Here is a 41,158-nt window from a genome sequence, read left to right on the forward strand (position 1 = left end):
ACCATTGTCGCGTGCGCGAATTGACACCGCCGCCCGTCTTCGTGAACGGCGTCGTTTGCGTGCGCACCTGCACGCCGTTCTCGAACACGCGCAGCGTCAGCGGATACGTGCCTTCCGGAAAGCGGGACGTATCGAGCGCATTGACGCCGGCCTTCATGTAGAACGTGCCCAGCAGCTCCTGGCCGCGGTACGCGTCGATACGCGAATCGCGCGGTAGCAGCAGCGTGACCGGCGTGCCCTGCTGCGCGACTTCCGGATTCACATAAGCCAGCGTCGTGCCGACGCGCACGCCGTCGAGCGTGCCGACCGGCAGCATCGTGAACCCGAAGTTGCCGCCGAGCGCGCTCGCGAGGTTGCGGTTGTCCATCCGGCCGGCCTGCGCGTAATGCTCGGCGCCGAGATCGTGGCGGTAGTAGAGATCCTGAAGCTGGACGTGGCTGTCCGATCCTCGCGAATAGCCCGTATGGGTGAAATTCCAGTTCCCGCCGATGAAACTCTTCGGCGTGATGCCGAGCGCGCCCGTGCCCGACACGGACAGGCTCTTGTAGCCGCGCCCACCCGACAGGTTGATCGTCTGCTGATGGATCAACGCGTTTTCGGTCATCGGCGACGGCTCGCGAAACCGCTGGTCACGCTCTTCGGTGCTCAGCCAGTCGCGCGACAGGAACAGCTCGATGTTGCCTTCGCTTTCGTCGTAGATCACGGCCGCGCTGTCGGTGTCGACATATCCACAGCCGTTCACGCCAGCCGACCCCGCGCAGGCGAGATTGCCGTTGCGCGCCATCGACTTGGACAGCGCGTCGCCGATCGTCGACACGTCGGTCGCCGGGTTCACGTGCGAGCCGAGCGCCTGCAACAGGCCTGCGGGATCCTCGAAACGGACCGTGTCCGGTGTCACATACACGCGGAACAAGCCGAGCGGCTTGCCCAGAAAGTTGACGTTGATGCGTTCGTCGTGCCCCGTCATGATGTCCTCGAAGCCCGGCGGCACGGATGAAGCAGCCTGCGCGACGGACACGATGTCCGTCACACACAGAGCGCTCAGACATGCGACAACGGTTTTCTTGAGGTCGAATGGAATCATGCGGGAGATTGAATGTTTTTTGGAGGAGTACTACAAAAAACAGGGCGCGCCGTTCAGGCGCGCCCATCGATACAGCCGGGGAGCTTAGCTACCCGACGCCGCGCTCTGCGTAACGATCACGCTGACGAGGCCCTGGTAGCTGCCGGACGCCGTGACGGCTGCGACGGTCTTCTGACCGATCGACAGCGGCAGCACGTTCGAACCTTGTGCCAGTTCGCCGGGGAAGAGTTCTGCCGTCTTCAGCGTCGCCGCCGTGGTGGTCAGCTCGGTTTCACCCAGCTTGACCGACAGCGGAATTTCCGCCGCGCCCGGGCTCGTCTGGTTCTTCAGCGACGGAACAGTCGCGAGGCGGATCTGCAGATCCTTCGCCTTGTCGTTCGTGAAGATCTTCGTGTTCACTACGGCTGCCTGAAGACCCGTACCCGGCAGATATTGCATCTGCATGGTGGTCGGCAGTGCCGAGCCGTCCGCCGACAGCATTTCGAGCGTCGTGTCGACGTTGGCCGTGACGGTGATGTCCTTCTGAACGGCGTAAGCCGACATCGACATCAGGGCTGCGGCAGCGATCGGAACATATTTCAGCATGGGTTAGTCCTTCTGGTTGGTTGAAACAATGGAATGACCCGCCAGGGTCTCGTTATTCGCGCTCGGCGCGTTTATCGCGTCGGCGGAATGCGTGCGCACAATCTTCTGTTGTACTTCTGCCATTCCCCCCACTCGATATCGGATTCGCACATACGGTGCGGAATGCAGCCCCTCCAGCGTGAAGTGCTGGTCCGGGTAGACACTGCGGTCAAATTTCGTCCATTGGCACGACGCGGCGTCCTGTTCGGACTGGCACGCGCCGGCTTCGATCAAACCGATCCGGACGTTGCCGGTATTGGCCAGCGCGCCTTTCGACACGTGGAAATCCGGCACGAGCGTCTTCGGCAGCACACGGACGAGCGGCGCCCAGACGAGGCTGAAGTCGACCTTGCCGGACACATCGTCCTTCGCCGCGGAGTCGTCATCCGACGGTGCCGCCACCGGTTGCAGATAGACGCGATACAGCACCTCCTTTTTCGGCACGCCCAGCGGTATCACCCGCACGAGCCGTGTGCCGCCAGCCGGCAACGCGAACTTGGCCGGCGAGATCACGATTGCGTCGTCGCCGGAATTCATGCTGGCCTCCTCGCGCTCGTGATCCGTCGCCGGATCGATCACGCGCTTCGCGATCGCCTTCACGTATTGCGTCGTATCGGATTTCGAATAGATGCGCAGCTCCGCGGCCGACTCCTTGCCGCCGCCGATCGACGCAGACATCGGATAGACCAGCATGTTCGCGCTGGCAATCGACGATGCAAGCGACATCGCGATTGCGACGAGCGGCATCCCATACGGACCGCATTTCAATATGTTAATAATTCGCATAACTTATCTGTATAGAATCCAGATTAATTCCAATATCAAATCGGCTCGCGCATCCCTCATCGATCAGATCCAGAACCGTCTTGGATCTGATCAGTTCGACGTCGTTTGCCACACCTAATTTTCATCGCGTTGACCTTCCGCGCTGATGGCCTACCTGCCTTTCTTCATGCGCTCCGCAATCTGACTTCCCCTCATTCCAGACGAGCAAAGCCGGATCACCTCCATCCCGCGCGGCGACAGCCTGGATGCACGCTTTCGCCGTTAAAGCAGACCGACTCGAGAGACCTCTTGATCATCGGCGACTAATTCTCAATGCGCGCGCGACATCGAATCGATTAGAGTATCTGTAGTCCTATATATAATTACGACATCGATCGCGTTGGAATCGCCTTCGATATACTTCATGCCCGCAAGCGGCGATGGCCGCCGCTTGCAAAAATAGGTCCCGCGCGAAATTTTCTCATTTGAATTTCCTGCTTCACCTCGAGCCGCCGTCATTCGCCGCAAATACTGAATCGCCGCCGTTCCCGCCCGAGGTCATCTTGCGAAATTCTTTGATGGATATTTTATAAATACCTTACAAAGCAAGATATAGGACCAGCGCCCAATCTAGGTTTCGCCGAATTGGACAAGTCCTAGATATGACGAATTTTGACAGTTTGGCGACCCACCGCCTCCTGCAAAGTCGACTCGGTGCGCGCCAAGCGGGTTCTCGCGCCCTTCACGCGATATCAAACGGTTCCCGTCGCGGTCAGGCGCGCGCTACCGACTGGACGCCCAGCCGATACACCTCCTCTGTTTTGGACCGGACGCACTTGCCTGAGCGTGACGAGTTTCGTTTGCCCGGATGCCTCATTCGGATCACGGCGCGAGCAAGTGCTCGGCAAACATCAGCGGCTCACCTGCTCGAAGGCCCTTGCCAGTTGGAGCGTAGACGGACGCGAACGCGCCCCGACGGAACACCACAAACATCACAATTCCTTTAACTTTCCGTGAGGACTTCGACACCGGCCGCTGTCTACGATAGGCGCATGTTTTCAGGACCTGCTTCCAGGAGCCCATCATGCCCACCCGCAGACATCTGCTGCTGTTCGCCGGCGCCACCGGCCTCGCCACGCTCGCGGCGCTGTCGTCGACCGGCCGCCGCGCACTGGTCGGCCGCGCGTTCGCCGCGTCGACGGCTGCGCCGAAGATGGCCGCCCCATACGAGGTCACCCTCAGCGACGCCGAATGGCATCGCCGGCTCACGCCCGCCCAGTACGCGATCCTGCGCGACGCCGGCACCGAGCGGCCGTACAGCAGCCCGCTGAACGACGAGCACCGCCCCGGCACGTTCGCGTGCGCGGGCTGCGGCCTCGCGCTGTTCTCATCGGCCACCAAGTTCGACAGTCACACGGGCTGGCCGAGCTTCTGGAAGCCGCTCGACCACGCGGTCGCGACCGACGCCGACACGTCGTTCGGGATGGTCCGCACCGAAGTGCACTGCCGCCGCTGCGGCGGCCATCTCGGCCACGTGTTCGACGACGGCCCGCCGCCCACCGGCCTGCGCTACTGCATGAACGGGCTCGCACTCGCCTTCCACCCGGCCGCCGCCTGATCCGGCCCCACTCCCGACCGACTGGAGAACGCATCATGCTGCTCATCGTCCTCGCCTATCTCGGCGGCGTGCTCACGATCCTGAGCCCGTGCATCCTGCCCGTGCTGCCGTTCGTGTTCGCGCGCGCCGACCAGCCGTTCGTGCGCACCGGCCTGCCGCTGCTGGCCGGCATGGCGCTCACGTTCGCCGTCGTCGCAACGCTCGCCGCCGTCGGCGGCGGCTGGGTCGCGCAGGCCAACCAGGCCGGCCGCTGGGCCGCCATCGTGCTGCTCGCGGTATTCGGCCTGACGCTGCTGATGCCGCGCCTCGCCGAACACCTGACGCGCCCGCTCGTCGCCGCAGGCAACCGCCTCACCGGCCTCGCGCAGCGCGACGGCCGCCCGGCCGGCCCGCTGTCGTCGCTGCTGCTCGGCGTCGCCACCGGCCTGCTGTGGGCGCCGTGCGCCGGCCCGATCCTCGGGCTCGTGCTGACCGGCGCCGCGCTGCGCGGCGCGAGCGTCGGCACCACGCTGCTGCTCGTGGCGTACGCGGCCGGCGCGGCGACGTCGCTCGGCGTCGCGCTCGTGATCGGCGGCAAGGTGTTCGCCGCGATGAAGCACTCGCTCGGCGCGGGCGAATGGATCAAGCGCGGGATCGGCGCCGCGCTGCTGGCGGGCGTCGCCGCGATCGCGCTCGGCCTCGATACGGGGGCACTCGCGCAGCTGTCGACCGTCACGACGGGCGGCCTCGAGGCGAAGCTCGTCGACCGGCTCGGCGGGCGCTCGAACGGCGCGCCGGCGGCGATGGCCGCGACGGGCTCGCCGGCGGACGGCCCGGCAGACCGCACCGCGAACGGTTCGGACGGCGCGATGATGGCCGCCACGGCCGATGCCGCGCAGCCCGGCGGCGCGATGATGCGCGCGGCCGAGGTCACACCCGCGCCGCAGGCGCCGGCCGCGCTGCCCGTCGAAGGCACGCTGCCGTCGCTCGACGGCGCCGTGCAGTGGCTGAATTCGCCGCCGCTGACCGCGGCCGGCCTGCGCGGCAAGGTCGTGCTCGTCGACTTCTGGACCTATTCGTGCATCAACTGCCTGCGCACGCTGCCGTACACCACGGCCTGGGCACGCAAGTACGCGCCGTACGGTCTCGTCGTGATCGGCGTGCACGCACCGGAGTTCGCGTTCGAGCGCGACATCGGCAACGTGAAGAAGGCCGTGCACGACCTCGGCATCGACTTCCCGGTCGCGATCGACAACCACTACACGATCTGGCGCGCGTTCAGCAACGAATACTGGCCCGCGCACTACTTCGTCGACGCGCAGGGACGCGTGCGCCGCCATCACTTCGGCGAAGGCGAATACGCGCAGTCGGAACGCGCGATCCAGTCGCTGCTCGCCGAAGCCGGCCGCCCGGAAGCGCTGAAGGTGCCGCTCGGGCTCGCCGGCGCGCCCGCGAAAGGCGCGCTCGCGGCGGCCGACAGCGCCGACGTCCGCTCGCCCGAAACCTATGTCGGCTATGCGCGCGCGGACGACTTCACGTCGCCCGGCGGCGTGGTGCGCGACACGGCACACCGCTACGACGCGCCCGCGCATCCCGACCTGAACGACTGGGGCCTCGCCGGCACCTGGCAGGTCGGCGCCGAGCGCGCGTCGCTCGCCGCGCCGTCCGGCCGGATCGTCTACCGCTTCCATGCGCGCGACCTGCACCTCGTACTCGGCCCGGGTGCGAACGGCAAGCCGGTGCGCTTTCGCGTGACGCTCGACGGCGCGGCGCCCGGTGCCGCGCACGGCGCCGACGTCGACGCGCAGGGCTACGGCTCGGTCACCGGGCAGCGCCTGTACCAGCTCGTCCGCCAGCCCGGCGCGATCGCCGATCGCACGTTCGCGATCGAGTTTCTCGATCCGGGTGTCGATGCGTACGCATTCACGTTCGGTTGAACGCATGCCAGGCCGACATCCGACCGCCGTCTTCCGCAACGCATTTCGAAGGAGCCAACGATGAACCCGACACCCACCCGCGCCGCCACGCCAGGACGGCGCACAGCGATGCTGCGCCGCATCGGCGCCCTCGCCGTCGCGGCCGCCGCCGTGTTCGGCTACCAGCGCATCGTCAACTCCGCCGAGCCGATGCGCACCGTGCCCGCGCCGACCCTCGACGAAACGCCCGGCGCATCGCACGACGAGACGGCCGTGCTTGCCGGCGGCTGTTTCTGGGGCGTGCAGGGCGTGTTCGAGCACGTGAAGGGCGTGAAGCAGGTCACGGCCGGTTATGCGGGCGGCGCGTCCGAAACCGCGCACTATGCGCTCGTCGGGTCCGGGCTGACGGGGCACGCGGAATCGGTACGCATCGTCTACGACCCGACGCAGATCACCTACGGCCGGCTGCTGCAGGTGTTCTTCTCGGTCGCGCACGATCCGACCCAGCTCAACCGGCAAGGCCCCGACGAAGGGTCGCAGTACCGGTCGGCGATCTTCCCGACCACCGCGCAGCAACGCGCGGTCGCGACCGCGTACATCGCGCAGCTCGGCACCGCGCGCGCGTTTCCGGCGCCGGTCGTCACGCGTATCGAGGCCTACAAGGGGTTCTACCCGGCCGAGGCCTATCACCAGAACTACCTCGAACTGCATCCCGACGCGCCATACATCGCGTTCAACGACCTGCCGAAGGTCGCCGGGCTGAAACACTACTTCCCGGCGCTGTACCGCGCCGACCCGGTGCTGTGGCGCGACGCCCGCTCGTGACCGGCAACCGGCCGCGTGACGGGCTGCGGCCCGTTGCGCGGCCGAGGCCGCGGCCGGGCGGCCTCTCATGCCACGCGCGCCGCCCGTGCCGCGGATTGCGCCGCATCAAACAATCCGCACCCGCCGTGCCGGTGCAAACCCGCATCGCGTCCGCCATGCGGTGCAACTTCGCGTAGACTTCTCCCAAGCCACGCCGCGTGTTGCGGCGTCCGGACCTTCCGTCCAGCCAGGAGGCGTCACGCATGCGCGCAGTGCCTTTGTCTGACAGCGGCACCCTTGAAGAACCGTCCACCGGCGCGGTCGTGCGCGACCTGCGCCGCGTGCCCATCCATCCCGATCACTGGTATCCGCTCGCGTGGTCGCGCGAACTGAAGCGCGGCAAGACGCTCGGCGTGCGCTTCGCCGGCGATCCGATCGTGCTCGTGCGCACCGAATCCGGCGCCGTGTACGCGCTCGAAGATCGTTGCGCGCACCGCCAGGTGCCGCTGCATGCGGGCGTCGTGAGCGGCGAAACGCTGCGCTGCTGCTACCACGGCTGGACCTACGCGTGCGACAGCGGCCGCTGCGTCGACGTGCCCTACCTCGGCCGCGAGCGCTTGCCCAACGGCGTGCGCGCCTATCCGTGCCGCGAGGCGCACGGGGTGATCTTCGTGTTCCCCGGCGACGCGACGCTCGCCGACGAACGCCCGTTCCCCGCGCTCGAATCGGCGGACGACCCTGCATTCAAGACGCGCCGCTTCGGCCGCGAAGTCAAGTGCCACTACTCGTTCATGCACGAGAACCTGATGGACATGAACCATCAATTCCTGCATCGCAAGCAGATGGGTCAGATGCGGGCGCGCGCACTCGGCCGGCGTCGCGGCGACGACTGGGTCGAGGTCGATTACACGTTCGCGCGCATGGAGGGCAAGCAGCCGGTCGGCGAGGCGCTCGTGTTCGGCTCGAGCAAGAAGCCCGGCGACCAGGCCGACAAGAGCGTGATGACGGTGCGCACCGGCTACCCGTATCAGACGCTGCAGATCCGCTCGAGCGAAGGCACGCTCGTGATGGACCTGTGGATCGTCTACGTGCCGCTCGATGCGGAGCAGCGCACCAATCGCACGTTCGGACTGCTGTCGATCCACAAGCCCGGTATCCCGTTCGCGCTCGATCTCGCGTGGCCGCTGCTCGTCTGGTTCACCGAGCGGATCTTCCGCGAGGATCGCTGGATCGTCGAGCGCGAGCAGGAAGCGCACGACCGGCAGGGCGCCGACTGGAACCACGAGGTGTTTCCGGTCATCAACGAACTGCGCGACCTGCTGCGCCAGTGCGGCGCGCGCACCGTGATCCCGATCCGCGACGCACGCGACGGCGCGTGATGCGTGCCGCGGCGTGCTCCGCTAAAGGCTGAACGCGCCGGGCAGCAACGCGCGGGCCGTCGTAATCTCGACGGCCCCTTTCAGGTTGGCCAGGATCACTTCGATATCGGGCCGGCCGATCTCGATGATCACCTGACGGCACGCGCCGCACGGCGCGATCGGGCCGTCGGTGTCGCCGATCACCGCGAGCCGCGTGAAGTCGCCCGGACGATAGCCGGCGGCGATCGCCGCGAACATCGCCGTGCGTTCCGCGCAATTGCACAGTCCGTACGACGCGTTCTCGACGTTGCAGCCGTGAAAAACCGTTCCGTCGCGCGCCTGCAGCGCAGCGCCGACCTTGAAGCGCGAATACGGCGCATACGCGCGTTCGCGCGCCGCCCTGGCCTGTTCGATCAGTTCGTCTCGTTCCATCTCGATGGTGCCTCCAGTCGTGTGCGGGGATGCCTCGACGCGATACATCCCGGCCGGCACGATACACCCGTCATGTGAAGCGGGCGCCGATACCCGCACGTTCCGCCGCGCCGGCATCGGCGCCCGGTCAGCCGATCTGCCCGTAAATGGTCGGCGGCGCCTCGCCCGTCTCGCCCGCCTCGTCCAGCAAGTAGCTTTGCCGCACCTCGTCCACCGCACGTGCGGCGGCCGCGTCGTCGCGGGCATGCACGTAGCAGAGCGGCTGGCCGGCTTCGACGCGCTGCCCGATCTCCGCGAGCGCCGTCAGGCCGACACGGTAGTCGATCGCATCCTCCGCGCGCGTGCGGCCGCCGCCGAGCGCGACGACCGCGAGCCCGAGCGCGCGGCAATCGACCCGCTGCACCACACCGCTCGCGGGCGACGGAACCGGCACGACCACATCCGCCCGCGCAAGATGACGCGCGGGTGCGTCGATCAGGTCCACCGGGCCGCCGAGCGCCGCCACCATTCTCGCGAAGCGTTCCGCCGCCGCGCCCGAGTCGAGCGCCTGCTGCAACATCGTGCGCGCCTGCGCGACATCGCGCGCCAATCCGCCGGTGACGAGCAACTGCGCCGACAGCGCCATCGTCACGTCATGCAGGCGCGCCGGTCGCGACTGGCCCGTCAGGTAATCGATCGCACACGCGACTTCGAGCGCATTGCCCGCGCACGGCGCGAGCGACTGGTTCATGTCGGTCAGGATCGCGGTGGTCTTCATGCCGGCGCCGTTGCCGACGTCGACGATACTGCGTGCCAGCTCGGCCGATTTCTCGGCGGTCGGCATGAACGCGCCGGAGCCGACCTTGACGTCCATCACGAGCCCGTCGAGCCCCGCCGCGAGCTTCTTCGACAGGATCGACGCGGTGATCATCGCGACCGACTCGACGGTCGCCGTCACGTCGCGAATCGCATAAATGCGCTTGTCCGCCGGCGCGAGCCGCGCGGTCTGCCCGATGATCGCGACGCCGACGTCGCGCACCGTGCGGCGAAACGCATCCGTGTCCGGTGTCACGTCGTAGCCGGGGATCGCACTGAGCTTGTCGAGCGTGCCGCCCGTGTGGCCGAGCCCGCGTCCCGAGATCATCGGCACGTAGCCGCCGCATGCGGCCACCATCGGCCCGAGCATCAGCGACACGACATCGCCGACGCCGCCCGTCGAATGCTTGTCGATCACCGGTCCGCCGAGATCGAGCGCGCGCCAGTCGAGCACGTCGCCCGAGTCGCGCTGCGCGATCGTCAGCGCGACGCGCTCATCGGTGCTCAGGTCGTTGAAGTACACGACCATCGCGAACGCCGCCACCTGGCCCTCGGTCACGCTGCCGTCGGTCACGCCGCGCACGAATGCGGCGATCTCGTCGCGATCCAGCGGCTGCCGGTCGCGCTTGCGGCGAATGAACTCCTGCGGCAGAAACATCGTTGCGTCTCCTCGATTGCTCAGTGCAGCGAAAAGAACAGGCCGGCGATCGCCGCGCTCATCAGGTTCGACAGCGTCGCGGCCGTCAGCGCACGCAAGCCGTGCCGCGCGACTTCCGAGCGGCGCTCGGGCGCGACCGCGCTGAAGCCGCCCGCGAGAATGGCGATCGACGAGAAGTTCGCGAAGCCGCACAGCGCGAACGACACGATCGCGAGCGTCTTCGGGTCGAGCACCTGCAGGCCGGCCGCCGCGACGTGCTCGCCGCCCTTCAGATACGGCGACAGGTCGCCGTACGCGACGAACTCGTTGAAGATCAGTTTCTCGCCGATGAAGTTGCCGGCCAGCGCCGCGTCGTGCCACGGCACGCCGATGATCCACGCCAGCGGCGCGAACAGGTGGCCGATGATGCCCAGCAGCGTCACCTGCGGAAAGCCCGCGAACGCGGCCACGCCGCCGACGATGAGGTTCATCAGCGCGATGAGCCCCACGAACGCGATCAGCATCGCGCCGACGTTGATCGCGATCCGCAGGCCGACCGACGCGCCGGATGCTGCCGCCTCGATCACGTTGGCGGCCCGCTTGTCGTCGAAATCGAGCCCGTCGACCACGACGCGACTCGGCTCGACGGTCGGAAACAGCAGCTTGCCGAACAGCAGCCCGCCCGGCACCGCCATGAACGATGCGGCGAGCAGGTACTCCATCTTCACGCCGAGGCCGGCGTAGCCGACCAGCACCGAGCCCGCGACCGACGCCATGCCGCTCGCCATCACCGTGAAGATCTCGGCGCCCGTCATGTGCCGCACGAACGGCTTCACGAGCGCGGGCATCTCGCTCTGCCCGAGAAAGATCGTCGCGACGGCCGAGCACGCCTCGATGCGGCTCACGCCGAGCACTTTCGCGAGCCCCGCGCCGAGGATCGCGACGATCCACTTCATCACGCCGACGTAGTAGAGCACCGCGATCAGCGCGGTGACGAAGATGATCATCGGCAGCACGCGCAGCCCGAACACGAACCCGCCGTCGCCGAACAGCTGAAACATCCGGGCGTCGACCAGCCCGCCAAATACGAACGCGATGCCGTGATTGCCCATGTCGAGCACGCGATTGACGCCGTTCGCGGCCGCCGCCAGCGCCGCGCGACCCGACGGCACGAACAACACCAGCGCGCCGATCGCGAACTGCGTGAGCAGCGCGGCGATCAAGGTCCGGCCGCTCACCGCGCGCCGGTTGTTCGACAGCAGATAAGCGACCAGCAGCAGGAACAGCATGCCCAGGAGGCTGCGCAGAATATCCACCTTGTGCTCCTTTCTCTCTATGTTTATTGGACTGCTCGGCAGGCGGCCCGGCCCGGCACGCGCGTGTAACGCCGTCGGTGGATATTACTCGCCGTCATGCATGACGACAACGCAAACAAAATGGCATGCTCCGTGCGGTGTCGCTTGCGTCGTCGATTTGCTCAGTTCTTCTATTTACCTGCAAGTTGAACGGACGCGACGACGTTCGATCGGTCCCATATATTGAAAGAATCGAGTGGAGGTCGAAAAGGGACGGGGCGGCAATGCATATGACGAGCCGCATGAACGCGCGCGGGGCGTGCCGTTCGAACGGACACGCCCCGCGCAATCGACGACGTATGTCGCTCAGCCCGCGCGTTCGACCGGATGCGGCTCGCGCAGCCGGTTCGCGATGCGCGCAGCCTCGTAATAGCCGGCCGCGGGCGGCCGTTTCAGATAGCGGCCCGCGCCGCGCACCGCACGCAGCTCGCCGTCGGCCCATGCGAGCGCGCCGCGCGTGAGCGTATGGGTCGCGACGCCCTGCACGGTCATCCCTTCGAACACGTTGAAGTCGACCTGCTGGTGATGGGTCTTCACCGAGATCGTCTTCGTCGCGGCGGGATCCCATACGACCAGATCGGCGTCGGCGCCGACCTGCACGGCCCCCTTGCGCGGATACAGGTTGAAGATCTGCGCGGCGTTCGTCGATGTGATCCGCACGAATTCGTTCGGCGTGATGCGGCCATGATTGACGCCGTGATGCCACAGCACCGACATGCGATCCTCGACGCCGCCGCAGCCGTTCGGGATCTTCGTGAAGTCCTCGCGGCCCATCGCCTTCTGCGACGCGCAGAACACGCAATGATCGGTCGCGGTCGTATGCAGCTGCCCCGCCTGCAGCCCGCGCCACAGCGCCTCGCGATGCTCGGCCGACCGGAACGGCGGGCTCATCACGTGCGCGGCCGCACGCGTCCAGTCCGGATCGCGATACACCGACTCGTCGATCACCAGGTGGCCCGGCAACACCTCGCCGAACACGCGCAGCCCTTCGCTGCGCGCGCGCGTGATCGCATCGACCGCATCCTTCGCCGACACGTGCACGATATACACGGGCACGCCGAGCACCTGCGCGATGCGAATCGCGCGGTTCGCGGCCTCGCCCTCGACTTCGGGCGGACGCGACAGCGGATGCGCCTCCGGCCCGGTCATCCCGCGCGCGAGCAGCGCCTTCTGCAACTGGAACACGAGCTCGCCGTTCTCCGCGTGCACGGTCGGCAGCGCGCCGAGTTCGAGCGAACGCGAGAAGCTGTTCACGAGGACCTCGTCGTCGGCCATGATCGCGTTCTTGTACGCCATGAAGTGCTTGAAGCTCGACACGCCATGCTCGCGCACGAGCGTGCCCATGTCGCGGTGCACCGATTCGTCCCACCACGTGACGGCCACGTGAAAGCCATAGTCGGCCGCGGCCTTCTCGGCCCAGCCGCGCCACTCGTGGAACGCGTCCATCAGCGGCTGCTTCGGGCTCGGAATCACGAAGTCGATGATACTGGTCGTGCCGCCCGACAGCCCGGCGGCCGTGCCCGAGTAGAAATCGTCGCTCGCCGTCGTGCCCATGAACGGCAGTTCCATGTGCGTGTGCGGATCGATGCCGCCCGGCATCACGTACTGGTCGTGCGCGTCGACCACCGTCGCGCCGGCCGGCGCGTCGATCGTCTCCGCGATCTGCAGGATCGTGCCGCCGTCCTGCGGGTCGGCACACAGTACGTCCGCACGATAGGTGCGGTCCGCATCGACCACGGTGCCGCCGCGAATCAGGATTGCCATTTGGTTGCCTCCTCGTTGACTGTCGGGTGCCGCATGCGTTCGCGCATCACGCGCTCGCGATCTGCGCGCGCTGTCCGGCGCGCCACTTCATCCAGGTGCCGTATACGCCGGACGCCAGCACGAGGCCGACGAACCACGCATACGTGTAAAGCGTGTTGAAGAACGCCGGCACGTTCGGGAACGACGCCGGGAACGCGGTATGCAGGAAGCCGGGCAGGTTCGGCAGCACGCCGATCGCGAGCGCCGCCAGCGCGGCCGGGTTCCAGCCGCGTGCGTAGCTGAAGTCGCCGCGCTCGTCGAACAGCGCGCGCGTATCGAGCCGCGTGCCGCGAATCAGGAAGTAGTCGACCATCAGGATGCCTGCGACCGGCCCGAGCAACGCCGAGTAGCCGACGAGCCAGGTGAAGATGTAGCCGTCCGTCGTCGCGAGGATCTTCCACGGCATCATCACGATCGCGAGCGTCGCGGTGATCATCCCGCCCGTGCGGTACGAGATCGCCTTCGGCCACAGGCTCGAGAAATCGTAAGCAGGACCGACCAGGTTCGCCGCGAGGTTGCAGCACATCGTGTCGAGCGTGAGGATCACGAGCGCGATGCCGACGCCGATGCCGGTCATCCGGCTCGTCAGGTCGATCGGATCCCAGATCGCGTTGCCGTAGATCACGACGGTGGCCGACGTCACCACGACCGACACCACCGACAGCAGCGCCATCGGCAGCGGCAGCCCGATCGACTGTCCGATCACCTGGTCGCGCTGCGAATGCGCGAAGCGCGTGAAGTCGGGAATGTTCAGCGCGAGCGTCGCCCAGAAGCCGACCATCGCGGTCAGGCCCGGCCAGAACGTCGCCCAGAAGAGTCCGGCCTTTTTGCCGCCCGCGACGAACTGCGACGGCGCCGACAGCATCGTGCCGAAGCCGCCCGCCTGCGACGTCGCCCACCAAACGAGCGCGACGCACATCACGACCTTGATCGGCGCGGACCAGCTCTCGAGCCAGCGGATCGAATCGGTGCCGTGCCAGATGAAGTACAGCTGCAGCGCCCAAAACACGAGAAAACACGCGAGCTGCCCGAACGAAATGCCGACGAGCGGCAGCGCGGCGCCGTGCAATGCGTTGCCGGTCAGGATGTTCAGCAGCGTGTAGATCGCGCTGCCGCCGAGCCAGGTCTGGATGCCGTACCAGCCGCACGCGACGATCGCGCGCAGCAGCGCGGGCAGCTTCGCGCCCTGCGTGCCGAACGACGCGCGCACGAGCACCGCATACGGAATCCCGTGTTTCGCGCCCGCATGGCCGATCAGCAGCATCGGCACGAGCACGATCAGGTTGCCGAACAAAACGGTCAGCACGGCCTGCCACGGCGACATGCCTTCCTGGATCAGCCCGGCCGCGAGCATGTACGACGCGATGTTCATCACCATCCCGACCCACAGCGCCGCGAAGTGATACCAGCGCCACGTGCGCTGCGACGCCGTCGTCGGCGCGAGGTCGTCGTTGTACAGGCTGCCGGCCGGCGCCGCGGCGCTGTCGGGATCGGCGGGAATCGCTGCTGGTTTCATCGGACGCGCTCCACGTAAACGTCAGCGCCGGCATCGTGCGATGCCGGCAGAACAGGACACAAGCAGCAGCGCGGGCGATACCGCGCCGCCGGCCGCCGGTCAGGCCGCCTTCGCGTGCTTCGCGGGCTCCGCCGGGCTCGCACCCGCGTCGGCACGCGCCGGGTTGTTCGGATGCGTGGTCCAGTTCGCATAATCGCCCGCGTCGACCCGCTCCATCGTGATGCATTGCTCGACCGGACACACATGCATGCAAAGATTGCACCCGACGCACTCCGCGTCCACCACTTCGAAGTGCCGCACGCCGTCCTTCTCGGCCGTGATCGCCTGGTGCGACGTGTCCTCGCACGCGATATGGCACAGCCCGCACTGGATGCAGCGGTCCTGATCGATGCGCGCCTTGATGTCGTACTTCAGGTTCAGGTATTTCCAGTCGGTCACGTTCGGCACCGCGCGGCCGCGCACGTCGTCGAGCGTCGCGTAGCCCTTTGCGTCCATCCAGTTCGACAGCCCGTCGGCGAGATCGGACACGATACGGAATCCGTAATGCATCGCGGCGGTGCATACCTGCACGCTGCCGGCGCCGAGCACCATGAACTCGGCCGCGTCGCGCCACGACGAAATCCCGCCGATGCCGGAGATCGGCAGGTTCGGCGTTTCCGGGTCGCGCGCGATCTCCGCGACCATGTTAAGCGCGATCGGCTTGACCGCCGGGCCGCAGTAGCCGCCGTGCGTGCCCTTGCCGTCGACGGTCGGCATCGGCGCCATCTGGTCGAGATCCACCGCGACGATCGAGTTGATCGTGTTGATCAGCGATACGCCGTCCGCGCCGCCCTTGTAGGCGGCGCGCGAGCCCATCCGGATGTCGCTGATGTTCGGCGTGAGCTTCACGAGGCACGGCAGCTTCGTGCCTTCCTTGACCCAGCGCGTGACCATCTCGACGTATTCCGGCACCTGCCCGACGGCCGCGCCCATCCCGCGCTCGCTCATCCCGTGCGGGCAGCCGAAGTTCAGCTCGACCGCATCGGCGCCGGTATCCTCGACGAGCGGCAGGATCCATTTCCAGTCGCGCTCGTTGCACGGCACCATCAGCGACACGATCAGCGCACGGTCGGGCCAGTCGCGCTTCACCTGCGCGATCTCTTTCAGGTTCACGTCGAGCGGCCGGTCGGTGATCAGCTCGATGTTGTTCAGGCCGGCGATGCGCTGGCCATTCCACTGCACCGCGCCGTAGCGCGAGCTGACGTTGACGACGTGCGGATCGAGCCCGAGCGTCTTCCAGACGACGCCGCCCCAGCCCGCCTCGAACGCGCGATTGACGTTGTACGCCTTGTCGGTCGGCGGTGCGGAGGCCAGCCAGAACGGATTCGGCGAAGTGATGCCTGCGATGGTGCAGCGAAGGTCGGCCATGTTCGGCTCCGTGAAAATGGGGCGTTTATCGTGGTTCGCGTGGCGCGCGCCATGCACGCGATGCGCGCGATGCCGTTGCGTATGCCGTGCTCACGCGGCCTTGGCGGCGCGCTGCGCGAGCGCCGCGTCGATCGCCGCCGCCGCGCGCTTGCCGTCCTGCACGGCCTGCACCGTGAGGTCGATGCCGTCCGTCGCCGCGCAATCGCCGCCGGCCCACACGTCGGGCAACGCCGTGCGTCCGTCCGCGTCGACCGCGATGCGCGTGCCGTCTGCCGTCAGCAGCGCGGCCGCGACACCGTCCGGCGCCAGCGTCTGACCGATCGCCTTCAGCACCATGTCCGCGTCGACGGTGAAACGCTCGCCCGACGCGGCCTCGAATTCGACACCCGTCACGTGCCCGTCCGCGCCCGCGATGCGCACCGGCTTCGCGTGCGTGACGAGCGTGACGCCGCTCTTTTGCGCGAACTCGCGTTCGGCCCAGGTCGCGCTCATCGCGTCCACGCCGCGCCGGTACACCATCGTCACGCGCTCCGCGCCGAGCTTGCGGCTCTGCACGGACGCGTCGATCGCCGTGTTGCCGCCGCCGATCACGACCACGCGCCGCCCGACCGGCACGTTCTCCAGCGCGTCGGCCTGCCGCACCTGCTCGATGAAGTCGACCGCGTTCATCACGCCGGTCAATTGCTCGCCGTCGATCGCGAGCGTGCGCACGCCGCCCAGGCCCATCGCGAGAAACACCGCGTCATGCCGCTCGCGCAACGCGTCGAGCGTCACGTCGCGGCCGAGCGCGACACCGGTTTCCACCGCGATACCGCCGACCGACAGCAGCCACTCGACTTCGCGTTGCGCGAAATCGTCGACGGTCTTGTACGCGGCGATCCCGTATTCGTTCAAGCCGCCCGCCTTCGGCCGCGCATCGAACAGCGTGACGCGATGCCCGGCGAGCGCGAGCCGGTGCGCACAGGCGAGCCCGGCCGGCCCCGCGCCGACCACCGCGACATGCCGCCCCGTATCGGGCGCACGCGTGAAGCGCACCGCGCCGCTCGCCATCGCCCAGTCGGTCGCGTGCCGCTGCAGCGCGCCGATCGCGACCGGCTGCGCATCCTGGTGATTGCGCACGCACGCGCCTTCGCACAGGATCTCGGTCGGGCACACGCGTGCGCACATCCCGCCGAGCGGATTCGCGGACAGGATGTCGGTCGCGGCGCCCTTCAGGTTGCCGTTGCCGATCTTGCGGATGAAGCTCGGGATGTCGATCTGCGTCGGGCAGGCCTGCACGCACGGCGCGTCGTAGCAGTAGTGGCAGCGGCTGGCGGCGGCCGCGGCGGCAGTCGGATCGAGCAGCGGCGCGATATCGGCGAATTCGCACGAGAGTTGCGTGGACGACAGGCGATGCGCGGCGATATCGCCGGTTGGCTTGGTGGTCATACGCGTTCCTTCGACTGGTGGAGACAAAGCCGTCCCCGCCGGCTGCGAATGCACAGTCGGGGCGGTCCTGCTTGGGCATGCCACGGTCAGGCGACGATCAGCCTGCCGGCTGCGCTAGATCCGATCCGTCATGAAGCCGGCTCGCATGCGCGCGACAACATCGCGTGCAGCAGCACGTTCGCGCCGGCCTCGATCCACGCAGGCGTCGCGTCCTCGATCTCGTTGTGACTGATGCCGTCGACGCAGGGTACGAACACCATCGACGTCGGCGCGACCTGCGCCAGATAGCAAGCGTCGTGCCCCGCCCCCGACACGATGTCGCGATGCGAGTAGCCGAAGCGATCGGCCGCGTCGCGCACGGCCGCCACGCAGGCCGGATCGAACGCGACGGGCTTGTAGTAGAAAATCTGCTCGAGCGCGGTGTCGAGCCCGATCTCGCCCGCGATGCGCGCCACGCCGTCGCGCAGCGCGGCGTCCATCTCCGCGAGCACGGCGTCGTCCGGATGACGGAAATCGACGGTGAAGAACACGCGGCCCGGAATCACGTTGCGCGAGTTCGGGTGAACCTGCATCATCCCGACCGTCGCGCAGCCGAACGGCGCGTGATCGAGGCCGATCCGGTTCACGAGATCGACCACGCGCGATGCTCCGAGCAGCGCGTCGCGGCGGCGCGGCATCGGCGTCGGCCCCGCGTGCGCTTCCTGACCGGTGAACGTGATCTCGTACCAGCGCTGCCCCTGCGCGTCCGTCACGACGCCGATCGTCTTGCACTCCGCCTCGAGAATCGGCCCCTGCTCGATATGCAGCTCGAACGCCGCATGCAGCTTGCGACCGCCGCAGGGTACGTCGCCCGCGTAGCCGATGCGCGCGAGTTCCTCGCCGATCGTCTTGCCGTCGACGTCCTTGCGCGACAGCCCGTACTCGAGCGGGAACACGCCCGCGAACACGCCCGACGCGACCATCGCCGGCGCGAAGCGCGAGCCTTCCTCGTTGGTCCAGATCACGACCTCGACCGGATGTTCGGTCGCGATGCCGTGATCGTTCAGACTGCGAATCACCTCCAGGCCGCCGAGCACGCCGTAGATGCCGTCGAAGCGGCCGCCCGTCGGCTGCGAATCCGCGTGCGAGCCGGTAACGACCGGCGCCGCGTCGGCCACGCGGCCCGCGCGGCGCATGAACACATTGCCCATCGTATCGACCGTCACCGTGCAGCCGGCGGCTTTCGCCCAGCCGACGATCAGGTCGCGTCCGGCTTTGTCGAGATCGGTCAGCGCGAGGCGGCAGACGCCGCCCTTCGGCGTCGCGCCGATCTTCGCCACCTCCATCAGGCTGTCCCACAACCGCCTGCCGTCGACCTTGATCGACGTGTCGAATGCTGCCCGCTTCACTGTTTCCGATACCGCGTTCATTCGTATCGCTCCTGTGGGGTCGGTCATGCCGTCATTCCGGTCGCCGCCGGTGCGCGCATTGCTGCCGTCGGGGCAAACCCGCACCGGCGAGGTGCAGATGTGCATCGTTCGCGTGATTCGTCCGACCGATCGGCGGATTGCCGGCACTGCATTCCGTCGATCATCAAATCCTGTCCGATTGGACAGGTTTTAGACGATCAAAATGTCCAGCGCAATGTCTTTCTTGCGTGAATCGAACGAGCGAGAAACGTGCCACCGCATCGCAGCATCGCGCACGCCGATGCGGACGAGCACGTGCGTTCGATGCGAACCAGCGGCTAGAATGAAGCGCAACGCGGCATGCAAGCCGCGCGAGGGTAACGATGAGACATGACGAAGCGGCCGCCGAAGTCACCGGCGACGACGAAGCGAACATGCCATTGCGGCGACGCAAGGCGCACATCCGCGAGTCCAACGAAGCGCATCTGCTGGCCTGTGCGGAAGCCGTATTCGCGGAGCGCGGGCTCGACGGCGCGAGCACGGCGATGATCGCCGAACGTGCGGGCCTGCCGAAGGCGAACCTGCATTACTACTTCCCGACGAAGCTTGCGCTGTACCGTCGCGTGCTCGACGACCTGTTCGAAGACTGGCACCGCGCGGCCGGGTCGTTCGAGGCCGGCGACGATCCGGTCGAGGCGATCGGCGGCTACGTGCGCGCGAAGATGGATCTGTCGCGACGGCGCCCGCTCGGCTCGAAGGTCTGGGCCAACGAGATCATCCACGGTGCCGCGCACATGCAGGACATCCTGTCGGAACGCGTGAAGCCCTGGTTCGACACGCGGGTGAAGGTGATCGAAGGCTGGATCGCGCGCGGGCTGCTCGCGCCGATCGATGCACATGCGTTGATGTACCTGATCTGGGCGACCACGCAGCACTATGCGGATTTCGATGCACAGATCCGCGCGCTGAGCGGCAAGCGTGCGTTCACGCAGAAGGCGTTTGCCGAGAAGACCGAGCAGGTCGTGCAGCTCGTGATCCGCGCGTGCGGTGCGGTGTCGCCGGAGGCGGCGCGCGATCGGTGACGTGACTGCCGAACGCGCGCCGCCGTGCGCCGCGCTTAAGCGGCCACCTTGCGCTTGGGCACACCCGTGCGCTGCTGCGCTTCCCAATTCTCGACGAAGCCGACCGCCGCATCGGACGGCGCGAGCACTTTCCGGCCGCGCACCAGGTCGGCGGCCCGCTCGGCCAGCATGATCGTTGGCGCGTTCAGGTTCCCGTTCGGTTCGGTCGGAAACACCGACGAATCGATGACGCGCAGGCCCTGAACGCCGCGCACGCGCAATTCGGAATCCACCACGGCCATCTCGTCCTCGCCCATCCGGCACGAGCCGCACGGATGCATCGTGCTTTCCATGTTGGCGCGCACGAACGCATCGATCTCGTCGTCCGTCGTCACGTCCGGGCCGGGCGCCAGCTCCACGCCGCGGAAGCGATCCATGGCCGGCTGCCCGACGATCTCGCGCGTGAGGCGCACGCAGCGACGGAATCCCTCGCGGTCTTCCTCGCGGTCGAGATAGTTGAACCGGATTTCCGGATGCTCGTACGGATCGGCGGAGCGAACCCGAACGTACCCGCGGCTCTTGGGTTTGTTCGGCCCCGTGAGCACCATGAAGCCATGGCCCTTGTACGGCTTGTCGCCGTCATAGCGCATCGCCGCCGGCAGGAAGTGGAACTGGATGTCAGGCCAGCGCAGCCCTGCTTCGGAACGGATGAACCCGCCTGCCTCGAAATGGTTGCTGGCGCCCAGCCCGTCCTTGAACAGCAGCCAGCGCAGGCCGATCATCGCCTTGCCGAGCAGCCCCATCTTGCCGTTGAGCGACACCGGCTCCTTGCACTCGTACTGAATGTAGATTTCCGAGTGGTCCTGAAGATTCTCGCCGACGCCCGGCAGGTCGTGCACGACCTCGATCCCTGCCTTGCGCAACACGTCGGCCGGCCCGATCCCCGAGCGCTGCAGCAGGTGCGGCGAGCCGATCGGCCCCGACGACACCAGCACTTCCCGTGTGCAGCGAACCGTATGCTGGACGCCACCCTGCTCGTAGACCACGCCGACCGCGCGCTTGCCTTCCATCACGATCCGGCGCGTCATCGCATGCGTGACGACGGTCAGGTTGGGTCGCCGCATTGCCGGGCGCAGGTATGCGTTCGCGGTCGACCACCGAACGCCGTTCTTGACCGTCATGTGCATCGCGCCGAACCCTTCCTGCATGTAGCCGTTGCAGTCGTCGGTCTTGATGTAGCCGGCCTCGGCCCCCGCTTCCACCCAGGCGCCGTACAGCGGGTTCTGCATGTTGTTGCCGTTGTTGGTGCTCAGCGGGCCGTCCGCGCCGCGATATTCGTCGCCGCCGAACTTGTAGCTCTCGGCCTTGCGGAAATACGGCAGGCAGTTCCGGTATCCCCAGTCGCGGGCGCCGAGCGATTCCCATTCGTCGAAATCGCACGCGTGACCGCGAATGTAGACCAGGCCGTTGATCGACGACGAGCCGCCGAGCACCTTGCCGCGCGGGCAATGCAGGCGGCGTCCGTCCAGGTTCCGTTCCGGCGCCGTCTCGTAGTGCCAGTTGAACCGCTTCGTGTTCATCGGCATCGAGAACGCGCTCGGCATCTGGATGATCACGCTGCGATCGCTTCCGCCGTACTCCAGAACCAGCACGCTGACGTTCGAATCCTCGGTCAGGCGGTTCGCCAGCACGCATCCCGCCGACCCGGCGCCCACAATGATGTAGTCGTAGTATTTAGTCATCTTGATTATCCTGCTCGATGAATGATCCTCGCGTGCCGGGTCAGCCGCGCTTTTTCTCGCCGGTGGTGAACTCCGGCATGTGCGCTTCGATGTGCGCGATTTCCGCTTCCTCGCGCCGCAGGTCGAGCGACCGGCACAGCACGTAGTACGCGAGTGCCGAGACGATCAGCCCCACCAGCCAGGCCAGGTCGACGCTGCCCATCGCCTTCGCGAGCGGGCCGACGTAGACCTCGCGGTCGCCGTCGAAGATGCAGAAGAACGGCACCATCGCCACGAACCCGATCAGGTACGAAAGCAGGCCGCGTCCGCCCCAGTTCCCGTACAGGCTGTCGCGCGGGCGAAAGAAATGCGGCACCGCGTAGCGTCCCTTGCGCACGAAGAAATAGTCGGTCAGGTTGACTGCCGTCCACGGCACCAGGAAGTACAGCATCACCACCAGATAGATGTTGAGCACCGACAGGCCGGAACCCGACGCGTAGATGCGCATCGCCACGCCGAACTGCAGCAGCACGACGAAGACGATCGCCGCGATCCGGGCCTTCGCGGTCGGCTCCACCTTCCGGAACGAGTCCACGCTGGTGATGGCCGTCAGCTTCGCGCTGTAGATGTTCATCGCGATCACCGGCAGGAACGCGACGATGGTGATGGCCACGACCGCCGTGCCGAGCTGCGGCGCGATTCCGGCACCCACGCCGTGGAGCGCGACGAGCACATCGGTCGCATGCAGGTGCGCGCCGAGCCATCCGCCCACCGCGATCATCCACGCGCCGGACAGCGATGCCCCGACGAACACCGCGGCGATCAGCCTGCCGCTCGGCGTGTTCTTCGGCAGGTAGCGCGAATAGTCCGACACGTAGGGCGCATAGGCGATGTTGTAGCTGGCCGCTGCCGCGAACTGCGCGATGAAGCCGGTCCAGTTGAAACCCAGCTTCGCGACCGGCACACCGGCCGCCGCCGGCGCGTCATGGATCCAGCCGGCCAGCACCGCCAGCGTCACGAGGCCGTAAAGCGGCAGCGAAAGATACAACGACCATTTGAACGTCCGGTGCATCCAGTCGTGACCGAGTATCGCGAGGATCGTGGCCGGCACCGTCACGACCAGCGCGACCTGCATCGGATCCCAATGGAACAGCGTCCTGAGGCCCTGCATCATCAATACCAGGTTGACGATGTTGAAGCCCGCGAAGACGAACAATGTCGCCAGCAGCACGAGCACGACGCCGCGATAACCGAACTGCGCGCGCGACTGGATCATCTGCGGCAAGCCGAGATGCGGCCCTTGCGAGCCGTGGAACGCCATGAACAGCGTGCCGAACATGATGCCGAGCGTGCCGGAGACGGTGGTCCAGAACGAATCGAGACCGACGCTCGGCCCGACGAAGCCGATCGTCATCGTGAAGAACGTGAAGTTCCCGACGAACCAGAACGGCCCCTGGCTGGCCAGCCGATCGGTACGCTCGCTTTCCGGGACGAAGTCGATCGAGTGCGCCTCGATGGCACCGTGGTCGCCGCGCGGCGCCTTCAATACGTTTGTTTCTGCCTGCATGTTGTACCCCATGATCGCAAAGGGCTAAGCAGAGCGAATTCCCCGAACCGGTCCGGATGAACAGGTCGAGGATTTCGCATCGGGATCAGGCCGCCTTCGGCCGGCTGCAGGCTTTTGCCGTGCATGCCGGCGGCAGGCGGCACATCACGTGCAACCGGTCACGGAAGCGTGATGCAGACTGCCTTGGTCTCCATCAGATAGTCGAGCTGCTCCGGCCCGAGGTCCTTGCCGAACCCGGACGTCTTGAACCCGCCGAACGGCAGCGCCGGATCGATGGTGCTGTGCGCATTCACATAGACCGTGCCCGCCTGCAACCGCGGAATCAGGCCATGCACGCGCCCCAGGTCGTTCGAGTAGATCGCGGCGGCCAGGCCGAACGACGAATCGTTCGCGAGCGCCACGGCCTCGTCGAGCGTGTCGAACGGCGCGGTCACGAGCACCGGGCCGAAGATTTCCTCGCGGACGATCCGCATGTCGGGACGGCAATGCGCGAAGATCGTCGGTTCGACGAAATGCCCCGGGCCCGCATGGGCGCGGCCGCCGTAGTAGCATTCGGCGCCTTCCCGGATGCCGGATTCGATGTACGACAGGACCGTGTCCTTTTGCCTGGCCGATACGAGCGGGCTGATGAAGCAATCGCGATCCAGCCCGGGGGCGATCTTCAACGTCGCCGTGTACTCGGCCAGCGCCGCGAGGAAGCGGTCATGGATGTCGCGGTGGATATAGGCCCGCGTGCCCGCGTCGCACACCTGGCCGGAGTTGAAGAACACGCCGTTTGCCACGGCCTGCGCGGCGGCATCGATATCGGCGTCGTCCAGCACGATGACCGGGGATTTCCCGCCGAGTTCGAGCGTCACGCGCTTGATGTGCCGCACCGCGTTCTGCCCGACGTCGCGACCGACCGGCGTCGAACCCGTGAAGGTCAGCTTGTCGATGCCCGGGTGGCTCGCCATCGCGGCGCCGATCACGCTGCCGCGACCGGTCACGATGTTGACCACCCCATCCGGAATACCGGCTTCCTGCACCAGTTCTGCAAAGCGCAGCGTCGACAGCGACGTGAGTTCGGCCGGCTTCACAACCGTCGTGCAACCGACCGCCAGCGCGGCCGCCAGCTTCCAGGCCATGGTCTGCAGCGGATAGTTCCACGGCACGATCGCGCCCACGACACCGATCGGCTCCTTGCGCGTATAAGCCAGATAGTTGCCCGGCAGCGACGGCTCGACCGTGCGGCCGTGCAGCTTGGACGCCCAGCCGGCGAAATAACGGAACGTGTCGACGGTGCCCTGGATGTCGATCGCGCGGGCCTGCGCGACGGACTTGCCCATGTCGATCGATTCGATCTCCGCCAGTTCGTCCGCGTGCGCCTCGATCAGGTCGGCCAGCCGGTGCAGCAGCCGCTCGCGCTCCAGCGGCTTGAGGCGGCGCCATTCGCCGTGATCGAACTGGTGACGGGCGGCGGCGACGGCACGGTCGAGATCGGCCGTCGTCGCGAACGGAATCTGCGTGATGACGCCCTCGGTCGACGGCTCGGTGACGGCGCTGAACTGGCCGTCGCTGCCGTCCACCCACGCGCCGCCGATGAACATCTTCATCGGCCTGGCGAGAAAGTTGCGGGTCGCCTGGGAAACATCGTGGCGATCGAGATATTGCGCGACTACGGCATCCATGTTGATCTTCCTTGATAGCGTGCCCGGCACCTCTCGGCGAAGTTCCCCGGGCCGTACGGTAATGACTTCGAGCGTCCCGCGAGACGTCGCGCCCGATTCCTGATATGAATGTCTCAGCGGGCGCGGGCCAGGCTGCGCGCGTGGAAAATGAAACCGATGCTGTTCATCAGCAGTTGCGCGGCCAGGATCGACGTCGTGCCGGTCGGATCGTAAGCCGGCGCCACTTCCACCAGGTCCATGCCGACGATGCTTCCGTGGCTGCGCTTCGCGAGCGCCTGGATGATCTCGAGCACTTCGTAGTACTGGAAACCGCCGTGGCTCGGCGTGCCGGTTCCCGGCGCGATCGACGGATCGAAGCCGTCGATGTCGATCGTGATGTAGTAGGCGCTGCGCTGCGGAATCTGCTCGAGCACGCCATCGGTGCCGAGGCGCCGGACATCGCGCACGGACAGGATGTTGGAACCCGCGGCGCGGGCCGCGTCATAGTCGCTGCGGTTGGATGACGAGACGTTGCGGATGCCGAGCTGCGTCATGCCGGCGATGTGGTCCATCTCGGAGGCCCGGCGCAACGGGTTGCCGTGGCCGTATCGCACGCCGTGGCGTTCGTCGACGAAGTCGAGGTGCGCATCGAAATGCACGATGTGAATCGGCCCGCGGCCTTCGAACGCCTTGATCACCGGCGCATGCACCGAATGATCGCCGCCGAGCACCACCGGCATCGCTCCGCCGGCGAGAATCTTGCGCACGGCCAGTTCGATGTTCGCGTTGCTCGTGGCCATGTCGGTGTGAACGATGTCCGCATCGCCGACGTCCACCATGCGAACCTGATCCTCGGTCAGGTAGAGCACGTCGTCTTCGTGATCGTAGGCGCCCGCGTGCCCGAACGAAAACAGCGTCGACGCCTCGCGAATGCCGCGCGGGCCGAAGCGCGCGCCCGAGCGCCACTGGGTGCCCATGTCGTTGGGCGCACCCAGGATCGCGACGTCCGCGTCGATGTTCTCCCAGTCGAGGCACACCGGCGCCTTCGCAAAGGTGCAGTGACCGACGAACGGCAGGTTGAGCCTGCCCTTTTCATAGCTGTTGTTCTGCATTGTCTCCGTCTCCATCTGTATGCGGAATCGTCTTCGGGCGCACGGCCGTCCATGCGCTTGCCTTTGCGGTCACTATGGGCAAAAATTTTTTCCGGAAAAATAGCATCTATCAGATGTCCATATCGGATATTCCGATGTGACGGACGGAGGAGAACGGAACGTGAAACAGCTGCAGGACATCGACCTGAAACTGCTCAGGATTTTCATGACCATCGTGAAATGCGGCGGTTTCTCCGCCGCGCAGGCCGCGCTGAACGTGAGCCAGTCGACCATCAGCGAGCAGATGACCAGCCTCGAAACGCGCCTCGGCGTCAAATTGTGCGAACGCGGCCGCAGCGGCTTTCGTCTGACGGAACACGGCGTCGCGACCTACGAATCCGCGCAGCGCCTCGCGCTCGCGGTGGAAGCGTTCTGCATGGACACCCATGCGCTCAAGCAGCGCATCTCGGGCCGGCTTCATCTCGGCATCATCGACAACACGGTCACCGACACCGACAGCATCCTGCCGCTCGCGCTGCGCCGGTTCGTCTCGCGCGGTCACGACGTCCAGCTCGACATCTACATCGGCACGCCGGCCGAGCTCGAGGAGCGCGTGCTCGACGGGCGGTTGCACCTCGCGATCGGCCACTTCCCGCTCACCGTTGCCGGCCTGTCCTACACGCAGCTGTACGAGGAGCCCGACGGCCTCTACTGCAGCCGCTACCATCCGCTGTTCTCGACCGACGCCACCGGCGACGCGCTGATCGAGCGCGTCCGGCAAAGCCAGGTGGTCGCCCGCGCGTTCCTGCAGCAGCGCGACCTGCAATTGCTCGAGAGCGGCAGCGCGGCAGCCACCGTCGACAATGTCGAGGCCCAGGCGATCCTGATCCTGACGGGCGCGTATATCGGCTTTCTGCCGCGGCACTACGCGAGACAGTGGGTCGACGCCGGCCAGATGCGCCAGCTCGCCGCGGAACAGCTCACGTCCGCGTGGCCGTTCTCGTCGATCACGCGCCGCGGCGCCGCACAGCCGACCGTGCTTCGCGCGTTCCTCGACGACCTGATGGCCCAGTCGGGCAACCGCCCCCCGCCGGCGGACAGATAGTCGATATCGGATATTCATTTCGGTCCCCACCGAAGTATCGACCGGCCGCGATCGCGGCGCGGCCTTGCTCCGCCAGGCCGCGCGCCGATTTCGGCACGCCTGCGTCGTGCCGCGGCATCTGCTTCGCCGCATGGGCGGTCGAACGAGGTGTTGACACCGCCGCAGGCGTGCGACTAGATTGTCGCCAGCTATCGGGATGTGTCAGGAGAGACCGCCGTCCGGCGGCGCCGAAGGGGAATCGCCCCAGAAACTCTCAGGCAAAAGGACTGACGCATCGATTAGCGCTCTGGAGAGTAGGCCTCTGGTCGTCGACCAAGCCTCGCCGAAGGAGAAGCGCCCCGCCGGGGCGCGCAATCTCTCAGGCAAACGGACAGAGGGGGCATCAGGCACGCAGCCTGGAATGCCCCGGTCTCGTCCGGATGCCGACTCGTCGATCATCCTCCCGCCCGTGCACTTCCGGCTTGCGTGTGCCGCATCACTCAACGCAACCCTGTCAGGAAGAGAGCACATGAGCGAGGTCCGATACACCGAATCCCATGAATGGCTGCGCGTCGAAGGCGACGGCAGCGCCACCGTCGGCATTACCGACCACGCGCAATCGCAGCTGGGCGATCTGGTTTATGTCGCACTGCCAAACGAAGGCGACGCCTTTGCCCAGTACGACGAGGCCGCCACCGTCGAATCGGTCAAGGCCGCCGGCGAGGTCAAGATGCCGGTGTCCGGCACCGTGCTGGAAGCGAACGCCGCCCTGGGCGACACGCCGAGCCTCGTCAACGATTCCGCGGAATGCGACGGCTGGTTCTTCAGGATGCGCATCGACAGCCCGGAGCAGCTGACCGGGTTGATGGACGCCGCCGCGTATCGCGCCTATATCGGCGAATGACGGAGACGGCCATGAACGCATTCGATTCCGTCGCGCAGCGCGAGTCGTTCGTCCGCCGCCACATCGGCCCCGATGCAGACGAACAGGCCGCGATGCTGGCCGTGCTCGGCGTGGACTCCGTCGACGAGCTGGTGGAGCAGGTCGTCCCCGCGGCGATCCGCAGCGATGCGCCGCTCGCCCTGCCTCCCGGTTGCACCGAAGCCGACGCGCTGGACCGGCTGGCTGCACTGGCAGGCCGCAACCAGGTATTCCGCTCGTTCATCGGCATGGGATACCACGACACCCACACGCCGCCGGTCATTCAGCGCAACGTGCTGGAAAATCCGGCCTGGTACACGGCCTACACGCCGTACCAGCCTGAAATCTCGCAAGGCCGCCTGGAGGCGCTGCTCAACTTCCAGACCATGATCGCCGACCTGACCGGCCTCGAGATCGCCAACGCGTCGATGCTCGACGAAGGCACCGCGGCCGCCGAGGCGATGACGTTCTGCCGGCGCCTCGCCCGGTCGGACAGCCGGATCTTCTTCGTCGCGCACGATTGCCATCCGCAGACGATCGAGATCGTTCGCACGCGCGCGGAGCCGCTCGGCATCGAGATCGTCGTCGGAGATCCGCGCCGCGATCTGTCCGCCACCGGCTGTTTCGCCGCGCTGCTGCAATACCCGGGCACCTTCGGCGACATCCACGATTACCGCGACGTGGTCGGCACCCTGCATGCGAACGGCGCGCTGGCCGTGGTCGCCGCCGACCTGCTCGCGCTGACCCTGCTCGCGCCGCCGGGCGAATTCGGCGCCGACGTGGCGGTCGGCACCACGCAGCGCTTCGGCGTGCCGCTGGGTTACGGTGGCCCGCACGCCGGTTATTTCGCGACGCGCGACACGTTCAAGCGCACGATGCCGGGACGACTGGTCGGCGTGTCGGTCGACGCGCACGGCCGCCCGGCGCTGCGCCTCGCGATGCAGACGCGCGAACAGCACATCCGGCGCGAGAAGGCCACCAGCAACATCTGCACCGCGCAAGTACTGCTCGCCAATATCGCCGGCTTCTACGCGGCCTATCACGGCCCGCACGGACTGACCGCGATCGCGCGCCGCATCCACCGCCTCACCGCGATCCTGGCCGCCGGCCTGCGCCGGCTCGGCCATGCCGTGCCAACCGAATACTGCTTCGACACCATCGCCGTCGACAGCGGCATTCGCACCGATGCCGTGCACGCGGCGGCACGGGCCCGCCGGGTCAACCTGCGCGCCATCGACGCGCGCCGGATCGGCATCTCGCTCGACGAGACGACCACGTCCGACGATATCGTCATGCTCTGGTCGATCTTCTCCGAAGGGCGCGCCGTTCCCGACTTCGCGGCCGTCGACGCCGCCACCGCCGATGCGTTGCCTGCCCCGCTGCTGCGCCGGAGCGCCTTCCTCACGCACCCGGCGTTCAACAGCCATCACTCCGAAACGCGGATGCTGCGCTACCTGCGCCGGCTCGCCGACCAGGATCTCGCGCTCGACCGCACGATGATTCCGCTCGGCAGCTGCACGATGAAGCTGAACGCCACCGTGGAAATGATGCCGATCACGTGGCCGGCGTTCGCACGGCTGCATCCGTTCGCACCGGCCGAACAGGCCGACGGCTATCGCGTGCTGGCCCGGGAACTCGAGGCGATGCTGTGCACGATCACCGGATACGACGCGGTGTCGCTGCAGCCGAATGCGGGCTCGCAAGGCGAATACGCGGGCCTGCTCGCGATCCGCGCGTATCACGCGAGCCGCGGCGAGCCACGGCGCGACATCTGCCTGATTCCGTCGTCGGCGCACGGCACGAACCCGGCATCCGCACAGATGGCCGGCATGCAGGTCGTCGTCGTCGACTGCGACGACGACGGCAACGTCGACATCGACGACCTCGCCGACAAGGCAGCGCGGTACGACAGCCGCCTGGCCGCGATCATGATCACCTATCCGTCGACCCACGGCGTGTTCGAGGCCCGCGTACGCGACGCCTGCGACATCGTCCATGCGCACGGCGGCCAGGTCTACATCGACGGCGCCAACATGAACGCGCTGGTCGGCCTCGCCCGGCCGGGCGCGTTCGGCGGCGACGTGTCCCACCTGAACCTGCACAAGACCTTCTGCATCCCGCACGGCGGCGGCGGCCCCGGCGTCGGACCGATCGGCGTCAAGGCGCATCTCGCGCCGTTCCTGCCCGGGCATCGTGAGGGCAGCGTGCCGGGGATCGGTGCGGTGTCCGCGGCGCCGCTCGGCAGCGCGAGCATCCTGCCGATCACGTGGACCTACATCACGTTGATGGGGTCGCGCGGCTTGCAGCGTGCCACCGAGGTGGCGATCCTCAACGCCAACTACATCGCCGCGCGCCTCTCGCCACACTACCCGATTCTCTATACGGGGCCGAACGGCCGCGTCGCGCACGAATGCATCATCGACCTGCGGCCGTTGAAGGACAGCAGCGGCATCAGCGTCGACGACGTCGCCAAGCGCCTGATCGATTTCGGCTTCCACGCGCCGACGATGAGCTTCCCCGTCGCCGGCACGCTGATGATCGAGCCGACCGAATCGGAATCGAAGGCCGAACTCGACCGGTTCATCGACGCGATGATCTCGATCCGCGCCGAAATCGCAGCCGTGGAAACGGGCACGCTGGATGCCGAAGACAATCCGCTCAAGCACGCGCCGCACACGGCGGCCGAACTCGTGGGCGACTGGCGTCACGCGTATTCGCGCGAACAGGCCGTCTATCCGCTCGGCGTCGCGGCGACGGCCGGCGGCAAGTACTGGCCGCCGGTTTCGCGGGTCGACAACGTCTACGGCGACCGCAACCTCGTGTGTTCGTGTCCGCCGATGGAAGCGTATCGATCGTGACGCGCCGGCCGCTCCACTCGTAACGACACTCAACCCTGCTTGCGCGGCCGCGCACCCGACGTGCGCGCCGCACCGATACCAGGAGAAGGACAAATGTTCAGCAAAGACATGCGGATCGAAGGCTTCGATGACGAACTGTGGACAGCGATGGAACGCGAGCGCATTCGCCAGGAGGACCATATCGAGCTCATCGCTTCGGAAAACTACACGAGCCCGCGCGTGCTGCAGGCGCAAGGCTCGGTGCTGACCAACAAGTATGCCGAGGGCTATCCGGGCAAGCGCTACTACGGCGGCTGCGAATTCGTGGACGTTGTCGAACAACTGGCGATCGATCGCGCAAAGGCGCTGTTCGGTGCCGACTACGCGAACGTGCAGCCTCATTCCGGCAGCCAGGCCAACGCCGCCGTCTACATGGCACTGCTCGAGCCGCACGACACGATACTCGGCATGAGCCTCGCGCACGGCGGTCACCTGACGCATGGCGCGCACGTGAATTTCTCGGGCAAGCTCTACCGTGCCGTCCAGTACGGCCTGAACGCGAAAACCGGTGAGATCGATTACGACCAGGTCGAGGCGCTGGCGACCGCGCACCGGCCGAAACTGATCACGGCCGGCTTCTCCGCCTATTCCCGCGTGGTGGACTGGGCACGCTTCCGGCAGATCGCCGACGCCATCGGCGCATACCTGTTCGTCGACATGGCTCACGTGGCGGGCCTGGTGGCGGCCGGCGCGTACCCGAATCCGCTACCGCACGCGGACGTGGTCACCACGACGACCCACAAGACGTTACGCGGCCCGCGCGGGGGCCTGATTCTCGCCCGGGCGAATCCGGAGATCGAGAAGAAGCTCAATTCCGTCGTGTTCCCCGGCATCCAGGGCGGCCCGCTGATGCATGTCATCGCCGCCAAGGCCGTTGCGTTCAAGGAAGCGCTGTCGCCCGAGTTCCGGATCCATCAGCAGCAGGTGGTCGCCAACGCCCGGGCCATGGCCGATACGTTCGTCAAGCGCGGCTTCGACATCGTCTCCGGCGGAACGGACAATCACCTGTTCCTCGTCAGCCTGATCCGCCAGGGACTGACCGGCAAGGCGGCCGATGCGGCGCTGGGCCGCGCGCACATCACCGTGAACAAGAACGCGGTACCCGACGACCCGCAGAGCCCGTTCGTCACCAGCGGCATTCGCATCGGCACGCCTGCCGTGACGAGCCGCGGTTTCAAGGAAGCGGAAGCGCGCGCGGTGGCCGGCTGGATCTGCGACATCCTGGCCGATATCGAGAACCCGTCGGTCATCGACCGCGTTCGGCGACACGTCGCCGAACTGTGCGGCGCATTCCCGGTATACGGCAAGTAACGGCCGTTCGGGCCATTGCCCGACCGTTCTTCGGAAGCGACTTCGACGTCCCTCCGGAGAACGGAGCACGCCTCCGGATACGGGATTGCCCAAGTCGTTCATTCCGTACTCCGAAGCTGTGCCGCGCGCGATCTCCTAGAATCCTGTTGATCCGGAATAACGATGACGATCCCACTTTCCCGTACCCCACTCCACGACCTTCACGTCGAGCTCGGCGCGAAGATGGTTCCGTTCGCCGGGTACGAAATGCCCGTCCAGTACCCGCTCGGCATCCTCAAAGAGCATCTTCATACGCGCGAGCAGGCCGGCCTGTTCGATGTCTCGCACATGGGACAGGTGCTGCTGTCGGGCCCGGATGCCGCCGCCGCGCTCGAAACGCTGGTGCCGGTCGACGTGATCGACCTCCCGTTGGGCATGCAGCGCTACGCGTTGTTCACGAACGAGCAAGGCGGCATTCTCGACGACCTGATGATCACCCGCCTCGGCGACGCCGAGCTGATCGCGGTCGTTAACGCCGCCTGCAAGGACCGCGACGTCCGCCATCTGAGGGAACGGATCGGCCACCGCTGTGACGTCGTCGAGCTGACCGACCGCGCGCTGCTCGCCCTGCAAGGGCCGGCCGCCGCGTCGATTCTGGCGCGCCTGGCACCTCGCCTGGCCGAACTGGTCTTCATGCAAAGCACGCGTGTCGAGCTGGCAGGCGCGGCGTGCATGGTCAGCCGCTCCGGCTACACCGGCGAGGACGGCTACGAGATCTCCGTGCCGGCCGATCGGGCGGAAGCGCTCGCACGCCTGCTGCTGGCCGACCCTGCCGTCGAGCCGATCGGTCTCGGCGCGCGCGACTCGCTGCGCCTCGAAGCCGGCCTCTGCCTGTACGGCCACGACATCGACACCGGCACCACGCCGATCGAAGGCGGGCTGTTGTGGGCCCTCTCGAAAGTGCGACGCCCGGGCGGTGCACGCGCCGGCGGTTATCCCGGCGCGGATGTCGTCGCGCGGCAGATCGCCGAGGGCGTGACAAGAAAACGCGTCGGCTTCGTCGTGAAAGACAGGGTGCCGGTGCGCGAGGGCGCCGACATCGTCGACGCCGACGGACGCCCGATCGGCACGGTGACGAGCGGCGGCTTCGGTCCGACTTTCGGCGGCCCGGTCGCCATCGGCTATGTCGACGTCGAATTCGCGGCACCAGACACTGCACTGCATGCGATCGTCCGCGGCAAACCGGTCCCGATGGAAGTCGCGAAAACGCCATTCGTCCCGCAACGCTACTACCGGGGGTAAGCCATGGCGAACACGAATACCCGCAACACGCCGATGGCCGCCGGAACCCGGCTCTCCGCCGCGGAAAAAATGGCGCGCATCCCCGTGAAGATCGTCGCGACCGAACCGGCCGACATGCCGCGCAAGCCGGAATGGATTCGTGCGGCCTTTCCGGGTTCGCGCGAGGTGATGGCGCTGAAGAAGATCCTGCGCGAGCAGAAGCTGCATACGGTATGCGAGGAAGCCGGTTGCCCGAACCTCGGCGAGTGCTTCGCTCACGGCACGGCGACCTTCATGATCATGGGTGACATCTGTACACGGCGTTGTCCGTTCTGCGATGTCGGACACGGCCGCCCGCTTCCGCTCGATCCTGACGAACCGGCACGGCTCGCCGAAACGATTGCCGCGATGAGGCTCAAGTACGTGGTGATCACGTCGGTCGATCGCGACGACCTGCGCGACGGCGGCGCCGCACACTTCGCGGCCTGCATCGGCGCCGCACGCGAAATCGATCCGGCACTCCGGATCGAGGCGCTGACGCCGGATTTTCGCGGCAGGCACGAGGCCGCGCTGAACCTGCTCGCGGCCTCCCCGCCGGACGTGTTCAACCATAATCTGGAAACCGTGCCGCGCTTGTATCGCGAGGCGCGGCCGGGCGCCGATTACCGGCACTCGCTGAGCCTGCTGCAGGCATTCAGGTCCGCGGCGCCGAACGTGCCGACCAAATCGGGCCTGATGCTGGGCCTCGGCGAAGAGATCGACGAGGTCGAGCAGGTGATGCGCGACTTGCGCGCGCATGGCGTCGACATGCTGACCCTCGGCCAATATCTGCAGCCAACCCGTCACCACTTGCCCGTGAAGCGCTTCGTTCCTCCCGCGGAATTCGCGCAGCTGCGGCAACGCGCGCTTGCGCTCGGGTTCAGCCAGGTCGCATCGGGGCCGATGGTGCGCTCGTCCTATCACGCCGACCTGCAGGCGAAAGGCGAAACGGTCGAATGACGGCGGGTTCGATGAAGCGCGCGCGACGCACCTCGCCGATGGGGCGGTATGGCTCCGGTCCATACCGCCTGCGTCCTCCCGGCGCGCGTTACGCGACCCGCTGGATTGCGATCGCCGTCGCCTCGCCGCCGCCGATGCACAGCGACGCGACGCCGCGCTTCAGCCCATACGCTTCGAGCGCGGCCAGCAGCGTCACCATCACGCGTGCGCCCGATGCGCCGATCGGATGGCCGAGCGCACACGCGCCGCCGTGCACGTTGACCTTGTCGTGCGGCAGGTCGAGATCGCGCATCGCGGCCATCGCCACCACCGCGAAGGCTTCGTTGATCTCGAACAGGTCGACGTCGCGCAGGTTCCAGCCGGTTTTCTCCGACAGCTTGCGGATCGCGCCGATCGGTGCCGTCGCGAACAGGCCCGGCTTGTTCGCGTAGGTCGAATGCCCGACGATCACCGCCTTCGGCGCGAGGCCGAGCCGGTCCGCTTCCGAGCGACGCATCATCACGAGCGCGGCCGCGCCGTCGGAAATCGACGACGAATTGGCAGCCGTCACCGTACCGCCTTCGCGGAATGCCGGCTTGAGCGTCGGAATCTTGTCGAGCTTCGCGTTACCCGGTTGCTCGTCGATCGACACGACGGCTTCCGTCTTGCCGGCCTTCACCGTCACCGGCGCGATCTCCGATACGAAGCGTCCTTCCGCAATCGCGCGCTGCGCGCGCGTCAGCGATGCGATCGCGAACGCATCCTGCTCCTCGCGCGTGAACTGGTAGGCCTGCGCGCAATCCTCCGCGAACGTGCCCATCAGCCGGCCCTTGTCGTACGCGTCCTCGAGCCCGTCGAGGAACATGTGATCGAGCACCTGGCCATGCCCCATGCGCATCCCCGCGCGCGCCTTCGGCAGCAGGTACGGCGCATTCGTCATGCTCTCCATCCCGCCCGCGACCGCCACGTCCGCCGATCCCGCCAGCAGCAGGTCGTGCACGAACATCGCGGCCTTCATCCCTGAGCCGCACATCTTGTTGACCGTGGTCGCACCCACCGCCAGCGGCAAGCCCGCCTTCAGCGCGGCCTGCCGCGCCGGTGCCTGCCCCTGGCCGGCCGGCAGCACGCAGCCGAACACGATTTCATCGATGCGCTCGGCGGGCACGTTCGCGCGCTCGAGCGCCGCGCGAATCGCCACCGCGCCGAGCTCGCTCGCGCTGGCCGCGGCCAGGTCGCCCTGAAAACCACCCATCGGCGTGCGCGCCGCACCAACGATTACGATCGGATCCTGTGTCGTCATGATTGCATTCCTCCAGTGTCAGCGCGGTGCCATGCGCAGCGCGCCATCGAGACGGATGACTTCGCCGTTCAGCATCGTATTCTCGGCGATGTGGCGCACCAGCGCCGCGAATTCATCGGGGCGGCCGAGCCGCGGCGGGAACGGTACGCTCTTGCCGAGCGCGTCCTGCACGTCCTGCGGCATGCCGGCCATCATCGGCGTCGCGAAGATGCCCGGCGCGATCGTCACCACGCGAATGCCGAACCGCGCGAGTTCGCGCGCGATCGGCAACGTCATGCCCACCACGCCGCTCTTCGATGCCGCATACGCGGCCTGCCCGATCTGTCCGTCGAACGCCGCGACCGACGCGGTGTTGACGATCACGCCGCGCTCGCCTTCCGCGTCGGCGTCCTGCTTCGACATTACGTCGGCGGCCAGCCGAATCATGTTGAACGTGCCGACCAGATTGATCGACACCGCACGCGCGAAACGGTCGAGCGAATGCGGGCCTTCGCGGCCGACGACCTTCTCGCCCGGCGCGACGCCCGCGCAGTTCACGAGCGCATCGATGCGGCCGAACGCGTCGCGCGCAGCGGCAATAGCGGCCTGCCCGTCGGCTTCGCTCGTCACGTCGGTCTTCACGAAGCGTGCGGCCGCGCCGAGTTCGTGCGCGAGGCTCGTGCCGGCGTCTTCATTGACGTCCAGCAGCACGGCCTTGCCGCCTTCGGCGACCACCATGCGCGCCACCGCCGCGCCGAGGCCCGAACCGGCGCCCGTAATCAGAAAAACGCGATCCTTGATATTCATTCGCAGTCCGTATTCAGTATTCAGGAGTGAGCGGTCTTCTCGGCTTCCAGCTTGCGCAGCACGAAGCGCTGGATCTTGCCGCTCGGGGTTTTCGGCAGTGCGTCGACGAAGTCGATCGCGCGAGGATAGGCGTGTGCCGACAGTCGCCGCTTCACGTGCTGGCTCAGTTCTTCGGCCAGCGCCGGTGTGCCGTCGAAGCCTTTCGACAGCACGACGAACGCCTTGACGATCTCGGTGCGCTCCGGGTCCGGCACGCCGATCACCGCGGCCTCGCTGACAGCCGGATGCTCGATCAGCGCGCTTTCCACGTCGAACGGACCGATCCGGTAACCGGACGATGTGATCACGTCGTCCGCGCGGCCGATGAAGCTCACGGTACCGTCCGGCTCGAGCTCGACGTTGTCGCCGGTCCGGTAATAGCCGCCCGCGATCGCCGGCGTGTCCTGCTGCCAGTAACCGTAGAACCACAGCAGCGGCGAGCGCGCGATGTCGATTGCGAGAATGCCGGGCTCGCCGGGGCCAAGTTCGCGGCCGGCTTCGTCGAGCACCGCGACGCGATAGCCGGGCATCGCAAAACCCGCCGAGCCGGCATGGACGACGTGCGCGAGTCCGTGATGATTGTTCACGACCATCCCGAGCTCAGTCTGGCCGTAGTGGTCGTAGATCGGCGCGCCGAGCGCCGCGTGGAACCAGCGCACGACTTCCGGATTCAGCGGTTCGCCCGCGCTGCTGACGACGCGCAGTTGCCCTTTCAGGCGCGCGGCCGCTTCGGTGCCGGCCGCCATCAGCATCCGGAACGCCGTCGGCGAACCGGCGAGGCTCGTGATGCCGAGCCGTTCGATCACGTCGTAGGTACTGTCGACCGTGAAACCACCCTCGTACAGCGTCGTTGCATGGCCGAGCAGCAGCGGGCCCGTGATCGCGTAATAGAGGCCATATGCCCAGCCCGGATCGGCGATGTTCCAAAAGCGGTCGCCGGCGCGAAGGTCCACCGCGTCGCGCATGTACGCGCCGAACGCGAGCAGCGCGCGCAACGGCACCGGCACGCCCTTCGGCAAACCCGTCGTGCCCGACGTCGACATCATCATGAACAGGTCGGTGCCCTTTCGCGGCACCGGTTCGAATACGTCGGACTGCGCGTCGAGCGCCGCGCGGAAATCGATGTCGCGCACCGGTAGCGCGTCGCCCGACTCGCGCACCGTCGCGACCCGCGGGCAATCGACGATCTCGTCGAGCTTCCCGCGATTCGCGATGTTGGTGACGACCAGCCGTGCATCGCTCATGCGCAGCCGGTGCTCGATCGCCTTCGGCCCGAATGCGGTGAACAGCGGCTGATAGACGGCGCCCGCGCGCCACGTGCCGAGGATCGTCGCGACGAGTTCGGGCGTACGCGGCAACAGGCCGGCCACCACGTCGCCCGGCTTCACGCCCTGCTCGACCAGCAGGTTCGCGACCCGCGCCGACAGCGACTGCATCTGCGCGAACGTGAAGCTGCGATGCTGGCCGCCGACGTCGATCCAGTCGAGTGCGATCGCATTCGCGTCCGCCGCCGCATGCCGGTCGCAGCATTCGACGCAGGCGTTCAGGCCCTGCTCCAGGTCGCCGTGCAGATGTGCGGCGGCGGTCTCGATACGGAAGCCGGCCACGGCGTCGGCGTAGGCCGGCACCACCCGGGCGGTTGCTCCATCACGCATGCGTGTCTCCTGTTCGTTATGCCCGCCGGCGAACCGGGGGTATATCGATGATGGTAGACAGCCGTCACATTGCAATCAATGACAAACAGAATCTAGAATCGTGATCGCTTTTGCCATGTCTGGAGGGCACGAAAAATGGGGCCGCAGATGATCTCGCCGGATTTCGTCGAGGATGCGCTCGAGAGCCTGCGCCGGCTGCGGATTCCGATCGAGCCCGTGCTGCGCGTGGCCGGCCTGCCGGCCACCGTGCGCGAGCCCGTCACACCACAGCAGTACGGTCGCCTGTGGCTGGCGATCGCCAACGCGATCGACGACGAATTCTTCGGGCTAGCGGCCCGACCGATGCGGCGCGGCAGCTTCACGCTGCTGTGCCACGCCGTGCTGCACGCGGGTACGCTCGAGAAAGCGCTGCGGCGTGCGCTGCAGTTCCTGCGCGTGGTGCTCGACGAACCGCGCGGCGAGCTCGTGGTCGCCGACGGCCAGGCGCAGATCGTCCTCACGCAGGCGGGCGCACCGTATTCGGCGTTCGCGTACCGGACCTTCTGGCTGATCCTGCTCGGCGTCGCCTGCTGGCTGATCGGCCGACGCATTCCGCTGCAGCGCATCGATTTCGCATGCCCGAGCCCCGACCAGCGCGGCGACTACCACCAGTTCTTTGGCGTGCCCGTGCATTTCGACCGCCCGGACAGCCGGCTCGCGTTCAACGCCGCGTACCTCGCGCTGCCGACGATCCGCTCCGCGCAGGCGCTGAAAACCTTCCTGCGCGGCGCGCCCGGCAACCTGCTCGTGCGCTACCGGCACGACACCGGCTGGGTGGCAAAGACACGTGCGCATCTGAAGGCCCAACCGGCCGCCGAGTGGCCGGACTTCGACACGCTGGCCGTGCGCCTCGGCACGACGCCCGCGACCCTGCGGCGACGGTTGCGCAGCGAGGGGCAGAGCTTCGCGTCGATCAAGGACGAACTGCGCGGTGCGCTGGCCCAGTCGCTGTTACGCGGGCACACGCTCAGCGTCGCGGAAATCGCGGCGGAACTCGGTTTTACCGAGCCCAGCGCGTTTCATCGCGCGTTCCGGAAATGGACTGGGACGAGCCCGGGCGCATTTCGGCGGGATGTCAATGCGGCGCAGGCGGAGCATTGAATCGCTGCGCGGGTGTGCGTCACGCTCGGTGCGAGCGCGCTAAAGGGCAAGGCTGACGTGCATGATCGCAGTGAATTTCAGCAGTCGTGCGGTTGCTCGAGCTGTTGGCCTTTAATGGAAGTTCTGGAAGAACCGCTCTCTTTTGCTTCAAGAGGCAATCCCCCCGCATTCGACGGCCACGCAGTCGATTCGGCAGTGAGCACGCAATCACGCTGCAGTCTGTTGGCGTTCAATCGCTTCCCGCTTCGGCAACGACACGGCGCAGAATCGACGGCGCCGCATGCCGGCGCGAAGTTGCGCGTTGCGCTGCCTGACCACATACTGACCGCCCATGCGAACAAGACCGCGTTGATGGTGACTGTCGATCAGGGTGCCGCTTCAGTGCTGGGTGTCGTGGGATCTGCCGTGTCCCTGTTGGCAGCCATTCCGTACGCGCTCGCGATCTACCGGCGCACCGTTCGGCCGCACCTGTTCACGTGGCTCATCTGGTCGGTCGTCACGGTGATCGCGGCCGCCGGTCAGTTCGTTGCGGGTGCCGGACCGTCTGCATGGTGCACTGCCGCGATCGCACTGACCTGCTTTCTGACTTTCGTCGCGAGTCTGTTTCGAGGTGAGCGCGGCTGGACCCGCATCGATTGGCTCTTCCTGTGCGCGGCACTATCGGCCATTCCGCTCTGGATGCTGACCGAGGACCCTACGATGTCGATCTGTCTGGTCACGCTGATCGAGCTTGCCGGCCTGGGACCGACCATACGCAAGACGCTTCGCGATCCGTGGAGCGAGAGCCTCACGTATTTCGCGCTGTGCGTGCTCAAGTACGCATTGGCGCTGCTGGCGCTAAGCAGGTGGAATGTCGCGGTCGCGTTCTATCCTTCGGTCAATATCGTCGCGTCGATCGGCATCTGCTTGGTGATGTTGGTGCGACGTCAGGCGCTGTCGAAACCGGAGTAGCCTCTGTCGAATAGCCTTGGTGCCGGAACGCGAGGGCCGCCGCAGCCCGATTGCCGGCCGTGTATGAAATGCGGACCCTTCGAACCGTTGCGAGGCCCCGATATGGATGCCGTTCGTGCAGTCATCGAACCGTATGAAGCCGCACTGCGAGCGGCGATGCTCGCCAACGACGTCGACACACTCGACACGTTGCTGGATGACGACCTCGTCTTCACCATCCCGAGCGGGCTGGTCATTTCGAAAGATGACGATCTGTCTGCGCATCGCGCGAAACTGCTGCGTCTCGACACACTCGATATCCAGGAGACTCAGGCAAAGTCGATCGGCGAGATGATCCTCACCACGACGAAGGCGAAGCTTGCCGGTCGTTTCGACGGCAACGCATTCGATGGCATGTTCGCCTATACGCGCCTGTGGCGCCGATCGGGTAGCGAGTGGCGTGTCGTCGCCGGACATGCATCGCAGATCGGTTGAACTTACGACATGCCCGCAAATCAGGAAACTGCTGGATCGAAAGGTAAGCCGATGCTGCCGCTATCGCGCACTCGGCGACTGTTACCGATGACGGGGAGGAAGAGATGCGCCACAGCGTTAGCGTTCGTGCAGCGCGTGCGGCCGATAGAAAGGCACTCTCGAGATCGGTGAAAAAGAGTCCTTGGGAGAGCATGCGGTTTGCGAGACGGGGACGGTTCTCTGTCATCTCGCGCTTTCCGCCGCCCCAATGCAAAAACCCCCGCCTGGTCGGGCGGGGGTTCTTGGCTTGAGGGAGCCTGACGATTACCTACTTTCACACGGGAATCCGCACTATCATCGGCGTAGAGTCGTTTCACGGTCCTGTTC

At 66.8% G+C, this 41,158-nt stretch carries 32 protein-coding genes and 1 riboswitch (1 of these 33 only partly in view); of the genes, 14 read left to right on the forward strand and 18 right to left on the reverse strand.

What is annotated here, in order from left to right; translation table 11 throughout:
* From cblC to cblB, 3 genes are all read right to left on the reverse strand, one after another.
* Positions 1 to 1,084, reverse strand: partial view of a cable pilus usher protein CblC gene (gene cblC, locus WS46_RS09120; RefSeq protein ID WP_059690270.1) — the 5' portion only. 1,619 nt of this gene lie to the left of the window's left edge; 1,084 of the gene's 2,703 nt are visible here — the first part of the coding sequence; its start codon is at positions 1,082 to 1,084; its stop codon lies off the left edge, out of view.
* An 84-nt stretch (positions 1,085 to 1,168) separates the two neighbouring features.
* Complete coding sequence (cblA, locus tag WS46_RS09125; protein WP_059447391.1) at positions 1,169 to 1,669, reverse strand: cable pilus major pilin CblA; 501 nt, start codon at positions 1,667 to 1,669, stop codon at positions 1,169 to 1,171.
* A gap of 3 nt (positions 1,670 to 1,672) precedes the next feature.
* Positions 1,673 to 2,494 (reverse strand): cable pilus chaperone CblB, encoded by an 822-nt coding sequence (cblB, locus tag WS46_RS09130; protein ID WP_059690271.1) that lies wholly within the window; start codon positions 2,492 to 2,494, stop codon positions 1,673 to 1,675.
* A gap of 1,063 nt (positions 2,495 to 3,557) precedes the next feature.
* Between cblB and msrB the strand changes: the two genes are divergently transcribed.
* The 4 genes from msrB to WS46_RS09150 all read left to right on the forward strand — a co-directional run bounded on the left by msrB (position 3,558) and on the right by WS46_RS09150 (position 8,169).
* Positions 3,558 to 4,091 carry a peptide-methionine (R)-S-oxide reductase MsrB gene (msrB, locus tag WS46_RS09135; protein WP_059690272.1) on the forward strand — a complete coding sequence of 178 codons (534 nt, stop codon included), beginning with the start codon at positions 3,558 to 3,560 and terminating at the stop codon, positions 4,089 to 4,091.
* Between the two features lie 35 nt (positions 4,092 to 4,126).
* The gene (locus tag WS46_RS09140) at positions 4,127 to 6,007 is read left to right on the forward strand and encodes a cytochrome c biogenesis protein DipZ (RefSeq protein WP_059690273.1); all 1,881 of its coding nucleotides are present in this window, start codon (positions 4,127 to 4,129) and stop codon (positions 6,005 to 6,007) included.
* A 60-nt stretch (positions 6,008 to 6,067) separates the two neighbouring features.
* On the forward strand, positions 6,068 to 6,811 hold the full coding sequence (msrA, locus tag WS46_RS09145; RefSeq protein WP_059690274.1) for a peptide-methionine (S)-S-oxide reductase MsrA: 744 nt from the start codon (positions 6,068 to 6,070) through the stop codon (positions 6,809 to 6,811).
* A gap of 242 nt (positions 6,812 to 7,053) precedes the next feature.
* Positions 7,054 to 8,169 (forward strand): aromatic ring-hydroxylating dioxygenase subunit alpha, encoded by a 1,116-nt coding sequence (locus WS46_RS09150; protein ID WP_059534449.1) that lies wholly within the window; start codon positions 7,054 to 7,056, stop codon positions 8,167 to 8,169.
* 21 nt (positions 8,170 to 8,190) lie between these two features.
* Here the strand turns inward: WS46_RS09150 and WS46_RS09155 are convergent, their stop codons facing one another.
* From WS46_RS09155 to WS46_RS09190, 8 genes are all read right to left on the reverse strand, one after another.
* Positions 8,191 to 8,580 carry a cytidine deaminase gene (locus WS46_RS09155; RefSeq protein WP_059534451.1) on the reverse strand — a complete coding sequence of 130 codons (390 nt, stop codon included), beginning with the start codon at positions 8,578 to 8,580 and terminating at the stop codon, positions 8,191 to 8,193.
* Positions 8,581 to 8,707: 127 nt separating this feature from the next.
* The gene (deoA, locus tag WS46_RS09160; protein WP_059690275.1) at positions 8,708 to 10,033 is read right to left on the reverse strand and encodes a thymidine phosphorylase; all 1,326 of its coding nucleotides are present in this window, start codon (positions 10,031 to 10,033) and stop codon (positions 8,708 to 8,710) included.
* Positions 10,034 to 10,053: 20 nt separating this feature from the next.
* Complete coding sequence (locus WS46_RS09165; RefSeq protein WP_059690276.1) at positions 10,054 to 11,328, reverse strand: NupC/NupG family nucleoside CNT transporter; 1,275 nt, start codon at positions 11,326 to 11,328, stop codon at positions 10,054 to 10,056.
* A 345-nt stretch (positions 11,329 to 11,673) separates the two neighbouring features.
* On the reverse strand, positions 11,674 to 13,131 hold the full coding sequence (gene hydA / locus WS46_RS09170; RefSeq protein ID WP_059534457.1) for a dihydropyrimidinase: 1,458 nt from the start codon (positions 13,129 to 13,131) through the stop codon (positions 11,674 to 11,676).
* Between the two features lie 46 nt (positions 13,132 to 13,177).
* On the reverse strand, positions 13,178 to 14,686 hold the full coding sequence (locus WS46_RS09175; protein ID WP_059690277.1) for an NCS1 family nucleobase:cation symporter-1: 1,509 nt from the start codon (positions 14,684 to 14,686) through the stop codon (positions 13,178 to 13,180).
* 99 nt (positions 14,687 to 14,785) lie between these two features.
* On the reverse strand, positions 14,786 to 16,093 hold the full coding sequence (preA, locus tag WS46_RS09180) for an NAD-dependent dihydropyrimidine dehydrogenase subunit PreA (RefSeq protein WP_059690278.1): 1,308 nt from the start codon (positions 16,091 to 16,093) through the stop codon (positions 14,786 to 14,788).
* Between the two features lie 90 nt (positions 16,094 to 16,183).
* The gene (locus WS46_RS09185; protein WP_059690279.1) at positions 16,184 to 17,521 is read right to left on the reverse strand and encodes an NAD(P)-dependent oxidoreductase; all 1,338 of its coding nucleotides are present in this window, start codon (positions 17,519 to 17,521) and stop codon (positions 16,184 to 16,186) included.
* A 128-nt stretch (positions 17,522 to 17,649) separates the two neighbouring features.
* Positions 17,650 to 18,930 (reverse strand): Zn-dependent hydrolase, encoded by a 1,281-nt coding sequence (locus tag WS46_RS09190; RefSeq protein ID WP_059690280.1) that lies wholly within the window; start codon positions 18,928 to 18,930, stop codon positions 17,650 to 17,652.
* A gap of 362 nt (positions 18,931 to 19,292) precedes the next feature.
* On the opposite strand from WS46_RS09190, the gene WS46_RS09195 reads away from it, so the two are divergent.
* Positions 19,293 to 19,991: a TetR/AcrR family transcriptional regulator gene (locus WS46_RS09195; RefSeq protein ID WP_059534467.1), complete on the forward strand. Its 699-nt coding sequence runs from the start codon at positions 19,293 to 19,295 to the stop codon at positions 19,989 to 19,991.
* 35 nt (positions 19,992 to 20,026) lie between these two features.
* Here WS46_RS09195 and betA read toward each other — a convergent pair whose 3' ends face one another.
* The 4 genes from betA to speB form a co-directional block, all read right to left on the reverse strand.
* Complete coding sequence (betA, locus tag WS46_RS09200) at positions 20,027 to 21,712, reverse strand: choline dehydrogenase (RefSeq protein WP_059690281.1); 1,686 nt, start codon at positions 21,710 to 21,712, stop codon at positions 20,027 to 20,029.
* A gap of 40 nt (positions 21,713 to 21,752) precedes the next feature.
* Positions 21,753 to 23,258, reverse strand: a complete 1,506-nt coding sequence (locus WS46_RS09205) for a cytosine permease (protein ID WP_059690295.1) — start codon at positions 23,256 to 23,258, stop codon at positions 21,753 to 21,755.
* A gap of 158 nt (positions 23,259 to 23,416) precedes the next feature.
* Positions 23,417 to 24,925 carry an aldehyde dehydrogenase gene (locus WS46_RS09210; RefSeq protein ID WP_059690282.1) on the reverse strand — a complete coding sequence of 503 codons (1,509 nt, stop codon included), beginning with the start codon at positions 24,923 to 24,925 and terminating at the stop codon, positions 23,417 to 23,419.
* 113 nt (positions 24,926 to 25,038) lie between these two features.
* Positions 25,039 to 26,016 carry an agmatinase gene (gene speB, locus WS46_RS09215; RefSeq protein ID WP_059534472.1) on the reverse strand — a complete coding sequence of 326 codons (978 nt, stop codon included), beginning with the start codon at positions 26,014 to 26,016 and terminating at the stop codon, positions 25,039 to 25,041.
* A 160-nt stretch (positions 26,017 to 26,176) separates the two neighbouring features.
* Between speB and WS46_RS09220 the strand changes: the two genes are divergently transcribed.
* The 6 genes from WS46_RS09220 to lipA all read left to right on the forward strand — a co-directional run bounded on the left by WS46_RS09220 (position 26,177) and on the right by lipA (position 34,468).
* A complete protein-coding gene (locus WS46_RS09220) occupies positions 26,177 to 27,100 on the forward strand; it encodes a LysR family transcriptional regulator (protein ID WP_059534474.1) in 924 nt (307 codons plus the stop codon).
* Between the two features lie 192 nt (positions 27,101 to 27,292).
* Positions 27,293 to 27,379: riboswitch (glycine riboswitch) on the forward strand.
* A gap of 229 nt (positions 27,380 to 27,608) precedes the next feature.
* Entirely contained in the window at positions 27,609 to 27,983 is a 375-nt protein-coding gene (gcvH, locus tag WS46_RS09225) for a glycine cleavage system protein GcvH (RefSeq protein ID WP_059534476.1), read from the forward strand.
* Positions 27,980 to 30,859: an aminomethyl-transferring glycine dehydrogenase gene (gcvP, locus tag WS46_RS09230; RefSeq protein ID WP_218921322.1), complete on the forward strand. Its 2,880-nt coding sequence runs from the start codon at positions 27,980 to 27,982 to the stop codon at positions 30,857 to 30,859. Before gcvH ends, gcvP begins: the two co-directional genes overlap by 4 nt.
* Positions 30,860 to 30,952: 93 nt before the next feature.
* Positions 30,953 to 32,209: a serine hydroxymethyltransferase gene (gene glyA, locus WS46_RS09235; protein WP_059690283.1), complete on the forward strand. Its 1,257-nt coding sequence runs from the start codon at positions 30,953 to 30,955 to the stop codon at positions 32,207 to 32,209.
* 162 nt (positions 32,210 to 32,371) lie between these two features.
* Positions 32,372 to 33,490: a glycine cleavage system aminomethyltransferase GcvT gene (gene gcvT / locus WS46_RS09240; RefSeq protein WP_059690284.1), complete on the forward strand. Its 1,119-nt coding sequence runs from the start codon at positions 32,372 to 32,374 to the stop codon at positions 33,488 to 33,490.
* Positions 33,491 to 33,493: 3 nt separating this feature from the next.
* Positions 33,494 to 34,468 (forward strand): lipoyl synthase, encoded by a 975-nt coding sequence (gene lipA, locus WS46_RS09245; protein ID WP_059690285.1) that lies wholly within the window; start codon positions 33,494 to 33,496, stop codon positions 34,466 to 34,468.
* Between the two features lie 88 nt (positions 34,469 to 34,556).
* Here the strand turns inward: lipA and WS46_RS09250 are convergent, their stop codons facing one another.
* Genes WS46_RS09250 through WS46_RS09260 form a run of 3 tightly spaced genes read right to left on the reverse strand, consistent with a single transcriptional unit; the run spans position 34,557 to position 38,227 of the window.
* Positions 34,557 to 35,747, reverse strand: a complete 1,191-nt coding sequence (locus WS46_RS09250; RefSeq protein WP_059690286.1) for an acetyl-CoA C-acetyltransferase — start codon at positions 35,745 to 35,747, stop codon at positions 34,557 to 34,559.
* Positions 35,748 to 35,765: 18 nt separating this feature from the next.
* Positions 35,766 to 36,533 (reverse strand): 3-hydroxyacyl-CoA dehydrogenase, encoded by a 768-nt coding sequence (locus WS46_RS09255; RefSeq protein ID WP_059690287.1) that lies wholly within the window; start codon positions 36,531 to 36,533, stop codon positions 35,766 to 35,768.
* Positions 36,534 to 36,553: 20 nt separating this feature from the next.
* Positions 36,554 to 38,227, reverse strand: a complete 1,674-nt coding sequence (locus WS46_RS09260; protein ID WP_059690288.1) for an acyl-CoA synthetase — start codon at positions 38,225 to 38,227, stop codon at positions 36,554 to 36,556.
* Positions 38,228 to 38,362: 135 nt separating this feature from the next.
* On the opposite strand from WS46_RS09260, the gene WS46_RS09265 reads away from it, so the two are divergent.
* The 3 genes from WS46_RS09265 to WS46_RS09275 all read left to right on the forward strand — a co-directional run bounded on the left by WS46_RS09265 (position 38,363) and on the right by WS46_RS09275 (position 40,792).
* Complete coding sequence (locus WS46_RS09265; protein ID WP_059690289.1) at positions 38,363 to 39,367, forward strand: AraC family transcriptional regulator; 1,005 nt, start codon at positions 38,363 to 38,365, stop codon at positions 39,365 to 39,367.
* A gap of 351 nt (positions 39,368 to 39,718) precedes the next feature.
* Positions 39,719 to 40,318 carry a hypothetical protein gene (locus WS46_RS09270; RefSeq protein WP_059690297.1) on the forward strand — a complete coding sequence of 200 codons (600 nt, stop codon included), beginning with the start codon at positions 39,719 to 39,721 and terminating at the stop codon, positions 40,316 to 40,318.
* Positions 40,319 to 40,420: 102 nt separating this feature from the next.
* On the forward strand, positions 40,421 to 40,792 hold the full coding sequence (locus WS46_RS09275) for a nuclear transport factor 2 family protein (RefSeq protein ID WP_059690290.1): 372 nt from the start codon (positions 40,421 to 40,423) through the stop codon (positions 40,790 to 40,792).
* Positions 40,793 to 41,158: the final 366 nt, after the last annotated feature.

Origin of the sequence: Burkholderia sp. RF4-BP95 (genome assembly GCF_001521985.1) — a bacterium.
Taxonomy (GTDB): Bacteria; Pseudomonadota; Gammaproteobacteria; order Burkholderiales; family Burkholderiaceae; genus Burkholderia; species Burkholderia diffusa.

Excerpts from the sequence above, each read along its gene's own strand:
- cblA (WP_059447391.1), bottom strand. The coding sequence starts at position 1,669 with ATGCTGAAATATGTTCCGATCGCTGCCGCAGCCCTGATGTCGATGTCG.
- cblB (WP_059690271.1), bottom strand. The coding sequence starts at position 2,494 with ATGCGAATTATTAACATATTGAAATGCGGTCCGTATGGGATGCCGCTC.
- msrB (WP_059690272.1), top strand. The coding sequence starts at position 3,558 with ATGCCCACCCGCAGACATCTGCTGCTGTTCGCCGGCGCCACCGGCCTC.
- WS46_RS09140 (WP_059690273.1), top strand. The coding sequence starts at position 4,127 with ATGCTGCTCATCGTCCTCGCCTATCTCGGCGGCGTGCTCACGATCCTG.
- msrA (WP_059690274.1), top strand. The coding sequence starts at position 6,068 with ATGAACCCGACACCCACCCGCGCCGCCACGCCAGGACGGCGCACAGCG.
- WS46_RS09150 (WP_059534449.1), top strand. The coding sequence starts at position 7,054 with ATGCGCGCAGTGCCTTTGTCTGACAGCGGCACCCTTGAAGAACCGTCC.
- WS46_RS09155 (WP_059534451.1), bottom strand. The coding sequence starts at position 8,580 with ATGGAACGAGACGAACTGATCGAACAGGCCAGGGCGGCGCGCGAACGC.
- deoA (WP_059690275.1), bottom strand. The coding sequence starts at position 10,033 with ATGTTTCTGCCGCAGGAGTTCATTCGCCGCAAGCGCGACCGGCAGCCG.
- hydA (WP_059534457.1), bottom strand. The coding sequence starts at position 13,131 with ATGGCAATCCTGATTCGCGGCGGCACCGTGGTCGATGCGGACCGCACC.
- WS46_RS09175 (WP_059690277.1), bottom strand. The coding sequence starts at position 14,686 with ATGAAACCAGCAGCGATTCCCGCCGATCCCGACAGCGCCGCGGCGCCG.
- preA (WP_059690278.1), bottom strand. The coding sequence starts at position 16,093 with ATGGCCGACCTTCGCTGCACCATCGCAGGCATCACTTCGCCGAATCCG.
- WS46_RS09185 (WP_059690279.1), bottom strand. The coding sequence starts at position 17,521 with ATGACCACCAAGCCAACCGGCGATATCGCCGCGCATCGCCTGTCGTCC.
- WS46_RS09190 (WP_059690280.1), bottom strand. The coding sequence starts at position 18,930 with ATGAACGCGGTATCGGAAACAGTGAAGCGGGCAGCATTCGACACGTCG.
- WS46_RS09195 (WP_059534467.1), top strand. The coding sequence starts at position 19,293 with ATGAGACATGACGAAGCGGCCGCCGAAGTCACCGGCGACGACGAAGCG.
- betA (WP_059690281.1), bottom strand. The coding sequence starts at position 21,712 with ATGACTAAATACTACGACTACATCATTGTGGGCGCCGGGTCGGCGGGA.
- WS46_RS09205 (WP_059690295.1), bottom strand. The coding sequence starts at position 23,258 with ATGCAGGCAGAAACAAACGTATTGAAGGCGCCGCGCGGCGACCACGGT.
- WS46_RS09210 (WP_059690282.1), bottom strand. The coding sequence starts at position 24,925 with ATGGATGCCGTAGTCGCGCAATATCTCGATCGCCACGATGTTTCCCAG.
- speB (WP_059534472.1), bottom strand. The coding sequence starts at position 26,016 with ATGCAGAACAACAGCTATGAAAAGGGCAGGCTCAACCTGCCGTTCGTC.
- gcvH (WP_059534476.1), top strand. The coding sequence starts at position 27,609 with ATGAGCGAGGTCCGATACACCGAATCCCATGAATGGCTGCGCGTCGAA.
- gcvP (WP_218921322.1), top strand. The coding sequence starts at position 27,980 with ATGACGGAGACGGCCATGAACGCATTCGATTCCGTCGCGCAGCGCGAG.
- glyA (WP_059690283.1), top strand. The coding sequence starts at position 30,953 with ATGTTCAGCAAAGACATGCGGATCGAAGGCTTCGATGACGAACTGTGG.
- gcvT (WP_059690284.1), top strand. The coding sequence starts at position 32,372 with ATGACGATCCCACTTTCCCGTACCCCACTCCACGACCTTCACGTCGAG.
- lipA (WP_059690285.1), top strand. The coding sequence starts at position 33,494 with ATGGCGAACACGAATACCCGCAACACGCCGATGGCCGCCGGAACCCGG.
- WS46_RS09250 (WP_059690286.1), bottom strand. The coding sequence starts at position 35,747 with ATGACGACACAGGATCCGATCGTAATCGTTGGTGCGGCGCGCACGCCG.
- WS46_RS09255 (WP_059690287.1), bottom strand. The coding sequence starts at position 36,533 with ATGAATATCAAGGATCGCGTTTTTCTGATTACGGGCGCCGGTTCGGGC.
- WS46_RS09260 (WP_059690288.1), bottom strand. The coding sequence starts at position 38,227 with ATGCGTGATGGAGCAACCGCCCGGGTGGTGCCGGCCTACGCCGACGCC.
- WS46_RS09265 (WP_059690289.1), top strand. The coding sequence starts at position 38,363 with ATGGGGCCGCAGATGATCTCGCCGGATTTCGTCGAGGATGCGCTCGAG.
- WS46_RS09270 (WP_059690297.1), top strand. The coding sequence starts at position 39,719 with ATGGTGACTGTCGATCAGGGTGCCGCTTCAGTGCTGGGTGTCGTGGGA.
- WS46_RS09275 (WP_059690290.1), top strand. The coding sequence starts at position 40,421 with ATGGATGCCGTTCGTGCAGTCATCGAACCGTATGAAGCCGCACTGCGA.